Source organism: Streptomyces sp. PTY087I2, assembly GCF_001687325.1.
Lineage (GTDB): Bacteria > Actinomycetota > Actinomycetes > Streptomycetales > Streptomycetaceae > Streptomyces.
Map to the genome: position 1 here is coordinate 1 of NZ_LZRD01000043.1, position 44,728 is coordinate 44,728.

Here is a 44,728-nt window from a genome sequence, read left to right on the forward strand (position 1 = left end):
GCCACCGGAGCGCCGGACTGCACGCCCTGCGCCGGGCGACCGCGCTGACGGACGCCGCGCCGGCCCCCGGGCCCGCCTGGTGCGACGGCGCGGCCGGGGTCGCGCTGGCGATCGCGGACAGCCCCGCCGCACGGGAGGACCCGGAGCTGTCCGGCTGGCTGACGGCGCGCTCCGGCGAGCTGGCGGGCATCGGTCCGCTCGCCGACGACAGCCTGTGCCACGGGGAGGCCGGGCTGCTCGAACTCCTCGGCCACAGCGACCTGCCCGCCCTCCTGCCCGGCGTACGGGCCGCGTGGGTGCGCCGGGCCGGGACGCTGCTGGCCTCGGCGGACCGGGCGGGACCGCAGTGCGGGACGCCCGGTGGCGTACCGCATCCGGGGCTGCTCACCGGGCTCTCGGGCATCGGGCACGGGCTGCTGCGGGCGGGGTTCCCCGACCGGATCGGCTCCGCCCTGCTCCTGCGCCCCTCCCGCGCCCCCTGAACCGCACCCACAACCCAGGAAACCCAGAACCCACATCCCAGATCCCAGAACCAGATCCCAGAACCGATCACGCATCACGCGTCACGCATCACCCATCACCGATCAGCAGAGGATGAGGCAGAGATGAAGCAGTTCGGCGAATCGGCCCTGAAGGCGTCCGGCGACATCGCTCACGAGGGCACCCCGGAGCACCCGGCCGGGCAGATCTCCCTCGGGTCCACCGGAGGACTCGGTGCGCGCAGCAGACTCCTCAGCGCCTCGGAGGGCGAGAGCGGCTACAGCCACGACCTCCCCTGGACCACCATGACCTCCCCGTGGTGACCACATCCGGCCAACTCGGCGGCAATTGAGTCGAATTGGCCCGCTGCCGTGGGAGTTGTCGCTCCAGTAATCTGCGGCCATGCGAGCCACTTCGCCGGTCATCGTCGGGCGGGACGAGGAGATCGGACTGCTGAGCAGCGCCCTGGACGCCGTACAACGGCGTTCGGGGCGCGCGCTGTTCCTCCTCGGGGAAGCCGGGATCGGAAAGTCCCGGCTGGTGGGCGAGTGCGCCTACCGGGCCTACGGGCTCGGCATGCCCGTGCTGCGCGGCCGGGCCACCTCGACCGGGCTCGTCGTGCCGTTCCGGCCGCTCGCCGAGGCGCTGGCGTCCCGGTTCCGGGCGGCCGGCACCCCGACCGATCCGGAGCTCGCGCCCTACCATCCGGCGCTGGCCCGGCTGGTCCCGGAGTGGCGCAGGGCCGGTTCGCCCGGGTATCCGGAGACGGTCGTGGAGCTGGCCGAGGCGCTGCTGCGGCTGCTGTCCGTGCTGGGCAGGGAGGCGGGCTGCGCGATCCTGCTGGAGGATCTGCACGACTGCGACACGGAGACCGTCGCGGTCGTCGAGTACGTCATCGACAACCTCGCCGATCTCCCCATCCTGTTCCTGGGCACCCTGCGCCCCGAGCCGGGCGCCGCGCTGGATCTCGTACGCTCGGCGGAGCGCCGGCACGTAGCCACCGTAAGGGAGTTGGGGCCGCTCCGGGACGAGCAGGTGCGGGCGCTGACGGGCGCGTGTCTGGAGGCGGGGCCGCAGGAGATACCGGAGGCGGTGCACCGGCGGCTGGCCGAGCGCGCCGCGGGCAACCCGTATCTGCTGGAGGTGCTGCTGGCGGACCTCCTGGACACCGGCCGGCTCCGGCGGACGGACGGCGCCTGGGAGGCGGTCGAGCAGCCCGGCGGGTCCATCCCCTCGGACATCGTGCGCAGTTGGGCCCGCAGGCTGGAGCGGCTCGACGAGCCGGTACGGGATCTCTTACTGGCGTCGGCCACGCTGGGCAGCCAGTTCTCGGTGACCGTGCTCCAGACCGTCACCGGCTTCGAGGACCGGGCGCTGTTCACTCATCTGCGGTCCGCGGTGGAGGCCGGGGTCATCGCCCCGGACGGCGCGGCCCCCGACCGCTACACCTTCCGGCACTCGCTCACCGCCGAGGCCCTGATCTCCTCGCTCGTCCCGGCCGAGCGCGCCTCCCTGGCCCGCCGTGCCGCCGCCGCCATCGAGCACTCCGGGGAGCCGCTGGACGAGGACGGGCGGCAGCTCGTGGCCTCGCTGCGACTGGCGGCGGGCGACCGGGCCGGGGCGGCCCGCCAGTTCGCGGAGGCCGGAAGACGGATGCTCGCTTCGGGGGCGCACGGCTCCGCCGTGGTGCTGCTGGAGCGGGCGCACCCCCTGGCCGCCGAGGCCGACCGGGCCGCCGTCGCCGAGTCGTTGGCGGTCGCCCGGGCCGAGGGCGGCGATCTGGACGGCGCGCTGGAGCTGGCGGACGCACTGCCGCCCGTACCGGCGCGTTCCGAAGCCGCGGCCCGGCGCGGACAGTTCCACATCGACCTCGCCTGGGCGGCGGTCATGGCGGAGCGCACCGCCGAGGCCGCGCTCCAGGTCGAAGCGGCCCGGATGCTCCTGGGCCCGACGCCGCCCCCGGGCCGCCGGGCCGCGCTCGTGGTCGTCGACGGCTATCTGGCGCTGCTCCCCGGGTCGCCCGGTCTCCCCGGGAACGGGCGGCCGCACCGGGATCCGGTGGAGACCGAGCGGGCCGTCCAGAAGGCCGCCGAGACGGCCGAGGCCGAGGGGCTGCCCGTGGTGGCCTGCCAGGCCTGGCAGTTGCTGGCGCTGCTGCGGCGCGAGGAAGGGTTCGACGCGGCGGACGCCGCGCTGGAGCGGATGCTGTCGATCTCCGCCGAACACGCCCTGCCCGTCTGGCGGGTCGAGGCGCTGGTGCGGCTGGGCGCGAATGCCTTCATGCGGACCGGGGACGCCTCCCGGCTGCTCTCCGCCCGGGCGGCGGCCACCGATCTGGGCGCGCTGCTGCTGACCCGTACGGTCGACGGACTGCTCGCGATGAACGCGGTGCTGTGCGCCCGGTGGGAGGAGGCGCAGGAGATCATCGACCGCTCGGCCGAGGCCAGTGCCCGCGTCGGCGATCTGTCCGCCCACCGCTATCTGCTGCTGGCCGGGGCGACGATGGCCGCGCACCGGGGGCGGCGGCGGGACATGGACCGCGCGCTGGCCGCGTTCCGGCGGGCCGGGGGTGAGCAGTCGCTGCTGGTGCCGCTGCGGTCGGGGCTCTGCCGGGCGTTCGGGGCGCTGCTGGAGGAGGACCGGGAGCGGGCGGCGGCGGGCCTGGACGAGGCGCTGGCCTGGGAGTCGGACCATCCGAGCTACTACTACCTGAGCGGGCGGTACGGGCTGCGCCCGCTGCTGCGGGTCCTGGCGGGGCAGGCGGACCGGACGGAGCTGGAGGAGGCGCGGACGGCTCCCGGGGGCTGCCTCGCCTGGAACCGGCAGTTCCTGGACCTGGCCGACGCGGTGCTGCTGGGCCGGAAGGGCGACCCGGCCGGGGCCGCCCGGCTGATGGCGTCCTTCGCGCAGCGCTCCGCCCCCTTCCCGGTCGCCCACCACCTGGGGCTGCGGCTGGTCGCGGACGCGGCCCGGGAGGACGGGTGGGGCGAGCCGGTGGCGTGGCTGCGGACCGCCGAGGAGTTCTTCTACGGGGCCGGGGTGCAGCCGGTCTCCGCCGCGTGCCGGGCGGCGCTGCGGCAGGCCGGGGCGAGTGTGGGCCAGCACCGGGGCGGCTGGGACCGGATCCCGTCGCCGCTGCGGACCAGCGGGGTGACGCCGCGCGAGTACGAGGTGTTCGTGCTGCTGCCCGAGCGGCCCGGGAACCAGCAGATCGCCCGCCGGCTGTCGATCTCGCCCCGCACGGTGGAGAAGCACATGGCCAGCCTGCTGAACAAGACCGGCCGCGCGGACCGGGCGGCGCTGTGCGAGTTCGCCGCCGAGTGCGCGGCCGAGCCGGCCTGAGCGGCGAGGAGCCAGGAGCGAGCGGCGAGGGGCAGGGCGTACCTACCGCGCGTAGTGGCGACCCGTTATGGGGGCCGGGGCGGGCAACATGGGGGTGCCGGGCGGTTTCGGTCGGGTGCGGGGGCGGAAAATGCGGGCGGGGCCCCGATGTGCGGGGGTCCGGGCGGCAGCAGGATCGGGCATGCGTACGGTCCAGTCCGCCGCCCGTCCCCCTCCCGGAGGCCCGCTGATGACCCGACCTCCCGTCCGTACCGGTGCCCCCGGTGCCGCCGGTGCCGTGCACTTCTCGCTGCTCGGCCCGTTGACCGCCCGGCGGGACGGCCGTGAGCTGCCGCTCGGCCCGCGCAAGCAGCGTCTGGTCCTCGCCACCCTGCTGGCCCGGCCCAACACCCCCGTACCGGTTGATGTGTTGACCGACGCGGTATGGCCGGACGATCCGCCGCGCACGGCCCGCAAGAACCTCCAGGTGTACGTCAGCGCCGCCCGCGCCCTGTTGGGCCCGGCCGGGGACGGCGGCGCGGACCGGGTGGTGCACGGTTGCGGGGGCTATCTCCTGCGCATCGCCGAGGGCGAGCTGGACACCCTGCGCTTCGGGTCGCTGGCCCGCGCCGGGCGGGCGGCGGCCGAGCGGGGCGATCTGCCCGGCGCGGCCCGGCTGTTGCGCCAGGCGCTCGACCTGTGGGAGGGGCCGCCGCTGAACGATCTGCGGGACTCGGCAGGGGTGGCCGAGGAGGCGGACCGGCTTGAGGCCCGATGTCTGACGGTGTACGAGGACTGGGCGGAGGCCGAGATCGAGTTGGGCCGGGCCGCCGTGGCGGTGGACGGGCTGCGGGATCTGGTGGAGCGCCATCCGCTGCGGGAGCGGCTGCGGGCCGCCTGGATGAACTCCCTGCACCAGTCCGGCCGGCAGGCCGAGGCGCTGGCGGTGTACGACGACTACCGGCAGCTGATGGCACGGGAGTTGGGGCTTGAGCCGAGTCCGGCGATGGCGGCGCTGTACCGCTCGATGCTCGGCCGGGGGCGTGAGGCGCGGCGGCCCGCCACGCCCCGGGAGCCGTCGAGCCCGGTGGCGCTGCCCGCCGGTACCGGGGCGTTCACCGGCCGCCGGGAGGAGCTGCGGGACCTGCTCGACGTCCTGGGCGGCGGCGAGGAGCGCGTGGTGGTCGTCTCGGGACCGGGCGGGGCGGGCAAGTCGGCCCTGGCGGTCCGGGCGGCGCAGCTGCTCGCCGACCCGTTCCCCGACGGCCGCGTCCACGTCCGGGTGCGGCGGGAGGACGGCACGGCACGCGGCCGGGCGGAGATCCTGGCGGAGCTGGGGCGGTGGTGCGGGGTGGCGGAGGCGCACGCCGAGGCCCCGGGGACGGCGGCAGGCACTGACGTCCCGGCCTCGGTGGCAGGCGCTGACGTCCCCGCGTCGGCCGACGCCCCCACGGCCCCCGCGTCGGCCGGGGCCCTCGCGGTCCTCGCGGAGGCCTGGCAGGAGTGGCAGGCCCGGCACCGGGCGCTGGTGGTCCTGGACGACGTCCCGGACGAGGCGTCCGTACGGGGGCTGCTTCCCCGGTCGGGGTCGTGCTCCGTACTGGTCACCGCCCGGGGGCAGTTGCCCGGTCTCGCCCCGGTGCACCGGATCGCGCTGCCCGCGCTGGCGGACGGCGAGGCGCTGGAGCTGCTGGGGAAGCTCATCGGGGCCGGGCGGCTGCGGACGGACCCGGCGGCGGCGCTGCGGATCGTCCGGGCCTGCGGTGGGCTGCCGCTGGCCGTGGAGGTGAGCGGGATGCGGCTGGCGGTGCTGCGGCATCTGCCGCTGGCGGAGTACGCGGACCGGCTCGGCGATCCGTCGGCGGCGCTGGACGAACTGGTCGCCGGGGACGTCTCCGTACGGCACCGGATCGCGTCCGGCTGGCGGGATCTGGCGGACGGCGACCGGTGGGCGCTGGGGCGGCTGGCCGGGCTCGCCGATGACGGGTGCTTCACCCTGGACCGGGCCACGGTGGCGCTGGGCTGCGGGGAGCGGGCGGCGATCCGCGCCGTGGAGTCGCTGATCGACGCCGGTGCGGTGACCTCCCCGGCGGGTGAGGTCACCGCCCATGCGGCGCTGTACGAAGTGCCGCGTCTGCTCTGCCTGTTCGCGCGGGAGCAGGAAGCGATGCGGGAGCAGGAGGCGGATGCGGCGGGCGACCGGGTCGGTGCGCCCGCCGCCGCCCTCAGCCCAGGGTGAGCAGCTTCAGCAGATCGTGCGGCCGGTGGCCGTCGCGCCTGGGGCCATGTCCCTCCGGGGCGACGGCCTCGTCGGTGTCCGCCCCCGCCAGGAAGTGCAGCGCCAGCAGCAGTCCGGCCGCCCCGGTGGCCAGGTCGGCGGAGCAGCGCCGCAGCCGGGCCCCGGGCACCAGCAGCCGGTCCCCGTCGGCGACCACGTGCCAGGACAGGTTGCGTACGGAGGCCAGGACCTCGGGCCCGGCCGGGCCGTCGTCCTCCAACTGCCGTGCGGTGGCGACGAGTCCGGCGCGTCCGGTGAACAGCCCCGGCTCGCGCACGAACTCGTTGCCGCAGCCCTTGCGCACCCCGGGCAGCAGACCGGCGAGCGCGGGCGCTTCCTGCCGGGCCAGATAGGCGCGGGCGACGAGCGCGAAGCCGCCGCTGCCCTGGTCGAGGTAGAGGAGGTGGCGGCGGCCGTCCTTGACCTGGACCGTGCCGTCGTCCATCGCGACGCAGTGGCCGGAGTCCCGGTACAGGGCGGTGCGGGCGGCGCGCAGCAGCCACTCCTCGCCGGTGAGGGCGTGCAGTTCGAGGTGGAGCAGCGCGGCCCCGCTGAGCCCGCGCAGCAGTCCGGCCGACGGCGGAGCCTCGGGCCCGCCCGCCACCGTCTCGCCCCGCACCAGGCAGTCGAGGTCCCAGGCGGTGCGCAGAGCGGTGTCCACCAGCTCCGGGTCCGGGGCGCCGGGTCCGGCCGCGGCCAGGCGGACGGCGGCCAGGGCGGTGCCCGCGCGCCCGGTCAGCAGGTCGGCCGACGGAGACGGGTGGGCGGCCTCGACGGCCCGGGCGAACAGCTCGCGCCCCTCGTCCGGACGGCCGAGCAGCGCCAGCGTCACCGCTGTGCCCGGCAGCCCGTCGTAGAGGCCGCCCGGGGCCGCAGGGTCGCGGCGGCGGGCGGCCTCCGCGAGCCAGTCGGTCCAGTCGGCCGGGACCGGGGCCCCGACGCGGTGGAGGGCGTAGAGGACCCCGGCGGCCCCGTGCGCCAGATCCGTACCGCCGGTGGCGAAGCCCTTGGGGTCGCCGGGGAAGAGCCGGTCGCGGCGCTCGGGCGTCGCGCCCGCGTGGATACCCGCGATCAGCCGGGTGCGCAGTTCGGCCCAGTCGGGCCTGGGCCCGCCGAGGAGGGCGGCGATCTCGCCTTCCCGGTCGGCGGAGATCCCGCTCTCCCGGCCGGCGGCGATCTCGCCCTTCCGGTCGGCGGCGCGCTCCGCCGCCCGCAGCAGGGCGGGGCGGGCCGGTCCGGCGTCGGGCGCGAGACCGTAGCGCTCCCGGGCCCAGGACTCCAGGGACAGTGCCTTGGCCCGGTCGTGGGAGGCCATCTCGGTCAACGGCATCAGCATGGTGAGCCAGGTGGCCCACAGGGCGTACGCGTCGGCCTCCGCGCCCGGGGTGCCGGGCGGGGCCTGGAGCCCGGGCGCACCGGCCAACGGGGTCTTCTCGTCGTCGAGTTCGGTGGCGTACTCGAAGTCGACGAGGGCGAGCCGGCCGTCGGGCCGCAGGATGATGTTGGACGGGTGCAGATCGCCGAAGCGCAGCCCCCGGCCGTGGATCTCCCGCAGCGCGTCGGCGAGTTGGCCGGTCACGTGGTCCACCCAGGCGGTGTACGGGGCGAGTTCGTCGGCGGTACGGGCTCCGCGTACCAGCGCGAAGCGGGCCACGATCTCGTCGAGCAGCGTGGGCCCCTCGACGTACTCCGTCATCAGGAACCGGTGCTCCCACACGGTCCGTACGCCGTACACCTCCGGTACGCAGTCGAGCCCGGCGAGCGCCGTGAGGGCCCGGTGCTCGCGCTCCAGCCGGGTCACGGCGTCGTCGCCCACCGCGTCGAGCCCGCAGTGCGGACGGGCCTCGCGCAGCACGACCCGGTGGCCGGTCTCCCGGTGCCGGGCGAGGTAGATGCCGCCCGCGTTGGAGAACTGGAGTGCCTCGGTGACGAGGTACGGGAAGGAGTCGTCGCGGGCGGCGGCGCGGGCGGCGAGGTGGGGACGCAGCAGCTCGGGCACCTTCACCCAGGCGGGCGTCCGGAACACCACGCCCCGTTCGTCGGGCACGAGTTGACCTGAGGGGTGGCGCAGGGCGGGCACCCGGTCGCCCCGGGCGTCGTGGCACCAGCGGTCGACGAAGGAGCCGTACCGTACGTAGACGGGGGCGTCGCCGATACGCAGATCGCTCAGGATGTACGGGCCCCGGCGGCCGGAGAGGGCCGTGGTCAGCTCGTCGAGCAGGCGGGTCAGGGCCGTCTCGTCCGGCGGGTAGAGGGTGAGGAACTTCCCCGCGCTGCCCCGGGACATGTACTTCCCCGACATCAGCAGCAACGCCTGCTCGCTGCGGAGGAACTTGAACGGGACCCGGTGCCGGAGGCAGATCCCGGCGGTCTCGCGGAGGGTGCGGGCGGCCTCGTCGGGGACGGTCGACACATGGATCTTCCAGCCCTGTTCGGCCGGTTCGCCGTCCTCGGGCAGCAGCGAGGTCCACAGCCCGCCGGCCACGCGCCGCCAGCCGGTGGGCGGTTCGGCCGTGTCGAGGGGGTAGCGGGTCTCCTGGTCGGGCAGCCGGGCCGGGGTGTCGTAGTACCGGCGGTCGGCGAGGCAGTACAGCTGGGTCTCCTGGATGCCGGGCACGGCAATACCTCCTCAGAGTGCGCCGGGACCGGCGGCGTCGGGAACGGGTCGGGCGGGGGCCTCGCGCGGGCCGTCGGGGACGGGGCGGACTGTGGCCTCGCACGGCCCGGGCCCGGTGGCGTCGGGGACGGCCCGGGCCGCGGGCTCGCGCGGGTCGGAGGCGTCGGCATCGTCGTCCGGGGCGGCGGTGGGGCTCGCGGGCGGCGGTACGGCCCCGGACCGTACGGACGGGGCGAGCGTCATGACCGCCGCCGAAACGGCCAGCACCGCGCCGACCACGCCGAAGGCGTTGCGCGGGCCGAGCGCGGTCAGCAGCGCACCGCCCGCGAGCGGGCCGAACGGCTGGACGATCGACGACAGGAAGGAGGCCGCGCTCTGCACCCGGCCGACCCGGTCCTCGGGGGTGACGACCAGCAGCGTCGACAGGAACCCGATGCTGGCGACCGTCGACAGGCCCATGCACACCGCGCAGAGCAGCCCCGCCACCAGCGGGCTGCTGAGCCAGGCCAGCACCCCGGCCGTCAGCACACAGCTCCAGCAGGTGACGACCAGGAGGGCCCGGACATGGCGGTCGGGCGAGAGCCGGGGCGCGAGCAGCGCGCCGACGAGAGCGCCCGCCGAGACGCAGGTGATGACGAAGCCGCCGCCGAGCCCGGAGCGGCCGCCCTCGGAGAAGACGGCGAGAGCGGTGAAGGTGAGGGCGCCGAACGCGAAGTTCATGCCGAGACCGAAGACCAGCAACACCGTACGGAGGTACGGCAGTTGCCAGAGGAAGCCGAGTCCTGCGGTGAGCTCGTCGCGGCTGAAGACGGACCCGGCCTTCTTGTGGGCGGCCGATCGCGTACGTACGAGGGCCACGCAGACGGTCGACAGGAACAGGCCGATGAACTGGGCGGTGAAGGGCAGTGCCTCGTGGATACCGAAGAGCGCGCCGCCGACGAGCGGGCCGACCAGCCGGACCGTGGCGGTACGCGCCTGGAGCCGGGCGGTCGCCGTACCCATCTGGTCCGGCGGCACGACCGCGCGCAGCAGACCGAACGCGGCGGGGGCGTAGACGCTGTTCAGGACGGCTCCGGCGGTGGCGACCAGCAGGACGAGCACCATGGGGGCGTGGCCGTTCCACACGGCGACGGTCAGGGCGGTGACCGCGAGCAGGCTCCCCGCGTCGCACAGCCGCATCAGCCGGCGGCGTTCGACCCGGTCGGCCATGACGCCGCCGGGCAGCATCGTGATCAGCACGGCGCAGATGGAGACGGTCCCCACGGTGCCGGCCTGCACGGCGGAGCCGGTCTCCTTGAGGATGAGCAAGGGCAGCGCGAGGGCGCTCATCTGGCTGCCCAGAACGGCGAACAGGCCGCTCATCCAGAGCAGCCGGAAGTCCCGGTTGGAGCGGAGGGGCGTGGCCATCGGCAGGCTCCCGGAGATCGGCGTACGGACGTGGGACGAGGGACAAGCGCGGCGGGGCGGCTCCCGCTGTCCGCGGAGCCGCCCCGTACCGCCTGTCCGCCGGCCGGGCGCCGCGGGGGCGAGGTCTCGGCCTCGTCCCGCCGCGGCGCACGGCCCGGTGGTTCAGCGCTGAGTTCAGCGCTGCGACTCGACGACGCTCAGCACGCTGATGCAGTTGCCGTCGGTCGTGTCGCCGCCCTGGACGGACGTCTCCTGGAGGTCCAGGACGGAGTGCGCCTCGACCTCGGGGGTCTCGTTGGTCTCGTCGCCGGCCGGCTTCGTGTTCTCGGACATGGTGATCTCCATCCACTGGATAGGCGGAATGCTCTGTGCGGAACGCGGTGTGACGGAAACGCGGTGTGCGGCGGGTGAGATCAGTTCTCGACGACGCTGAGCACGCTGATGCAGTTGCCGGGCGGCGCGATGATGTCGCGGTCGGCGTTGACGGACGTCTCCTGGAGGTCCAGCACGGAGTGCGCCTCGACCTCGGGGGTCTCGTTGGTCTCGTCGCCGGCCGGCTTCGTGTTCTCGGACATGGTGGTCTCCATCCACTCGTCACTGCGGGGCCGGAACGCCCGGAAGAATTCCTCCGGTCGTCCGGTGCGGCGGGCCGGTGCCTGCCGTTGCCGAGAAAGCTAGGAAGCGGGGCCTGGCGATCGCTTCGCCGCCGGTATGGCAGCGGTATTGCCCCCAGCTCGCGGCGGTACGGGCACGCCCGGCGGGCCCGGCCGCCACCTCGGGAACCCGCTCCGACCTGGGCCCATACCGCTGCCGAAGCGCTTCCGGACCGTCCTCGAACCGGTGGCCCACAGCCTGGGTACGCGCCCGACGCGCCCCGGCCCCGAAGGAGGCGGCCCGCATGGAACTCGCCGAACTCGTCGCACGGCGGCCCTTTCCCGCCGCAGGTCTGCTGCTCGGCCTCACCCGGCGCTGCCCGCTGAGCTGCGCGCACTGCTCGACCGGGTCGGACCTGTTCACCCGCCAGGAGCCGGACGCCGGTCAACTGGAGCGTTTCGTCGGCTCGTTCACCGAGGAGAACCGGCCGGACGTGGTGATGCTCACCGGCGGGGAGCCGCTGCTCCTGCCCGCGCTCGCCGAGCGGCTGAGCACCCTGGCGCGGGCGGCCGGATCCCGTACGGCGCTGCTGAGCGGCATGTTCTTCGCCCGGGGCGGGGCTCTTCCGGGCGGCCGGAGCGGGGCCCTTCCTGGCAGGCGGCGCAGATCGATTCCGCCCGCAGTCCTGCGCGCGATCCGCTCCGTCGACCACTTCTCCGCCTCTCTCGACGAACACCACGAGCGCGAGGTGTCGCGGGCCGACGTCTTCCGCGCCCTGCATCTGGTCCGGGAGGAGGGGGTGGCCGTGAGCCTCCACCTCACCGGGACCGGCGGCGCGGACCCGTATCTCGCCGATCTGACGCGGGCGGTGGAGAAGGAGTTCGGCGGCCAAGTGCCCTGCCTGGTCAACGAGGTGCGGCCGTTCGGCCGGGCCGCTTCCTGGGCACGGGCGGCCCGCACCGGGCCTGATCCCGCCGCGGCGTCCCCGTGCTCGATGGCCGCCTGGCCAGTGGTCGCCTTCGACGGCCGGGTGCTGGCCTGCTGCAACCAGGACACCGTGGACCGCCGGCCCGTACCGGCCCATCTGGACCTCGGCCATATCGCGGAGGACGACTGGGGAACCGTACGCCAACGGGCCCTGGAATCCCCGGTGCTGCGCATGCTCCGCACGGTCGGGCCGGCACATCTGGCCGCCCGGTACGGTTCCGGCCCCCGGCCCGGCTCCTACTGCGACGGCTGCCGGGCGCTCGGCGGTGACGAGGCGGTGGCGGCCGGGGCGCGGGCGGTGGCGGGTGGTGCGGCCGGGGCGCTGCTGGATCTCACGGCCGCGATGCGCGGCTCCCGGGAGGGGGCGCAGGGCATCGTGCGCCGCCACGGCTGCGCGGCGTACGCGCCGTTGGTCGTCGCGGGCGGGCCGGCCCTGCCGGGAACCGACGACCGGGACATCCGATGGACGACCGACGACCGGAGCATCCGATGAGCACCGGGGCCTCCGCCCGGCTGCGGACCAAACTCCTTTTGCTGGAACCGGAGTTCCGTGGCGCGACCCACCACATGTGGCGCGCCGATGGGCTGTTGCCGCGCTACCGGACGTATCTGTGCACGATGCACGCCGTCATCCGGGCCTCCGTCCCGCTGATGGAGCTGGCCCTCGACCGCCTCCGCCCCCGGGCCGCTTCCGGTGATCCGCTCGCGGCACCGCTCGCCGCGTATCTGGCGGAGCACATCCGGGAGGAGGAGGGCCACGACGCCTGGCTGCTGGAGGACCTCCGGGCGGCGGGCGGCACGCCCGAGGACGCGCTCGGACCGCTGCCCTCCCCGCTGGTCGCCTCGCTCGTCGGGTCCCAGTACTACTGGATCGAGCACCACCACCCGGTCGCCCTGCTCGGCTACATCGCCGTACTGGAGGGCTACGCGCCCGCCCCCGGCCTGACCGACCGCATCGCCCGGCGCACCGGGCTGCCCGCCGCCGCCCTGCGGACCGTACGGGAGCACGCGGTGCTCGACACGGAGCACCTGGACGAGCTGTACGCGCTGCTGGACCGGCTGCCGCTCGGCCGGGACCGGGAAGCGGCCGTGGCGGTCAGCGCCCTGCACTCCCTCGACGCGCTCACCCGGCTGTTCGTCCGGCTCGGGCGCTCCGCGCCGGCGCCGTCGCCGCGGGGAGCCGGACCTGTCTCACCGATGGGAGTCACACCATGACCGGATCACCCGCGAACGGCGAACGGCCGCCGCTGCCCGACGCGTTGTACGAGGCGGGCTTCCCCGTCGATCTGCTCACCGAGGAGCAGCGTGAGGTGCTGAGCGGGCTGACGCCGGAGGAACTGGCGCTGCTGCTCGATGTGAAGAGCCGGCTGGACGCCGTGGGGCCGGAGGTCCAGGCGCACGGGGAGATCGCCGGGGGCGCGCTGTTCTGACCCCGGCCCGACCCCGGCCCGCCCCCGTTTCGACCGGTCGGCGGTACGGACGCGGCGGCGGCGATCGCGGCCGCCGCCGGGTCCGTACCCGCCCGACATCCCGGAGAGATCGTCATCCCGGAGAGAAGGACCCGCCATGAACTGCCTCTCGTGCCAGCAGGATCTGCCGCCGACGGCCCGGTTCTGCTCGTCCTGCGGGACGCCGTGCGCGACCGCCGCGGCTGCCGCTCCCGCCGCTGTCACCGCGGCCGGACCGGCCGCCGCCGCTCCCCCGCCCGGTGACGAACGCAAGCCGGTGACCGTGCTGTTCTGCGATCTCGTGGGGTCGACCGCGCTGTCCGGTGTGCTCGATCCGGAGACGCTGCGCACGGTGACCCTGCGGTACTTCGAGGCGATGAGCGCGGAGATCGTGGCGCGGGGCGGCACCCCGGAGAAGTTCATCGGGGACGCGGTGATGGCGGTGTTCGGCGTCCCGGTGGTCCGGGACGACGACGCCCGGCGGGCGCTGGCGGCGGCGCTCGGGATGCGCCGGGCGCTGGCCCAGCTGAACGAGGAGCTGGACGCCGCCCTCGGCATCGAGCTGGCGATCCGGATCGGCGTCAACACCGGTCAGGTGGTGGCGGGTTCGGACCGTTCGGCCCGGCAGGCGCTGGTCTCCGGGGAGACCGTCAACATCGCCGCCCGGCTGGAGCAGAACGCGGGCCGGGGCGAGATCCTGATCGGCCCCGGGACGCTCCTCGCCGCCGGTCCGACGGTGACCGCCGAGCCCACCGGGCCGCTGCGGCTGAAGGGCAAACGGGACAGCGTCGAGGCGCACCGGCTGCTCGCGCTGGGCGCGGACGACCCCGAGCTGCTGCGCCGCTTCGACGTCCCGTTCGTCGGACGCGACGCCGAACGGCGGTCACTGGACGCCGCGTTGGAGCGGGCGGTGCGCGGGGGCGCGGCGGGACTGCTGCGGGTCACCGGGGAGGCGGGGATCGGAAAGACCCGGCTGGTACGGGAGTGGCTGGCGGGGCGGTCGGCGTCCGGCGGGCTCGCGTACGGGGCGGGGCGGTGCCGGAGTTACGGGGACCACGGCACCCTCGCACCGCTGGCCGACGCGGTGCGCTCGCTGCTGGCCGCGACGGGCCCCTCGCAAGGTGCGCGGGAGACTGCCGACGGGCTGGCGGTCGACGACGCGATGGCTCTGCTGTCCGGGGGCCTGCTGCGGGACGGTACGCCGAACGCGCCCTTCGAGGACATGTGCGCGGCGCTGACGACGGTCCTGGAACGGGCGGCCCGCGTCCGGCCCGTCGTCCTGGTGCTGGACGACTGGCACGCGGCGGCCCCGCTGCTGGTCCGCACGGCGCACCGGCTGACGGACGGCTCGGGGTGCGCGGGCGTGTTGGTGCTCTGCGCGGGGCGACCGGACGGGCCGGACGACGAACCACCCGTCGGTGCGGGGGCGTTGCTCCAGCTCACGGGGTTGCCGTACGAGGAGGCGGCCCGGCTCGCGGCCGTTCTCGCGGGTCCGGACGGTGGGCGGCGCTCGGGGGACGACCGGTCCCTGGCAGGGGACGCGTCCGACCGGATCGGCGACGACAGCCCGCCCCGCAACGACACCCCGCCCGGCACCGACCGGCTCCTGGCGCGGGCCGGGGGCAATCCGCTCTACCTGGAACAGCTCCTGGTCGGCGACCGGGCGGACACAGGGGCCGGGACGGCGGCCGACGAGGAGCTGCCGCCCACGCTCCAGGCGCTGCTGGGCGCGCGGATCGGTGCGCTGGCCCGGGCGGAGCGCGATGTGGTGGACCTGGCCGCCGTGATCGGCCGGGAGTTCACCGCACCGGAACTGGTCCGGCTCCAGCTGTCCGTACGGGCCGCGGAGGGCCACGGGGTCACATCGCAACGGCATTTGGTGGACGAGGCGTTGGAGGCGTTGGGCCGCCGCCGGCTGGTCGAGTCGGGCCCCCAGAGAGACCGGGCGGCCGAGGCGGCGTACCGGTTCAGCAGCGGGCTCGTGCACGAAGTCGCGTACGCCTCGCTGTCCAAGCGGGCCAAGGCCGAACGGCACGCCTGGGCCGCCGAGTTGCCCAGTGTGCTGCGCAGCGGCGACGGTGCGGTGGGCGGCCATCTGGAGCGGGCCTACCGCTACCGCGCCGAGCTGGGCCTGCTGGACGACCGGGCCCGGCGGCTGCGCGACCGGGCCGCCGCCGCGCTGGGCCGGGCCGGGGCGCAGGCCGCCGCCCGGTCCGACCTGCACTGGGCGCACGGACTGCTGGAGCGGGCGGTGGAGCTGAGCCCCGGCGACCCGGCGGCGACGCGGCGGCTCGGCGAGGTGCGGGTGGCGCTCGGCCGCGCCGCCGAGGGGGCCGAACTGCTGTACCAGGTACGGGACATGGCGGCCGATCCGGTGGAGGCCGCGCACGCCCGCCTGGCGCTCGCGGTGCTGGACCCGGGCGGCCCCGGACCCGGCCCCGCCGCCGTGGCCCGTACCGTGCTCCCGGTGTTCGAGGCGGCCGGGGACTCGGTCGGCCGGGCGCGCGCTCATCTGCGGCTCGCCCAGCAGTTCCAGCGGTCCGGGCGGCACGAGGAGGCGGAGCGGGACCAGGCGCGGGCCCTGGAGCACGCGGTGCTGGCCGGTGCGGAGCCGGAACGGGCCGGGGCGCTCGGTGCGATCGGCATCTCCCTGTGGCGCGGGCCGGTCCCGGTGCCCGCCGCGGTGATCCGCTGCCGGACGCTGCTGGCGGCGCACGGCGCGGGCCGCCCCACGGTCCGGGTCACGCTCAACTGCCCCCTGGCCGTGCTGTACGCGCTCCAGGACGCGGCCGAGGACGCGTACGGCTGCCTGGCCGAGGCGGAGCGGCTGGCCGGGAAGCTGGGGTTCGCCGAGGCGGAGGTGTTCCTGCCGATGTTCCGGGCGACGGTGGAGGCGCTGTCCGGCCGGAGCGCCGCCGCGCTGGACCTGCTCGGCCGGGCGGACGCGGCGGCCCGGCGCACGGGGGCAGCGGGGATGCGGACGGCCGTGGCGCTGGACGCGGCCCGCCTGGAGCTGGACGAGGGCCGGGAGGACCGGGCGGCGGAGCGGCTGGCGGGCATCGGCGACGCTTCGGGGCTGAGCCGGTCGGACGCGGTGGACCTGGCGGGGCTGCGGGCCCGGCTGACGGCACGGGACCGGCCCGGGGATGCGGCCGCGTACGCGGAGCAGGCGGTGCGGGCGTCGCTGCTCACCGACTCCCCGCTGGTGCAGGCGACGGCCGAGCTGGACCGGGCGCACACGCTCGCCGCCCTGGGCCGGCATCCGGAGGCCGAGGCGTCGGCCCGGGCGGCCGGGGCGCACTTCACGGGCAAGGGGCATCTGCCGGGGGTGCGCCGGGTCTCCGGGTTCCTCGCGCGCCCGCCCCTGCCGATGGCCACGACGAGGGAGAGGAGCTGACCGATGACGACCACGGAACCGGCACGAGCACCGGCACAGACGCAGGCACCGGGACCGGCACGGACACAGGCACAGGCGGAATCGGTGCGGACCCGGGCGCGTACGGCCCCGGGGCAGGGGCTGACCTGGAGTCTGCGCGGGCGCGGCCCCGACGACGTACCGGTGCTGGCGGACGCCGGGCCGCCGCTGGGCCGCCCGGCCGGGCCCGCCACCGGGCGCGGGGTCCGCGTGTGCGTCGTGGACTCGGGCGTGGAGCGCGACCATCCGCTGGTCGGCCCGTTGGCCGCGTCCTGGGTGGTCGTCAAGGACGGGGAGAGCGGCGGGATCACCGTCGAGCCGACCACGACCGGCGACACCTGCGGCCACGGCACCGCGTGCGCGGGCATCATCCGCCGGACCGCCCCGGAGTGCGAGATCCACAGTGTGCGGGTGCTCGGCGAGCGGTTCTCCGGCACCGGCGACATCCTGATGGCCGGGCTGCGCTGGGCGGTGGAGCAACGGTTCGACGTGGTCAACCTCAGCCTGTCGACGACCCGTACCCGGTTCGCGCAGGAGCTGCACAGCCTGGCGGACAGCGCCTACTTCGCCCGTACGGTGATCGTCGCCTCGGCGCACAACACCCCGGTGGAGAGCTTCCCGTGGCGGTTCGCCTCCGTGATCTCGGTGGGCAGCCACCAGGAGGACGACCCCGAACTGCACCTGTACAACCCGGACCCGCCGGTGGAGTTCTTCGGACCGGGCCAGAACGTGACCGTGCCCTGGCTGGGCGGCCGGACGATCCGCACCACGGGGAACAGCTTCGCCACGCCGTACGTCGCCGGGCTCTGCGCCCGCGTGCTGTCCGCGCATCCGCGGATGACGGCCTTCCAGCTCAAGAACGCCCTTTATCTGTCCGCGGCCAACGTGCGCCACGCGCCGCGTCCTTCGTCCCCTCCGGCAGGAGATACAGGAGATACCCGTGATGACTCCGAGAACTGATTCCGCCGCCGTCTTCTCCTCCTCCACAACCGCCACGGTCGCCGACGCGCCGCGCAGCGAGCTGCTCCAGTCGGTCGTCGACGTGGCCCGCGCCATCTTCGGGGCCGAGGCCAGTTCGGTGTTCCTGCTCGACGAGGAGGCGGACGAGCTGGTCTTCCAGGCCGTGTCCGGGCAGGGCGAGGAGTTCCTCGTGGGCCGCAGGTTCCCGGCCGGGCGCGGGATCGCCGGGTGGGTGGCGACCTCCGGCGAGCCGATGGTGGTCGACGACCTGAGCTCAGATCCGTCCTTCGACCGTTCGCTGGCGGAGTCGACGGCGTACGTACCGAACGCGCTGATGGCGGCCCCGCTCATCAGCGACGCCCGGGTCCTGGGCGTCCTGGAGGTACTGGACCCGTCCCCGCAGGCCCGGTCGGGGGTACGGGAGCTGGATCTGCTCGCGATGTTCGCCCGGCAGGCCGCCGCCGCCCTGCGGGTGATCACCCCGGAGCGGGTACGGGAGGCCGAGGAGCGCACGGTCCTCGCCGGGCACACGCTGGCGGGCGCGCAACGCGAGGACGCGCTGAGACTGCTGGGTAGCCTGGAGCGACTGCTGCGGGGCGCCGGCTGAGGCGGCCCCGGTACGGGGACGCGCGAGGAAAGGACCCGCACGATGAAGCTCGCTTTCTCCACCCTCGGGGTGCCGGGGACGCCGGTCGCCGAGGTCGTCCGGCTCGCCGCCGCGAACGGCTACCAGGGGGTGGAGCTGCGCGTCCATCCGGAGGAGCCCGTGCACCTGGGGCTCTCGTCGCTGGAACGGGCCGACGTGGTCGAGGCGTTCAAGGCGGGCGGGGTGGAGATCCTGACCCTCGCCGGGTACGTCCAGGTGGCCGCCGAGGGGGACGACGAGCCGGTCCTCGCGGAGCTGACCGAGCTGGTGAAGCTCGCCCGGGACCTGGGCGCGTCCTCTGTCCGGGTCTTCCCCGGCGGCGGCGACCAGGAGCGGGCGGAGGCCGACGCGACGGCCGCCCGGCGGCTCGGTGCGGCGGCCCCGGCAGCCGCCGACATGGGCGTGAGCATCCTGCTGGAGACCCATGACTCGCACCGCGCGGGCCTCGACGTCGCCCGGGTCGTCGCCACGGTCGGGCACCCCCGGATCGGCGCGATCTGGGACGTCCTGCACACCTGGCTCGCCGGTGAGGAGCCGGCGGCCGGCCGGGCTGTCCTCGCCCCGCACCTGGGCTACGTCCAGGTGAAGGACGTGGCGTCGGCGGACGACCTCACTCCGCTGCCGCTGGGCTCCGGGGTGCTGCCGCTGGCGGAGTGCCTGGACGGGTCGGGTCCGGATTCGTGGGTGTGCTGGGAGTACGAGAAGCGCTGGCACCCGGGGGCGGCGGAGCTGCCGGATCTGCTGGCCGCCGGACGCGAGTATCTGCTGCGGCTGGGAGCCCCGAAGCAGTAGCGGAACTCAGAAGCGCGGCGGCCCCGGCGTCCTGCTCCACCGGCCGGGGCACCCCGGTCCGGCCGGAGCCCAGGGGCGCGGCGGTCCGGGTCCGCAGCCCGACGCCCGAGGTCAGCGCCACCCCGCCCACCAGCAGCGCCGCCGCGCACCAGCGCAGCGGGCTCACGTCCTCGCCGAGCACCAGCGCCGCCGAGGACATCCCGAAGACCGGGACGAGCAGGGTGAAGGGCGCCACGGACGAGGCGGGGTACTGGCGGAGCAGGAAGCCCCAGGCGCCGAAGCCGAACACCGTACTGACCCAGGCGACGAACAGGATGATGCCCACCCCGCTCCAGTCGAGCGCGGCCAGCGCCTCCGCGTCCCGGTCCGGGCCCTCGAAGAGGAGGGACAGGCTCAGCAGCGGCAGCACGGGGACGGCCGAGACCCAGACCATGAAGGTCAGGGCGTCCTTGGGCGCCGCCCGCCGGGTGAGCACGTTGGACACGCCCCAGCAGGCCGCGGCCCCGACGACGAGGACGAACGCGAGGACCGGCCCGCCCGCCCCCTCGTCCACGGCGGCCACCGCGATGCCCGCGAGCGCGACGGCCATGCCCGCCACCCGGATCCGGCCGGGCCGTTCGGAGAGGGCGAGGGCGGCGAACAGGGCGGTGAAGACGGCCTGGATCTGGAGGATCAGGGAGGAGAGCCCGGCGGGCATCCCCTGGTCCATGCCGATGAACAGGAGCCCGAACTTCCCCACGCCCAGGACGAGTCCGACCCCCACGACCCACTTCCAGGCGACCGACGGCCGGCCCAGGAGGAAGATCGCGGGCACGGCGGCGGCGAGGAAGCGCAGCGCGGAGAAGAGGAGCGGCGGGAAGTGGTCGAGCCCCAGCTCGATCACGACGAAGTTCACGCCCCAGAGTGCCGCGACGAGCACGGCCAGGGCGATATGGCGTGGACGCATGCGGCGAGCATTCAGCAGGATGACCGTGTAGCACCAGCGCGGGTTTCTTCATGATGGGATTCAGCGCTGCTGAAGAATGCCCCTGGAATGCCCTGGGAAGATGCCCCCGAAGGATGAGGTCACCGTGCTCGATCTGGCCCGGCTGCGCGCCCTGCACGCGGTCTTCGTCCACGGTTCCGTCGCGGGCGCGGCGACGGCCCTCGGCTACACGCCGTCCGCGATCTCCCAGCAGATCACCAAGCTGGAGCGGGAGACCCGGACGACGTTGCTGGAGCGGCGGGGGCGCGGGGTGGCGCTGACCGAGGAGGCGCTGCGGCTGGCCGACATGGCCCAGCGGCTGCTGGCCATCATGGAGCAGGCGGAGACGGAGCTGGAGGAGCGCCGGGGGCTGCCGACGGGCCGGCTGACGATCGCCGCGTTCGCCTCGGCCGCGCGGGGGCTGCTGCCGGGGGTGCTGGCCGAGCTGGACCGGGACCACCCGGCGCTGGACGTCCGGCTGGACGAGGTGGACCCGCATCTGTCGGTGGACCTGGCGGCGAAGGGCGTCGTCGATCTGGCCGTGGCGCACGACTGGGACATCGCCCCGCTGCCCGCCCCGGAGGGCCTGGCCCAGGCGGTGATCGGGCTCGACCGGTGCGATCTGCTGGTCCCCGAGGGGCATGCGCTGGCCGGGCGGGACGGGGTGCGGCGCGAGGAGCTGGCGCGCGAGCGGTGGATCTGCCAGCCGCCGGGGACGGTGTGCCACGACTGGCTGGTGCGGACGCTGCGCACGGCGGGGTACGAGCCCGACATCCGGCACCGCGCGGAGGAGAACCACACCCAACTCGCCCTGGTGGCGGCGGGTCTGGGCATCGCGATGATGCCCCGGCTGGGGCGGGGGCCGCTCCCGGACGGGGTGGTGGCGGCGCGTCTGGACCCGGTGCCGGAGCGGCGGCTGTACGCGCTGTGGCGTACGGAGGCGGCGCGGCGTCCGGCGATCACGGCCGCGGTGGACGCGCTGAAGGCCCACGGCGCGGCGGCCGGACTGGCGTGAGGCGAGTCCGCCTACGGCCGGCGTGAGGCGGGTCTCCGGCCGGTGCGAGGCGAGTCCGGCTACGGCCGCCGACTCTTATGGCGGTACGTCACTCCCGGCCCCGGCACGGCCCCTTGACCGGAAGTTATTTTCCCTATAAGCGTACTTTCTTGGAAGTTTCTTTCACCCCGGGAAGGAGCTCACGTGCCCCACCGCACCTCAAGACGCACCCTCCTCACCGCCACCGCTGCCGTCACCGCCGCGGCGGCGACCGGCGCCCTCACCCCGCCCGCCGTCGCCTCCGCGCACTCCACGAACGCCTCCACCGACCGCCGGCTGCGGCAGATCATCGCCGGGATGAGCCTGGAGGAGAAGGTCGGCCAGCTCTTCGTGATGCGGGTCTACGGGCACTCCGCCACCGACCCCGACCAGGCCGACATCGACGCGAACCTCAAGGAGATCGGGGTCCGTACGGCGGCCGAGCTGATCTCCACGTACCACGTCGGCGGCATCATCTACTTCACCTGGGCGCACAACACCCGCGACCCGCACCAGATCGCCGACCTCTCCAACGGCCTCCAGCGCGCCGCGCTCGCCGGCCGCCCCCGGGTGCCGCTGCTCGTCTCCACCGACCAGGAGCACGGCATCGTCTGCCGGGTCGGCGAACCCGCGACCCTGCTGCCGGGCGCGATGGCCCTCGGCGCGGGCGGCTCGCGCTCCGACACCCGGCGGGCCGCCTGGATCGCGGGCACGGAGCTGGCCGCGCTCGGCATCAACCAGAACTACGCGCCGGACGCCGACGTCAACGTCAACCCGGCCAACCCGGTCATCGGCGTACGGTCCTTCGGCTCCGGCCCCGACGCGGTGGCCGGTCTGGTCGCGGCGCAGGTGAAGGGCTACCAGGGCGCGGGCGTCGCGGCGACCGCCAAGCACTTCCCCGGCCACGGCGACACGAACACCGACAGCCACACCGGGCTGCCCGTCATCAACCACACCCGCGCCCAGTGGGAGGAGCTGGACGCCCCGCCGTTCCGCGCCGCGATCCGGGCCCGGATCGACTCGATCATGACCGCGCACATCGTGGTCCCGGCGCTCGACCCGTCCGAGGACCCGGCCACGCTCTCCCGGCCGATCCTCACCGGCATCCTCCGCGAGGAGCTGGGCTACGACGGGGTGGTCGTCACCGACTCGCTCGGCATGGAGGGGGTCCGCACAAAGTACGGCGACGACCGCGTTCCGGTCCTCGCGCTGCTGGCGGGCGTGGACCAGCTGCTGAACCCGCCGAACCTCTCCGTCGCCTGGAACGCCGTGCTGGAGGCGGTGCGCAGCGGTGAGATCAGCGAGGCGCGGATCGAGGAATCGATCCTGCGCATCCTGCGGCTGAAGAGCGGACTCGGCCTGTTCCGGGACCCGTTCGTCAGCCACCGGGGCGTCGAGCGCACGGTCGGCAACCGCGCGCACCGGGCCGCCGCCGACCGGATCGCCGAGCGCACGACGACCCTGCTCGACGACCCCGGCTCGCTGCTGCCGCTCTCCCGGCGCACCCACCGCAACCTGCTGGTGGTGGGGGCCGATCCGGCCTCCCCCTCCGGGACGACGGGCCCGCCGACCGGCACCCTGGCCCATGCCTTCGGCGAACTGGGTTTCAGCGCACGGGCGTTGTCGACCGGTACGGCCCCGGACCAGGCGAAGATCGACGAGGCGGTCGCGGCCGCCGAGGGCAAGGACGTGGTGGTCGTGGCGACGTACAACGTCACGGCGACCAGCTCGCAGCGCACGCTGGTGACCGCGCTCGTGGCGACCGGCGTGCCCGTCGTCACCGTCGCGATCCGCAACCCGTACGACATCGCCCACCTCACCGGGACCGGCGTCGCGGCGAGCCTCGCCGCGTACTCCTGGACCGATGTCGAACTGCGCGCCGCGGCCCGGGTGATCGCGGGCCGTGCCGAACCGGAGGGCACCCTGCCGGTTCCGGTGCAGCGCGCGGACGATCCGACGCAGGTGCTGTACCCGGTGGGCCACGGGCTGTCGTACTAGCCCTACGGCGACCGGACGGCCCCGGCCTCCGGCCATCGGCGCAAAGCACCCCCGCACCTGGCGTGGCCCCGCTCCGGCGGGCCACGCCGGGTGTACGTCTTTGAGGACGTATTGGGGGGTTTTCATGGATGAGCGCACGTCCTCGGGGGCCCGGAGCCGACGGCCCGCCCCGTTACCGGCCCGCGTGGACCTGGCCGTGGCCGCCGTACCGGCCCGCGTCGCGCCGGCGGCCCGCGTCGCGCCGACCGTGGCCGCCTTCGTGGTCGTGGTCGCGCTCCTGCTGACGACGGCCTGCGAGGCTCCGGGCCGTACGGTCACCGACGGCCGGGGGCCCGTCCCCGCCTCGCCAGGCCCTTCCCCGTACGGCGTGGTGTTCCTCGGGCCCGGCGACTGTAGCTCGCGGGGCCCGGTGATCCGGGAGGTGTTCTGCCGCAGCGAGAAGGCCGCGGCCACCGTCCTCGCCCGGCACCTCGGCACCCCGTCGTCCGGCCCGCCCTGCCCCGACGCCACCGACTTCGTCCTGCACGTCTCCGAGACGGGCTCCGGGGCCCGTTCCCGGCTCACCACCGGCTATGCCTGCATGCGGAACCTGGAGCCCCCTCACCCGGGCGATCCGGGGCAGGGCGGCGGACCGCTGACCGTCGTCGGCGACTGCGTCACCGCCTCCCGCGCGGGCGAGGTCACGGAGACCGCCTGCGCCGACACGGGCGGCCGCGCTCCGCGCTACCGGGTGGAGTCGGCGGTGCAGCGGCGAGCGCAGTGCCCGGACGACACGGACCTGTTCGTCTCCCTGCGCGGGGAGAAGCCGGTGGGCTGCGCCCGCCGGTCCACCGGATGGTGACGGTGACCGACGGACGCAGCCCGGCACAGGCAACAACTGGCAACTACGGGCGCAGCGTGGCCTCGTCGCGCTCGACCTCGCCGTTGCGCTGGTCCAGCCGGGTGTCGAACTTCGCCAGCGGCTTCGCCTTCGCCGGGTCGTTCTCGACGGCCGCCGGGGCGACGCCCGCCCAGCGCAGGATGTCGGCGGTGGCCTTCGCCCGCTCGGCCTCGGGGAGACCGGAGACCCGCGCGCCGTGGTTGCCGCCGGGGACGGTGTACACCGCGCTGTCCTTCGCACCGCGGCCGAGGCGGAACGGCTCCGCGCTCCACGGGTCGTTCTCGCCGTTGACGTACATCATCCGCCGGGCGTTGTGCTTGACCCAGCTGTCGATGTCCCGCATCGCGTGCCGGTCGAACTTCATGGGGATGGAGCGGGGCACGAAGTTGCGCGGGGGCTGGTAGCCGTAGCGGCTCAGGTTGCCGAGCCAGGGCTGCTTGATGTCGGGCGATCCGAGCTGGGTGCCCGCCTGGTAGTAGTACGGGGTGTACGTCTCCAGGCCCTGGTCGGCGTAGGCGGAGAAGCCGGAAATGGAGTCGACGGAGTTCCAGATGTCGTCGTCCGTGGCCTTCTTGGCGTCGGCCGGGATGTCCACGCAGTCGGCGACCAGGCTGTACTGCCAGAACGCCCACACGTAGTCCATGACCGTGGCCTCGTAGGCGCGGTCGAGGGAGCCGATGGTGTTGAACGTCCAGCCGTTGGCGGCGGCCTGCTCCTTGTACTTCTTCTGGAGCGGGGCCCGCCGGATCAGCGCCTCGCGCTGCACGCCGGCCAGCTTGTCGCGGCACTCCTTGGTGCCGACGTTGCGGAAGAACCGGTCGTACGCCGAGTCCTCGTCGTTGTTGACGTCGTTGGGCGCGACGTAGGCGACGACGCCGTCCATGTCCTTCGGGTAGAAGCGCTCGAAGTACGTGGCGGTCATGCCGCCCTTGGAACCACCGGTGGCCAGCCACTTCTTCCCGTAGATCTTCTTCAGCGCCGTGAACACCCGGTGCTGGTCGCTGGCGGCCTGCCAGATGTCCAGCTTGGACCAGTCGGCCGGGGCGGGGCGGGACGGGGTGAAGAAGCGGTATTCCAGGGAGACCTGGTTGCCGTCGATGATCTGCGTGGGCTCGCTGCGGCTGGGGGTGGTCGACACGTTGTAGCCGCTGGTGGAGAAGACCGTCGGGCGGGAGACGTCCTTGTGCAGCACGGTGATGCGCTGCTGGAACGTGCCCTTGGACGGGCGCCGGTGGTCGACCGGCTGGGTGTAGTTGAGGACGAAGTAGCGGTAACCCGCGTACGGCTTCTCCTCGATCAGGCTCATGCCCGGGATCGCCAGGATGCGGTCCTTGATGTCCTCGGTGCTCGCTTCGGTGCCGAGGGCGGCTCCGCTGCTCTGCTTCGCGGCCGGTTCCGCGGCGGTGGCCGCACCGGCCGAGGCCCCCGTGGCTCCGACCGTGCCTATGAGCACGGCGAGCGAGAGAACCCCTGTGAGTGACTTGCGCATGCACTCTCCCCTTGATTCACAACAGTCGCCGTGAACTTATCGGGGCAACACACGCCACGCCAGACCCGGTTGTCCGTGTCATGCGTGTCATCCGTGTCAGCAGAGGATCCATCCGGTGGAGACGGATTTCTTGCCGATCGCACCGGTGGCGCGGACGCAGCGGTTCAGGGCGTTGACCGTGACCGGTCCCGCCATCTTCGTGTACGAGCCCTTGTCGGAGACCGCGCGGCCGCCGCGCGCCTGGAGCGTGACGCTCATCGTCCGCCGTTTGCCGGGCTTCTTGGCGACGGTCACCGCGCAGGCATGGGCGCGCGTCTTGTAGACGCGCAGCTCTCCCGTGGAGAACGCGACCGTCTTTGCCGGGCGGCCGGAGCAGCCGGAGGCGGCCCGGGCGGTGCCGGGGGCGGCGAGGAGGGGGAAGAGTCCGCCCAGCAGGGGCAGGACGAGAAGGCCGACCAGCCACATCCGTCGCCGCCTCATCGGTTTCACAGCCCCGTCCGGACCCACCGGCCCCGCAGTTCTGTCGAACACGTTCGCCCCCACCTGACATCTGTACGCCCATGCGTCCCTGGCTACGACGCAGCAGACGCGCGAGAGGTTGCACGGGCGTTGGACCCCGGGGCCGTGGGGCGGCCGGTCACCCGGGGCGGGCGGTCCTCAGACGGCCGCGGGCTCGTCCTCCCCCAGGCCCTCTATCCCCTCGCCTATGAAGGTGCGCCACAGCCGGGCGTACTGCCCGTCCAGGGCGAGCAGTTCGTCGTGCGTGCCGTCCTCGGCGACGCGGCCGTGGTCCATCACCACGACCCGGTCGGCGCGGGCGGCCGTCGTCAGCCGGTGGGCGACCACCAGCGTGGTCCGGCGGCCGGTGAGCCGGTCGGTCGCCTGGTTGACCAGGGCTTCGGTGGCGAGGTCAAGGGCGGCGGTGGCCTCGTCCAGGAGCAGCACGTCCGGGTCGACGAGCTCGGCGCGGGCCAGGGCGATCAGCTGGCGCTGTCCGGCGGAGAGGTTGCGGCCGCGCTCGGCGACCTCGTGGAGGTAGCCGCCCTCCAGCGTGGCGATCATGTCGTGCGCGCCGACCGCGCGGGCCGCGGCCTCCACCTTGGCGTCGGTGGCGTCGGGCAGCCCGTAGGCGATCGCGTCGCGGACCGTACCGGCGAAGAGGTACGCCTCCTGCGGGACGACGCCGAGGCGGTGCCGGTAGGCGGTCATGTCGAGCTTGCGCAGATCGGTGCCGTCGGCGGTGACCCGGCCGCCGGTGGGGTCGTAGAACCGGGCGACCAGCTTGACCAGCGTCGACTTCCCGGCCCCCGTCTCCCCGACGAAGGCGACGGTCTGCCCGGCCGGGATGTTCAGGTCGATCCCGGTGAGGGCCTCTTCCTCGTCCCCGTACGCGAAGGAGACGTCCTCGAACGCGATCTCGCCGCGCAGCGAGAGCACGTCGAGCGGTTCGTCCGGGTCGGCGGTGGAGGTGGGTTCGCGCAGCAGCTCCTGGATGCGGCCGAGGGAGACGGTGGCCTGCTGGTAGCCGTCGAAGACCTGGGAGAGCTGCTGGACGGGGGCGAAGAACAGGTCGATGTAGAGGAGATAGGCGACCAGCGCACCGGTGGTGAGCGTGCCGTTGTCGATCCGGCCCGCGCCGACGATCATCACCGCGGCGGCGGCGACGGAGGCCAGCAGCTGGACGAACGGGAAGTAGACGGAGATCAGCCACTGGCCGCGTACCCGGGCCCGGCGGTACTCGTCGCTGCGCTCGGTGTAGCGGGCGGCCCCGTCGTGCTCGCGGCCGAAGGCCTGGACGATCCGGAGACCGGCGACGGACTCCTGGAGGTCGGCGTTGACGGAGCTGATGCGGGTCCGGGCCAGTTCGTACGCCTTGACACTGCTGCGCCGGAAGAAGATCGTGCCGACGATCAGCACGGGCAGGGTGGCGAAGACGACCAGGGCGAGCTGGATGTCCAGGACGAGCAGCGCGACCATGATGCCGAAGAAGGTGACCACGGAGACGAACGCGGTGACGAGACCGGTCTGGAGGAACGTGGAGAGGGCGTCCACGTCCGTCGTCATCCGGGTCATGATCCGGCCGGTCAGCTCGCGCTCGTAGTAGTCGAGGCCGAGGCGCTGGAGCTGGGCGAAGATCTTCAGGCGGAGCGAGTAGAGGATCCGCTCGCCGGTGCGGCCGGTCATCCGGGTCTCGCCGATCTGGGCGGCCCACTGGACGAGCACGACGACCAGGGCGATCGCGGAGGCGGCCCAGACCGCGCCGATCGAGATCCGGGTGACGCCCTCGTCGATGCCGTGCCGGATCAGGACCGGCAGCAGCAGGCCCATCCCGGCGTCGACGGCGACGAGCCCGAGGCTGATGAACAGGGCCGCGCCGAAACCGCGCAGCAGCCGGCGCAGCCCGTACGACTCCTCGGGGCGCACGGCGGTGGCCTCGTCGACCTGGGGGGTGTCCGTGGCGGGCGGCAGCGCCTCGACCTGGGCGAGGAGTTCGGGGGTCGCGGGCATGCCGGCGACGGTGGTGTCCCGCTTCTCCTCGTTACGGATCCAGAGCTCGGGGGTGATGCCGCGCTCGGCGTCGAACTCGGCGTCCAGCTCCTCCTGGAGGGCGCGGTCGTCCTCGGGGCCGGCCTCGGCGCGCGACGGCCGGTGGCCGGGTGAGGTGGCGCCCAGCTCGTCGGGGTCGGTGAGGAGGCGGCGGTAGAGGGCGGAGGTGCGCTCCAGCTCCTCGTGGGTGCCGATCGCGGCGAGCTTCCCGCCGTCGAGGACGGCGATGCGGTCGGCGAGCTGGAGGGTGGAGCGGCGGTGGGCGATGAGGAGGGTGGTCCGCCCCGCCATCACCTGTTTCAGCGCCTCGTGGATCTCGTGCTCGACGCGGGCGTCGACGGCGGAGGTCGCGTCGTCGAGGAGGAGGAGCCGGGGGTCGGTGAGGATGGCGCGGGCGAGGGCGACGCGCTGGCGCTGCCCGCCGGAGAGGGTGAGCCCGTGCTCGCCGACGGTGGTGTCGTACCCGTTCGGCAGATCGGCGATGAACCGGTCGGCCTGGGCGGCGCGGGCGGCGGCCTCGATCTGTTCCTGGGTGGCGTCGGGGAGACCGTAGGCGATGTTGGCGCGGACGGTGTCGGAGAAGAGGAAGCTGTCCTCGGGGACGAGCCCGATGGCGGCGCGCAGGGATGCCTGGGTCAGCTCGCGGACGTCGTGGCCGCCGATGAGGACGGCCCCGTGGGAGACGTCGTAGAAGCGGGGCAGCAGGAGCGAGACGGTGGACTTGCCGCTGCCGGAGGCGCCGACGACGGCGACGGTCTCGCCGGGTTCGACGGTGAGCGAGAACCCGTCGAGGACGGGCCGGTCGTCCTCGTATCCAAAGGTGACGTCGTCGAACTCGATCCCGGCCGGGGCGTCGGCGGGCAGTTCCTTGGTCCCGTCCGTCATGGAGGGCTCGGTGTCGATCAGCTCCAGGACGCGTTCGACACCGGCGCGGGCCTGCTGCCCCACGGTCAGGACCATGGCGAGCATCCGGACCGGGCCGACCAGCTGCGCGAGATAGGTGGAGAAGGCGACGAACGTGCCGAGGGTGATCTCGCCCCGGGTGGCCAGCCAGCCGCCGAGGGCGAGCATGGCGACCTGGCCGAGGGCGGGCACGGCCTGGAGGGCGGGGGTGTAACGGGAGTTCAGCCGGATGGTGCGCAGCCGCCCGGCGAAGAGCCGCCTGCTGACCTCGCGGAGCTTCCCGGTCTCCTGGTCCTCCTGCCCGAACCCCTTGACGACCCGGACCCCGGAGACGGCCCCGTCGACGACTCCGGCGACGGCGGCGGCCTGGCTCTGGGCGTACCAGGTGGCGGGGAAGAGGCGGGTCCTGGAGCGGCGGGCGATGAACCAGAGGGCGGGGGCGACGGCGAGGGCGACGAGGGTCAGGGGCAGCGAGAGCCACGCCATGACCACCAGGGAGATGAGGAAGAGCAGGACGTTCCCGATGGTCATCGGGAGCATGAACAGCAGCCCCTGGATCAGCTGGAGGTCGCTGGTGGCCCGGCCGACGACCTGCCCGGTGGACAGCTCGTCCTGCCGTTTCCCGTCGAGCCGGGTGATCGTCGCGTACATGTCCGTACGCAGATCGTGCTGGACGTCCAGGGCGAGCCGGCCGCCGTAGTAGCGGCGGATGTAGGTGGCGATGTAGACGAGGACGGCCGCGCCGATGAGGAGGCCGGTCCAGACGGCGAGGGAGCGGGTGTGGTCGGTGACCACGTCGTCGATGATCACCTTGGTGATCAGCGGCACGAGGGCCATGACGGCCATACCGGCGAGCGACGAGCCGAGGGCGAGCACGACGTTCCGCCGGTACCGCCACGCGTACCCGATCAGCCGGCGGCCCCACCCCTGTTGCTCTGCGCCCGTCACGCGTTGCCTCCCCGTCCCGTATCGATCTGTCCCGCAGTCGACCTGTCCCGTATCGATCTTTCGGAAGGCACCAACGCGGTGGGGGGCGGATTTCATCCCTCCGCAACAATCCCTCGCCGAGCGCCGGGTCAACGAAGCGCGCCCCCGCCACTCGTCCGACGGACTTCCCTCCCGCTTCCGGCGGATATACACTGCTGAATATATACGCTCCTCGACATGGAAGAACCCTTCATCATCGAGATCGAGCCGGAGGTCCGCCTGTGGCTGACGAACCTGTCGGCGAGTGACTACGAGAGGGCGGAGCACGCGGCGGGCAGGTTGGCGCAGGAAGCGACCACGCGGGACGAGCCGCACTCCCGGTACATCGGGGACGGAGTGCGGGAGCTCAGGTTCGAGATGGGGCGCCATCGCGAGGCCGTGCGGATCTCGTACTGGCTGGCTCCGCAGCGCCGGGTGGTCCTGCTGACCGTCTTCCGCAAGACCCGGCAGCGCGAGAATGCGGAGATCGCTCGCGCCAGGCGCGCCAAGGCGGTCTGCGAGACGGAGCACGAACCCGCCCACGACACATTCATCCGCGATGTCTAGACGCGACGTCTGGAAAGGAAGAGCCACATGGTGAGTCACGCGCAGTGGAAGCTTGCCCGGGACCGGAAGGTCGCCGCGAGCATCACGGAGGGCGAGGACAGCGCCGAGAGCGCGGAGCGGGCTCGGCGGCGCCGGGAGCTCGATCTCGCCTGGGACCTCGGGCAGGCGGTCTACGACCGCCGTACGGCGTTGGGGCTGGCCCAGACCGAGCTGGCGCGGCGCGCGAACATGACCCAGCCGCAGGTCTCGAAGCTGGAGCTGGGCGGCTCCATGCCCACCGTGCCTCTGCTGGTCCGGCTCGCCCGGGCGATGGACGCGGACTTCAGCCTGCGGCCCGACGCGGAGGACGTCGTCCGGGTCTCCTTCGTCCCCCACACGGCCGCCGGGGAGGAAGCCGGCGCGGAGCCGCCCTCCGCGGAACGCGCGTCCGCGCCCGCCGCCGAAGCGGAGGCGGCGGACGCGGGCACGGGGAGGACGGCGGCCACCGGCTGAGGGGGCCCGGCCCTGGGCCTGCCCGGCCTACAGATGCGTCGGCTCGAACATCCGCAGCAGAGCCGGAAGCACGACGACCGACGGACCGGGGGCCGCCAGGGCCTTCGACAGGTCGGCGGCGAGCGACTCGGGGCCGGTCCGGACCGCGGGTACGCCGAAGGACTCGGCGAGGGCGACGAAGTCCGGGCGGGCCAGTTCGGTGCCGGTGGTCTCGCCGAAGGCGCCCGTCATGTACTCGCGCAGGATGCCGTAGCCGCCGTCGTCGACGATCAGCCAGGTCAGCGGCAGGTCGTACTGGCGCGCGGTGGCCAGCTCCGCGATGGAGTACATCGCGCCGCCGTCGCCGGAGACCGCGAGCACGGGCTTCGTCGGGTCGGCGGCGGCGGCCCCGATGGCGGCCGGGAAGGCGTAGCCGAGGCCGCCCGCGCCCTGGGCGGAGTGCATGGTGTTGGGGCGGCGGGCGTCGAACGCGGACCAGGCCCAGTACGCCAGGATCGTCATGTCCCAGAAGCTCGGCGCGGCGTCGGGCAGCGCCTCGCGGACGGCGTCGAGAACCTGCTGCTCCAGGGTGAGGTCCTGGGCCTCGATCCGGACCCGTACCTTCTCCAGCACCGTACGGACGCGATCGGCGGCGTCCGCGTCCTCGCGCGGCTCCACCGCCTCCAGCAGGTCGGCCAGCGCCTCGCGGGCGTCGGAGTGGATGCCGAGCGCGGGGTGGTTGGACTCCAGCTTCCCGGCGTCCGCCTCGATCTGGATCACCCGGCCGCGCGGGCGGAAGGTGTGGTAGTTCGAGGAGAGCTCGCCGAGGCCGGAGCCGACGACGAGCAGGACGTCCGCGTCCTCCAGGAAGTCGGTGGTGTGCCGGTCCTCCAGCCAGGAGCGCAGCGACAGGGGGTGCTCCCAGGGGAAGGCCCCCTTGCCGCCGAAGGTGGTGACGACGGGGCGTCGATCCGCTCCGCCAGCGCGCGCAGCTTGCCGGAGGCGTCGGAACGTACGACGCCACCGCCCGCGATGATCACGGGCCGCTCGGCGTTCGACAGCAGATGCGCGGCGGCGATCGTCAGCTCGGGCCGCGGGTACACCTCGCGCGGGGTGGCGTCCATGGCGCTGACGACGGGCAGGGTCGTCTCGGCCAGCAGTACGTCCTGCGGGATCTCCACCCAGACCGGCCCGTGCGGGGCGGTCAGCGCGGACTCCCAGGCGGCGGCGATCGCGGACGGGATCTGCGACGCGGTCCGCACGGTGTGCACGGACTTCACGATGTCGCGGACGGAGGCCTGCTGGTCGCGCAGCTCGTGGAGATAGCCGTGCCGCCCGCCGCCGAGCCCGGCCGTCGGGATCTGGCTGGAGATCGCGAGGACAGGGGCGGAGGCGGCGGCCGCCTCCTGGAGCGCGGCGAGCGAGGTGAGCGCGCCGGGCCCGGTCGAGAGCAGCAGCGGGGCCACCTCCCCCGTGATCCGGCCGTACGCGTCGGCGGCAAACCCCGCGTTGTTCTCGACGCGGAGCCCGACGTACCGGAGCGAGGAGCGGCGCAGCGCGTCGAACATGCCGAGCGCGTGCTGACCGGGCAGGCCGAAGACGGTGGTCGCGCCGAGCCCCTGGAGGGTTTCGACGACGAGGTCACCGCCGTTGCGGCCCGGGGGCGGGCTCAGTACGGCGGCGGCCTGGGCGGGGCTGAGCCGCGGCCGGTCGTCGTGATCGTGACTCACTTGGACGCGGCCCCCTTCGCCTTCTCCGCGGCGATCTGCCGGGACATGATCGTGGTCAGCTCGTACGCGGCGTGGGAGGCGACCACGGAGGTGATCTCGGCGTGGTCGTACGCGGGGGCGACCTCGACCAGGTCGGCGGAGACCAGGCGGCAGGAGGAGAGCCCGCGCAGGATCTCCAGCAGCTCGCGGGAGGTGAGGCCGCCGGCCTCGGGGGTGCCGGTGCCGGGGGCGTGCGCCGGGTCGAGGACGTCGATGTCGATGGAGATGTACAGCGGCCGGTCCCCGATGCGCTGGCGCAGCTGGTCGGCGATCTCGTCGACGCCGCGCCGCATGACGTCGGCGGAGGTGACGATGCCGAAGCCCATCTTCTCGTCGTCGGTCAGGTCCTGCTTGCCGTAGAGCGGGCCGCGGGTGCCGACGTGGGAGAGGGCGGAGGTGTCGAGGATGCCCTCCTCGACGGCCCGGCGGAACGGGGTGCCGTGGGTGTACTCGGCGCCGAAGTAGGTGTCCCAGGTGTCCAGGTGCGCGTCGAAGTGGAGCAGGGCGACGGGCCCGTGCTTCTTGGCGACGGAGCGCAGGAGGGGCAGGGCGATGGTGTGGTCGCCGCCGAGGGTCATCAGGCGTGCGCCGGTGCCCAGCAGGTCGTCGGCCGCGCCCTCGACGGTCTCGACGGCCTCGTTGATGTTGAACGGGTTCGCCGCGATGTCACCGGCGTCGGCGACCTGGGCGAGCGCGAACGGGGAGGCGTCCTGGGCCGGGTTGTACGGGCGCAGCAGCCGGGACGCCTCACGGATGGCGTTGCCGCCGAAGCGGGCGCCGGGCCGGTAGGAGACCCCGGTGTCGAAGGGCACGCCGACGACGGCGACGTCGGTACGCCCGACCTCGTCGAGCCGGGGCAGCCGGGCGAACGTCGCGGGCCCGGCGTACCGGGGGACGCGGGAGGAGTCGATGGGGCCGCGCGGCGAGTCGGTGCTGCTCATGGGGGGGTGTGCCTTTCCGTGGTTCGGTCCGTACGGACGGTTCGTGTCGGTTCCGCTTCCGTACGGCCTCCAGTGTGCGGGGTGCCGTGCACTGCTCGCCGGGACGCGGGCGCGAGGACGACGGTAGGTGGCCGAGGAGCGGCGGTGAAGTGTACGTTTCCTCCACCTTCACCGCTCCGAATGGACGAACCCTCCATGACCTCCTCCCCGACGGCCGCCCCTGGCCCACCGACCCCGCCCATCCCCCTGACGGAGCTGCTGGCGAGCAAGGGCCTGGGCCTGCGCCGGATCGCGGGCCCGGCCGAGGCGGATGTGCTCTGGGTGCACACCTCGGAGATGGCGGACCCGTATCCGTACCTCCTCGGCGGCGAGCTGCTGCTGAGCGCCGGGGTGCTGCTGACGGACCCGGACCACTACGTCGGCCGACTGGTGGAGGCGGGGGCGGCGGCGCTGGGGTTCGGGGTGCGCCCGGTGCACGAGACGGTGCCCGGGGCGCTGATCGAGGCGTGCGACCGGCAGGGCCTGCCGCTGCTGGAGGTACCGCCGGAGACCCCGTTCACGGCGATCGCGCGGGCGGTGTGGCGGCTGATGGCCGAGGCACGCCACCGCGAGCTGCGCCGGGTGACCCGCGCCCAGCAGGCCCTGGCGACGGCGGCGGCCCGCCCCGACCCCGTACCGGCGGTGCTGCACCAGCTGGCGACGCAGCTCGGCGGGCGGGCGGTGCTGCTGACGGCGCGGGGCGAGGAGGTCCACGCGGCGGGCCGCCGCCTGCCCCCGGAGCCGACGGGAGCCCTGGCTCGCCTGGCCCGCGTGGTGACCCGGGAACGCCCCGGCTCCCCCGCGTCAGCGACCGACACCCACGGCGACACGCACTTGTCGGCGTACGCGCTGGGCGGCGGCGACGGCCTGGTCCTGGCGCTGGCGACCCGGCGGCGGGAGTCCGGCGACCACACGGTGGCGGGCATCGCGGTGGTCCTGCTGTCGCTGCTGGCCGCCCCGCACCAGGGCGCGGACGCGGCGGGCCGTTCGGCGGCCCTGGTCCGCATGCTCCTGGGCGCCGACCCCGCCGAGGTGGCCCCGCTGCTCGGCTCCCCCGGCCCCTGGACGGTGATCCACGCCCGCCGCACGGACGACACCCCGGCGGACGCCTTGACGGCCGGGGCCCTGGGCGCGTCCCTGGGCACGGCCCTGGTGGACGCGAGCCGCGGGGCGGGCGAGGCGGTACGGCTGCTGCTGCCGGGCGCGGCGGCGGAGGACGAGGTTGCGAAGGACACGGGGGCCGAGGGCGAGGGGGCGGACGGCGCGGCGCCGGGCGCGGAGGCGGGCCCCGGGCCGGACCCGGCTCGCCCCCCGAAGCCCGCGCCCATCACCCCCCAGCCCGGCTGGACGCTCGGGGCGTCCGCCCCCGCCCCCGTCACCGCGCTCGACGCCGCCGACTCCCTGGCCGCCCGCGCCCTGGCCCACGCGCAGGCGACCCGCGCCCCGCTGACGGTGGACACCCCCGTGAGCGGCCTCGCCGCCCTGGTCCCGCCCGAACAGGCGGCCGCCCACGCCCGCGCCCTCCTCGCCCCGCTCACCGCACCACTGGCCGACACCCTGCGCTGCTGGCTCTCCCTGCACGGCAACTGGGACCGTACGGCGGTGGCGCTCGGCGTCCACCGCAACACCGTGCGCCAACGCATCGGGCGGTGCGGGGAGTTGCTGGACGCGGACCTGGACGACATGGACGTACGGGCGGAACTGTGGTTCGCGCTGCGGCAGGGGTGAGCCGGGAGGAGACCGACAGCCCTGCCCGGCGGGCCTCCCTGTCACCGATGAGTTTCGGTGCCCACCCCCGTCCTATTGGTGAATACCGCGACGAACCCCGCCGCGGGCTCACGGACAGGCGGTACCGATGATGGACAAGCAGTTCACCGCGACTCTGCGGAAGAGCCCGAACAAGGGCGGCTGGACCTATGTGGTGTGGCCCGAATCGGCCGAGTTCTTCGGCACCCGCGGCCTGGTGAAGGTCCGGGGCACGGTCGACGGCCACCCGTTCCAGAGTTCGTTCATGGCCCTGGGGGACGGCACGCACAAGCTGCCCGTGAAGGCGGACGTACGCAAGGCGATCGGCAAGGAGGAGGGGGACACCGTGACCGTCCGCCTGGAGGAACGCATTTCCGGCTGACCGGGGCCGGCCACCCTGGTGTGTACTCCGCGAGAGCCCCTAGGTATGTTGCAGTGGCAAAGGGGGATCGCGTGGCACGGGATTACGACAGTCAACTGCTGGAATCGGTGGGGGTACGCCGCCGCAGGATGCGCGATGCCCTGCTCTTCGGCGCTGGGCGCGCACGGCGCAGCGCCGACGAGCGGCTCGGGAAGGCATTCGCGGGTGTCGCCATCACCGCTGTGCTCTGCGCCGGTTGCGTCGGCTGGTCCTTCCTCCAGCACACGCTGGAGGAGCAGAAGGCCGAGCAGGAGAAGCAGCAACAGCGGCAGGCGCAGCCGTACGAACCGCCGACACATTCCTCCGGCCCGGAACCGACGCATTCCTCCGGCCCGGAGAAGGGGCCCTGATCGGCTCCGGCCGGGGAACGCCCCGTCGGCCGAAAATTCACCGGGCAGGCGTTGCAGGCGATATTTCGCCGGGATCGGAAATGCGCCAACCACACGACACACTTGGCCCAATTGGCCCGAAATTTCGGAATATCACGATGATAGGTTTCCGTAAGTGGTGAGCACAGCAATGACGTCCCGCTCGGAACTGAGCCGGGTGACCCTGGTCGGTGAGCGGCGCCGGGCCGACATCGTGCTGCCCTCGGACACCCCGATCGGTCAACTGCTGCCGGACATACTCCAGTTGCTGGACGACCGCGCGGCATCGCGGCCATTGACCAGGCAGTTGATCACCTCCGACGGTTCCGCCCTGCCGCACGACAGCACCCTCGCCTCGGCCGGCGTCAGCGACGGCGCCGTACTGCGCCTGGTCAGGACCCACGCGGCGCCGCCCGCCCCGGTGGTCCACGACGTCACGGACCAGGTCGCCGATCATCTCGACCTCCAGGCCTGGCGCTGGCGTCCGGCCGCGCGCAGGGTCGCCGCCGGGGCGTCGACCGTGGCCTTCGCGGTGATCGCCGCCCTGTTGGCCCGGCGTGAGGTCCCTCTGGGCACCCTGGCCGTCGCGCTGGCGGTCGTCACCGCGGTCCTTCTGGTGGGCGGCGCCCTGTGCGCCCGGATCGGAACGGGCAACCGCGGACTGGCCACCGCCCTGCTGTTCGTCTCCGGCGGCCTCGGCGTCCTCACGGCCTGGACCGCCGCCGACGCGTACGCCTGGTCGGGCCCGGCGCGGCTCGCCGCGGTGGCGACGGCGGTGGCGCTGGCCCTGCTGCTGCTCGGCTTCTTCTCGCCGCTCGGCCGCGGCGGCCTGATCGGCGCGGGCGCCACGGCGGTCGTGGCCGCGGTGTGGGAGGCCGTCGCGGCGGTGGAGTCGGATCCCGCCCGACTGGGCGCCGTGATGGCGGTGTTCTCCGTGGTCCTGCTCGGCATGCTGCCCCGGCTCGCGCTGATGGCGTCCGGCCTCACCGCGCTCGACGACCGGCGGTCGGGCGGGGTGTCGGTCAGCCGCCACGACGTCGCCGACGCGCTGGCCGCCACGCACCGCGGGCTCGCCCTCGCGACCGTGGTCACCGCGGCCTCGGCGACCGCCGCGGGCTGGCTCCTCACGCTGGCCGCCCGGCCGACCGTGTGGACGGTTCTCCTGCCTTCCCTGGTAGCGGTGGTGCTCCTGTCGAGGGCGCGTGCGTTTCCCCTGGTGGCCGAGGTGGTGGCGCTGTTCGCCGCTGCGGCGGTCCTTCTCGTCCGCCTCGTGATGCTGTGGATGGACCAGGCATCCGGAGGCGCGGGCCCCGTCGTCGTGCTGGGCGTGGCGGCGCTGCTGCCGCTCCTCGCTCTGTCGGTGGAGCCTCCCGAGCATGTACGGGTGCGGCTGCGGCGCACCGCCGACCTGGTCGAGTCCATCGGCATGGTGGGGCTGTTCCCGCTCGCCGTCGGTGTGTTCGGTGTGTACGGCCAGTTGCTCGACAAGTTCTGACATTCATGCGCGGGCGGTTCCGGTCGGGGGATCGGAGCGGCGGAGGAGAAGGGCAGACATGCCGAACGCGAACAACTGGCAGGGTGACGTGCTGCGCGATCTGAGGGGTACGCCTCCGCAGCAGCCGGCGACGGGTCACGGCCCTGCACAGGGCCACGCTCCGGCGCAGAGCCCTGGCCCGGCGCAAGGCCCTGGCCCGGCGCAGAGCCACCCTTCGGCGCGGGAGCAGCACTCGGCGCAGAGACAACAGGAACACCAGCCCGCGCCCCAGCCCCAGCCCCAGCCCCACGAGCGTACGGAGGCAGGAACGCGGCCACCGAGCCGTAGCGCCCCCGCCTCACCCGGATCCGCCGCTCCCCCAGCACGTACGCAACGCCCCGCCCGCTCCCCCGACTCACGCCCCGTGGTGGACAGCGCGCTGTCCGGTACGGCCCGCCGCCCACAGCGGGGCGAGCCGGCCGCCGCCCGAATATCGCGCGCGGTACGCCGGATCGTCTCCTCGTCGACGGCGCGCGAGGTCGCCGAGCTGACCCGTACCGCCGAGCAGATCCAGCAGCCGGTGACGACCGGCCGACAGATCGCCGTCACCTCCATCCGGGGCGGCGCCGGCAAGACGACGGTGGCCGCTCTGCTCGGCACGGCGTACGCGCACTACCGCCACGATCCGGTCCTCCTCGTCGAGGCCGACCCGGCGCTCGGCTCGCTCCCGCTGCGCCTCGGCGCCGAGTCCCTGCGCTGGACCACGGCCGATCTGGCGGACATCGTGGAACCGCAGATGTCGCTGCTCGACGTCACCGGCTATCTCGTCCAGCTCCCCGACAACGCCTGGCTGCTGCCCGGCAGTCAGGGCCGGATCGGGGCGATGCTGGACACGGCGGCGTACGAGCGGGTCATGGTGGCGCTGCGCCGCTACTTCGGAGTGACCGTGGTCGACTGCGAGACGCTGCCCGCCGAGGTCGCCCGCGTCGCGCTCTCCGCCGCCCAGGCCCGGGTGCTGGCCGCCCCCGCCACGCTGGACAGCATCACCAGTACGTATGCGGTCCTCCAGTGGATGCAGGGGCTGCCCCGCCACCTGATCGCCGGGACCGTGGTGGCGCTCACCAGCACGGCGTCCCGCCCCGGGATCGACGTCGAGGCGGCCGCCGAGAAGCTCCGGTCCACCGGTGCGGCCGTCCATGTCCTCCCCCACGACCGGCATCTGGCGGCAGGCGGAGAACTCCGCACCGAACTGCTCGCCCGGCCGACGCGGCTGGCCGCCGCCCGACTGGCCGCCGAGGTCTTCCAGCTCTCCCAGAAGCGCCGGTAACACCCATGAGCACCCGACTGGTTCACCGCCCCGCCCGGACCACCCGTCCGCCGGCCGCGCCCGCGCCCCGCACCATCGAGGCCCCGCCCAACCTCCCCGAGGGGAAGGCGGGCAACATCGCCATGTCGCTGCTGCCGGTCGCCGGGGTCATGTCGTCGGTCGTGATGATGACGGTCGTCCGCAACAGCCAGTTCGCCGCCCTCGGCGCGATCATCCTCGTGGTCACCGTCATCGGCTCCGTGGCCCTGCTCTTCTCACAGCGGGGCAAGGCCCAGCGCACGCGCCGCACCCAGCGCGAGGCGTACCTCGCCTATGTGGAGGACCTGCGGGAGGAACTTTCGGGCGAGGAGCGCGAGCGGCGTGAGCGCGCCGATGTCCTGAACCCTCCGCCGTACGCCCTGTACGACATCGTGCGGGATCCGTCGCGGCTCTGGGAGCGGCGCAGGGTCGACGACGACTTCCTGCGGGTCCGGGTCGGCACCGGCGAGATGCCCGTACGGGATCTACAGATCGCCGAGCCGGGGTCGACGGTGCTCACACCGCCGGACCTGTTCATGCTCAACGAGGCGTCGGCGCTGGTGAACCGGTTCCGCAACGGCACCGAGCTGCCGCTCACCGTCCCGCTGGACCGGATCGGCAACGTCAGTGTGATCGGCCCCCGCGAGGACTGTCTGCGGGTGGCCCGCGCCCTGCTGGTCCAGACGGCCGCCCTGCACGCCCCCGACGACGTGGCCATCGCCCTCGCGGCGCCGGGGGACCGCATGGCCGACTGGGAGTGGGCCAAGTGGCTGCCGCATCTGCTCGACACCGAGCAGTTCGACGGTCCGGTCGCCGCCCGCCGCATCGCGCCCTCCGCCCCGCAGCTCGCCCGGCAGATCGGGGCGGAGCTGCGCCGCCGGGCCTCGTACGCGGCCGAGGTCCGCCGGGGCCTGGCTGGCCGGGACGCGCTGTCCATGAACTCCCGGCTGCTCGTCGTCACCGACGGGCACGGCGAGGACGCCGTCGATCTGCCGCGCCCGGACGACGCCGTCGGCCTGCGGGAGATGGGCGTCACCGTGCTGCATCTGCTGGAGCAGCGGGTGCAGGAGCCGGGACACGTCAGCGTACGGATCACGGTCGACGGTACGGACGTGACCGTCGAGGACCTGCGTACCCCGGAGCCGGTCGAGGCGCACGGCACGGTGGACGAGGCGGGCATCCCGTTCGCCGAGGGGCTGGCCCGGATGCTCGCGCCGCTGCGGCTGTCCGCGGAGTCCCTGGTGGACGCGCCGTTGTCCGGCCCGGTGGAGTTCGCGGCGATGCTCGGTATCCACGACGTGGCCAGGCTCGACCTGGACCGGCTGTGGGCGCCGCGCGGCGAACGCGCCTTCCTGCGTGTCCCGATCGGCATCAGCGACTCCCACGAGCCGGTGCTGCTGGACCTCAAGGAGTCCTCGGAGCTGGGGATGGGCCCGCACGGTCTGTGCGTGGGCGCGACGGGGTCGGGCAAGTCGGAGCTGCTGCGCACCCTGGTCCTCGCCCTGGTGGCCACGCATCCGCCGGAGGATCTGGCGCTCGTGCTGGTCGACTACAAGGGCGGGGCGACGTTCGCGCCGTTCGCGGAGCTGCCGCATGTGGCCGGGGTCATCACCAACCTGGAGAACCAGGCGGGGCTCGTCGAACGGGTCCACTCCTCGCTCGCCGGTGAGGTCAAGCGCCGGCAGCAGGCCCTCAAGGACGCGGGGAACGTCGCGGACATCGGGGACTACGCGGCGCTGCGCGCCGCGAAGCGGCCCGATCTGGACCCGCTGCCGCACCTGTTCGTGGTGATCGACGAGTTCGGCGAACTGCTCACCGCCAAGCCGGACTTCATCGACCTGTTCCTCTCCATCGGCCGGATCGGCCGCTCCATCGGCGTCCATCTCCTGCTGTCCAGCCAGCGCATCGAGGGCGGCAAGCTCAAGGGCCTGGACACCTATCTCTCCTACCGGCTCGGCCTGCGCACCTTCTCCGCCGACGAGTCCCGCACGGTCCTGGACACTCCGGACGCCTTCCACCTGCCTCCGCTGCCGGGCTTCGGCTATCTGAAGGTCGACACGAGTCATTACGCGCGGTTCAAGGCGGGTTATGTGTCGGGGAGTTACCGAGGTCCGGTGCGCAGCCGGGACGAGGAGGACACCGGCCCGCTGGCGCTGCCGTACGAGGCGTTCAACACATTGGCCGGCCCCGACGAGGCACGGCAGTCCCCGGAGCCCGCGTCCCGCCGCCGCGAGACAGGACCGACGGAACTCGGCGTCATGGTCGACCAGTTGACCGGAGCCGCCGCTGCCGTACGGAGCATCTGGCTGCCCCCGCTGCCCACGGCCACGGCACTGGACACCGTCGCCGGTCCGCTGGACATCGGGCCGAACGGGATGCGACTGACCGGAGCGGCCGCCGAAGGACGCCGGACGCCCCTCCGCGTCCCTGTCGGCCTGCTCGACGACCCGGCCAGACAGTGGCAGGGGCAGTGGTTCCTGGACCTGACCGTGGCAGGCGGTCACGCGGCGGTGATCGGCGGACCGCAGTCGGGCAAGACGACCCTGCTGCGCACGCTCGTCCTCTCCCTCGCGCTCACCCACACCCCGCGGGAGATCGGCGTCTACGGACTCGATCTCGTCGGCGGCGGCCTTCAGGCGCTGTCGGGCCTGCCGCACGTCGGCGGCATCGCCGGCCGCGCCGACCGGGAACGGGCGGCGCGCACCGTCGAGGAGGTCCGCACGATGCTCGCGCTGCGCGAGGACCTCTTCCGCGAGCACGGCATCGACTCGGTCGACCAACTGCGCACCCTGCACGCGGCCGGCCGGCTGCCCGAACTGGCATCGGCCGAGATCCTCCTCGTCATCGACGGATTCGGGGCGCTCCGCGACGACTTCGACGAGCTGGACGACGCGATCGCCGACATCCTCAAGCGCGGCGGCGGTTACGGCATCCACGTCGTCGCGGGCATGCTGCGCTGGAACGACGTACGCATCGCCATCCAGTCCAACTTCGGTACGCGCGTCGAGCTGCGCCTCAACGACCCCGGCGAGTCCAGCATCGACCGCAAGCTCGCGGAGACCCTGTCGCCCGACGAGCCCGGCCGCGTCCTCACCGACGGAAAGCTCTTCGCCCACGTGGCGCTCCCCCGTACGGACGGGGTCGACGACACGACGGACCTCGGCGCGGTCCTGGAGCGCACCGCCCGCACGGTCCGGGCCACCTGGAACGGCGAAGTGGCCCAGCCGGTGCGGGTGTTGCCCCACATCCTGGAACCGCACTCGCTGCCGGGACCGGCGGCCGAGCCCACGCGCGTACCGATCGGGCTCGACCAGTCGGCGCTCGCGCCCGTACTGCTCGACCTGTTCAGCCACGACCAGCACCTGCTGGTGCTGGGGGACAGCGAATGCGGGAAGACGAACCTGCTGCGGACCGTCGCGCACGGCCTCATCGACCGCTACGGCGAGGACGATCTGGTGTTCGCCGTGATGGATCCGCGGCGCTCGCTGCGCGGTGCGGTCCCGGAGGAGTTCAACGGAGGCTACGCGTACAACGCGAAGCTGTGCGCGGGCCTTTCGACGGCCATCGCGACCGAACTGGAGAAGCGGCTGCCCGACGAGAACGCCCGCCTGGAGGATCTGGAGCCGGGCAACTGGGGCACGGGCCCCCGCATCGTGGTCCTGGTCGACGACTACGACGTCCTCACGACCGCCGGTCAGTCCCCGCTGTCGCCGTTCCTCCCGTACATCCCCTCGGCGGCCGACACCGGTCTCCACTTCGTCCTGACGCGCCGGGTCGCCGGTGCGTCGCGCGGCATGTACGAGCCGCTGGTGCAGGGTCTGCGGGAGTCGGGGGCCTCGGCACTGCTGATGGCGGGCGACCGCAGCGAGGGCCAGCTCTTCCCCGGCGTGTACGCCTCCCAACAAGCAGCCGGACGAGGCGTGTTCATCCGCAGGGGTCAGCCGAACCGCCTGATCCAGACGGTGTACGCGCCGATGTGAGACACAGCAGCCCACCGCATTTCTTCAGCAGACCGACAAAGGACCGGACGACCACGCCATGACCAAGGACGTCATCGCCCTCACACCGCGTATGCCCGACCCCTGGGCCGTACTGGCGGGCTTGCTCTCCGGCGGCCCGGACAAGCTGGTGGGCACCCGGGGCGAGGGGGCCGTGATCCAGCTCTGCGACGCGGAGGGCCGCCCGCTCGTCTCCGTGGAGGCGCCCCTGCTGGTCTCCGTCGAGGGGGAGGCAGAGCGGCTGCTCGGGACCACGGCGCCCCCGGTCCCGTACTGGTGGACGGAGGCGCGCGCCACGACGGGTGTCGCGGAGGCGGAACAGCTCGCGGGCACGTTCGCCGCCCGGCTGGCCACGCTGGTGGGCGGCTCCGCCTGGCCGCCGGACGCGGTCGGTTCGATCGCCGTGGTGAAGACCGACGGCGTGAGCGTCGCGCCGGAACCCGCCGCCGCCCAGCCGGCGATCGACGTGCTCACCGACAAGGTCGCGGTCGTCATCCAGGACCGCCCGGTGGTGGCCATGACGGCCTGGCTCTCGGACGCGTTCCGCGCGGCGGCCGAGGCCGGTCTCGGCCTCCAGATCGTCAGCCCGGCGGGCACGATGCTCTCCCCTGCCGTACGGGACGCGCTGGGCGGCTGGCCGTCCCGCTGGATCGTCCAGGACGAACGGGACGGCTACTACGACGGTCTGACGGGCGCCGTACTGCGCTGGCAGGACGGCGCGTTCGACCCGGTCCTCTCCCCCGACGCCACGGAGGACGACCCGCGCACGCCGGTGGCGGCCGCGTACCAGGAGGTTCACGACAACGGCGACCGCCAACTGGCCCTGACCTTCCGCATGGTGCACCCGGCGGACGAGCGGCTGGTACTGGGAGGCGGCCTGGAGACGGTGTGGCGCGAACTGACCGGCGAACCGCCGGCCGGTTGGGGCACATCGGAACCGGCGACCCTTCCCTGGTCGCCGCGCCGGCTGACCGATGTCGCGTACGAGCGGGCACCGGAACCGACCTGGCTGGTGGTGGTCGGAAGTCGCGCGCGACCGGGAATCGCGACCGTACGCATCACGCGGACGAAGGCGGGCGTGGAGGAGGAAGTGACCCTGGCGTTCGGCTACGGCACCGGTTCCGGTTCCGGCTCCGGCTCCGGCTCCGGCTCCGGCGAGGAGCCTCCGCTGGACGCCTTGCCCGCAGTCGCCGAGGCGCTCGCCACGCGCCACCACCTCCAGTCGATGCTCGTACAACTTCGCAAAGCGCGCCGCGATGTGGCCGTACCGCCGCGCTTCGAGGGCCCGGGGGTCCCGCTGGCCTTCGTGCTGGGTGCGGAGGAGGTCCGCGCGATGCCGGGAGACCGGGCGAGGCGCACCCCGCTGGCCGAGCAGCCCGTGCCGCTCGGCCCGAAGACCAGGCAGGCGCTGTACTACCCGTTGCCGGGGGACCCTTCGGACCTGTCGGGGTGGCAGGACTTCGAGAGGCTGGTGCGGCACCTGAAGGGGACGTAGTTCTTCGTCGGCCGCAATCTGGCCGATTGCAGATTGCAGTAGCGATGCCGGGGTTGATAGACAGAGGCGTACGCGTACGTTCGTTCGACGTATGCGATGTGCTCGGTGGAGTTCGGTGGAACGGGGGATGTTGTGAAGTTCGATATGGGGGCGTCGGTCCTGTCGAGGTTGTTGTCGGATTCGCAGGGTGCGAGTACGGATCTGGGGACGTTGATCCAGCAGTTGATCGCGGCGGCGGAGCCGTTGGAGGGGAAGTTCAACGGGGCGGGGAAGGTCGCGTTCGATGACTTCAAGTCGCGTTCGGACGAGATCACGAAGGCGTTGAACGCGTCGTTGTCGGGGATTCTGGGTGGTCAGGCGGGGATGGAC

The 44,728-nt window shown here is 73.8% G+C and carries 32 protein-coding genes and 3 pseudogenes; 24 read left to right on the top strand and 11 right to left on the bottom strand.

What is annotated here, in order from left to right; translation table 11 throughout:
* The 4 genes from A3Q37_RS32020 to A3Q37_RS32035 form a co-directional block, all read left to right on the top strand.
* Nucleotides 1–482 (top strand): lanthionine synthetase LanC family protein (locus A3Q37_RS32020; protein ID WP_304364746.1); only part of this gene is annotated, 482 nt, incomplete at its 5' end.
* A gap of 123 nt (nt 483–605) precedes the next feature.
* Nucleotides 606–803, top strand: a complete 198-nt coding sequence (locus A3Q37_RS32025; protein WP_065490088.1) for a hypothetical protein — start codon at nt 606–608, stop codon at nt 801–803.
* Nucleotides 804–882: 79 nt separating this feature from the next.
* Nucleotides 883–3,822 carry a LuxR family transcriptional regulator gene (locus A3Q37_RS32030; protein WP_065490091.1) on the top strand — a complete coding sequence of 980 codons (2,940 nt, stop codon included), beginning with the start codon at nt 883–885 and terminating at the stop codon, nt 3,820–3,822.
* A 229-nt stretch (nt 3,823–4,051) separates the two neighbouring features.
* Nucleotides 4,052–6,040, top strand: coding sequence for a BTAD domain-containing putative transcriptional regulator (locus A3Q37_RS32035; protein ID WP_065490093.1), 1,989 nt, complete (start codon nt 4,052–4,054; stop codon nt 6,038–6,040).
* Here A3Q37_RS32035 and lanKC read toward each other — a convergent pair.
* The 4 genes from lanKC to A3Q37_RS37415 form a co-directional block, all read right to left on the bottom strand.
* Nucleotides 6,027–8,696, bottom strand: a complete 2,670-nt coding sequence (lanKC, locus tag A3Q37_RS32040) for a class III lanthionine synthetase LanKC (RefSeq protein WP_065490095.1) — start codon at nt 8,694–8,696, stop codon at nt 6,027–6,029. The genes A3Q37_RS32035 and lanKC overlap by 14 nt on opposite strands.
* 12 nt (nt 8,697–8,708) lie before the next feature.
* Nucleotides 8,709–10,103 carry an MFS transporter gene (locus A3Q37_RS32045; protein ID WP_065490098.1) on the bottom strand — a complete coding sequence of 465 codons (1,395 nt, stop codon included), beginning with the start codon at nt 10,101–10,103 and terminating at the stop codon, nt 8,709–8,711.
* A 174-nt stretch (nt 10,104–10,277) separates the two neighbouring features.
* Entirely contained in the window at nt 10,278–10,436 is a 159-nt protein-coding gene (locus tag A3Q37_RS37410) for a hypothetical protein (protein ID WP_165891054.1), read from the bottom strand.
* 80 nt (nt 10,437–10,516) lie between these two features.
* Nucleotides 10,517–10,678, bottom strand: a complete 162-nt coding sequence (locus A3Q37_RS37415; protein ID WP_164873496.1) for a hypothetical protein — start codon at nt 10,676–10,678, stop codon at nt 10,517–10,519.
* 323 nt (nt 10,679–11,001) lie between these two features.
* Here A3Q37_RS37415 and A3Q37_RS32050 point away from each other — a divergent pair, with 323 nt between their 5' ends.
* The 7 genes from A3Q37_RS32050 (at nt 11,002) to A3Q37_RS32080 (ending at nt 18,945) form a co-directional block, all read left to right on the top strand.
* A complete protein-coding gene (locus A3Q37_RS32050) occupies nt 11,002–12,177 on the top strand; it encodes a radical SAM protein (protein ID WP_065490101.1) in 1,176 nt (391 codons plus the stop codon).
* Nucleotides 12,174–12,899, top strand: coding sequence for an iron-containing redox enzyme family protein (locus A3Q37_RS32055; RefSeq protein WP_065490103.1), 726 nt, complete (start codon nt 12,174–12,176; stop codon nt 12,897–12,899). The genes A3Q37_RS32050 and A3Q37_RS32055 overlap by 4 nt, the downstream gene beginning before the upstream one ends.
* Nucleotides 12,896–13,114 carry an aroma-sacti cluster domain-containing protein gene (locus tag A3Q37_RS32060; RefSeq protein ID WP_065490106.1) on the top strand — a complete coding sequence of 73 codons (219 nt, stop codon included), beginning with the start codon at nt 12,896–12,898 and terminating at the stop codon, nt 13,112–13,114. The genes A3Q37_RS32055 and A3Q37_RS32060 overlap by 4 nt, the downstream gene beginning before the upstream one ends.
* A gap of 136 nt (nt 13,115–13,250) precedes the next feature.
* Nucleotides 13,251–16,529 carry an adenylate/guanylate cyclase domain-containing protein gene (locus A3Q37_RS32065; protein ID WP_065490109.1) on the top strand — a complete coding sequence of 1,093 codons (3,279 nt, stop codon included), beginning with the start codon at nt 13,251–13,253 and terminating at the stop codon, nt 16,527–16,529.
* 162 nt (nt 16,530–16,691) lie between these two features.
* Nucleotides 16,692–17,507: a S8 family serine peptidase gene (locus A3Q37_RS32070; RefSeq protein WP_255312010.1), complete on the top strand. Its 816-nt coding sequence runs from the start codon at nt 16,692–16,694 to the stop codon at nt 17,505–17,507.
* Nucleotides 17,491–18,114, top strand: coding sequence for a GAF domain-containing protein (locus A3Q37_RS32075; RefSeq protein ID WP_065490113.1), 624 nt, complete (start codon nt 17,491–17,493; stop codon nt 18,112–18,114). The genes A3Q37_RS32070 and A3Q37_RS32075 overlap by 17 nt, the downstream gene beginning before the upstream one ends.
* A 42-nt stretch (nt 18,115–18,156) precedes the next feature.
* A complete protein-coding gene (locus A3Q37_RS32080; protein ID WP_065490115.1) occupies nt 18,157–18,945 on the top strand; it encodes a sugar phosphate isomerase/epimerase in 789 nt (262 codons plus the stop codon).
* 118 nt (nt 18,946–19,063) lie between these two features.
* Here the strand turns inward: A3Q37_RS32080 and A3Q37_RS36155 are convergent.
* Nucleotides 19,064–19,891 (bottom strand): annotated as a pseudogene (locus A3Q37_RS36155) (EamA family transporter); the annotation flags it as partial.
* 124 nt (nt 19,892–20,015) lie between these two features.
* Here A3Q37_RS36155 and A3Q37_RS32090 point away from each other — a divergent pair.
* From A3Q37_RS32090 to A3Q37_RS32100, 3 genes are all read left to right on the top strand, one after another.
* Complete coding sequence (locus A3Q37_RS32090; protein WP_065490148.1) at nt 20,016–20,924, top strand: LysR family transcriptional regulator; 909 nt, start codon at nt 20,016–20,018, stop codon at nt 20,922–20,924.
* Between the two features lie 183 nt (nt 20,925–21,107).
* Nucleotides 21,108–22,940, top strand: coding sequence for a glycoside hydrolase family 3 protein (locus A3Q37_RS32095; RefSeq protein WP_065490120.1), 1,833 nt, complete (start codon nt 21,108–21,110; stop codon nt 22,938–22,940).
* 124 nt (nt 22,941–23,064) lie between these two features.
* Entirely contained in the window at nt 23,065–23,781 is a 717-nt protein-coding gene (locus A3Q37_RS32100; RefSeq protein WP_065490122.1) for a hypothetical protein, read from the top strand.
* Nucleotides 23,782–23,824: 43 nt separating this feature from the next.
* Here the strand turns inward: A3Q37_RS32100 and A3Q37_RS32105 are convergent, their stop codons facing one another.
* From A3Q37_RS32105 to A3Q37_RS32115, 3 genes are all read right to left on the bottom strand, one after another.
* On the bottom strand, nt 23,825–25,309 hold the full coding sequence (locus A3Q37_RS32105; protein ID WP_065490124.1) for a S28 family serine protease: 1,485 nt from the start codon (nt 25,307–25,309) through the stop codon (nt 23,825–23,827).
* A 96-nt stretch (nt 25,310–25,405) separates the two neighbouring features.
* Nucleotides 25,406–25,774 (bottom strand): hypothetical protein, encoded by a 369-nt coding sequence (locus A3Q37_RS32110; protein WP_255312008.1) that lies wholly within the window; start codon nt 25,772–25,774, stop codon nt 25,406–25,408.
* Between the two features lie 192 nt (nt 25,775–25,966).
* The gene (locus tag A3Q37_RS32115) at nt 25,967–29,707 is read right to left on the bottom strand and encodes an ABC transporter ATP-binding protein (RefSeq protein WP_065490126.1); all 3,741 of its coding nucleotides are present in this window, start codon (nt 29,705–29,707) and stop codon (nt 25,967–25,969) included.
* A 216-nt stretch (nt 29,708–29,923) separates the two neighbouring features.
* Here A3Q37_RS32115 and A3Q37_RS32120 point away from each other — a divergent pair, with 216 nt between their 5' ends.
* Together A3Q37_RS32120 and A3Q37_RS32125 are read left to right on the top strand one after the other, a co-directional pair.
* Complete coding sequence (locus A3Q37_RS32120; RefSeq protein ID WP_065490127.1) at nt 29,924–30,292, top strand: type II toxin-antitoxin system RelE/ParE family toxin; 369 nt, start codon at nt 29,924–29,926, stop codon at nt 30,290–30,292.
* Between the two features lie 27 nt (nt 30,293–30,319).
* A complete protein-coding gene (locus tag A3Q37_RS32125; RefSeq protein ID WP_065490129.1) occupies nt 30,320–30,784 on the top strand; it encodes a helix-turn-helix domain-containing protein in 465 nt (154 codons plus the stop codon).
* 27 nt (nt 30,785–30,811) lie between these two features.
* Here the strand turns inward: A3Q37_RS32125 and A3Q37_RS38395 are convergent, their stop codons facing one another.
* The 3 genes and pseudogenes from A3Q37_RS38395 to speB all read right to left on the bottom strand — a co-directional run bounded on the left by A3Q37_RS38395 (nt 30,812) and on the right by speB (nt 33,473).
* Nucleotides 30,812–31,285, bottom strand: a complete 474-nt coding sequence (locus tag A3Q37_RS38395; protein ID WP_369691479.1) for a thiamine pyrophosphate-dependent enzyme — start codon at nt 31,283–31,285, stop codon at nt 30,812–30,814.
* 225 nt (nt 31,286–31,510) lie between these two features.
* Nucleotides 31,511–32,493, bottom strand: a pseudogene (locus A3Q37_RS38155) (thiamine pyrophosphate-binding protein); the annotation flags it as partial.
* A complete protein-coding gene (gene speB, locus A3Q37_RS32135; protein WP_065490131.1) occupies nt 32,490–33,473 on the bottom strand; it encodes an agmatinase in 984 nt (327 codons plus the stop codon). The pseudogene A3Q37_RS38155 and the gene speB, both read right to left, overlap by 4 nt.
* A 180-nt stretch (nt 33,474–33,653) precedes the next feature.
* Between speB and A3Q37_RS32140 the strand changes: the two genes are divergently transcribed.
* The 8 genes and pseudogenes from A3Q37_RS32140 to A3Q37_RS32175 form a co-directional block, all read left to right on the top strand.
* Nucleotides 33,654–35,240 carry a PucR family transcriptional regulator ligand-binding domain-containing protein gene (locus A3Q37_RS32140; protein WP_065490133.1) on the top strand — a complete coding sequence of 529 codons (1,587 nt, stop codon included), beginning with the start codon at nt 33,654–33,656 and terminating at the stop codon, nt 35,238–35,240.
* A gap of 130 nt (nt 35,241–35,370) precedes the next feature.
* Nucleotides 35,371–35,640: a DUF1905 domain-containing protein gene (locus A3Q37_RS32145; protein ID WP_065490150.1), complete on the top strand. Its 270-nt coding sequence runs from the start codon at nt 35,371–35,373 to the stop codon at nt 35,638–35,640.
* A 71-nt stretch (nt 35,641–35,711) separates the two neighbouring features.
* Nucleotides 35,712–36,029 carry a hypothetical protein gene (locus tag A3Q37_RS32150; protein WP_065490138.1) on the top strand — a complete coding sequence of 106 codons (318 nt, stop codon included), beginning with the start codon at nt 35,712–35,714 and terminating at the stop codon, nt 36,027–36,029.
* Between the two features lie 169 nt (nt 36,030–36,198).
* On the top strand, nt 36,199–37,542 hold the full coding sequence (gene eccD, locus A3Q37_RS32155; protein ID WP_065490140.1) for a type VII secretion integral membrane protein EccD: 1,344 nt from the start codon (nt 36,199–36,201) through the stop codon (nt 37,540–37,542).
* Nucleotides 37,543–37,600: 58 nt separating this feature from the next.
* Nucleotides 37,601–38,848 (top strand): MinD/ParA family protein, encoded by a 1,248-nt coding sequence (locus tag A3Q37_RS32160; protein WP_255312009.1) that lies wholly within the window; start codon nt 37,601–37,603, stop codon nt 38,846–38,848.
* A gap of 5 nt (nt 38,849–38,853) precedes the next feature.
* A complete protein-coding gene (gene eccCa / locus A3Q37_RS32165; RefSeq protein WP_065490144.1) occupies nt 38,854–42,846 on the top strand; it encodes a type VII secretion protein EccCa in 3,993 nt (1,330 codons plus the stop codon).
* A 58-nt stretch (nt 42,847–42,904) separates the two neighbouring features.
* A complete protein-coding gene (locus A3Q37_RS32170) occupies nt 42,905–44,359 on the top strand; it encodes a DUF6177 family protein (RefSeq protein ID WP_065490146.1) in 1,455 nt (484 codons plus the stop codon).
* Nucleotides 44,360–44,491: 132 nt separating this feature from the next.
* A pseudogene (locus A3Q37_RS32175) lies at nt 44,492–44,728 on the top strand (hypothetical protein); the annotation flags it as partial.

Excerpts from the sequence above, each read along its gene's own strand:
- A3Q37_RS37415 (WP_164873496.1), bottom strand. The coding sequence starts at position 10,678 with ATGTCCGAGAACACGAAGCCGGCCGGCGACGAGACCAACGAGACCCCC.
- A3Q37_RS32030 (WP_065490091.1), top strand. The coding sequence starts at position 883 with ATGCGAGCCACTTCGCCGGTCATCGTCGGGCGGGACGAGGAGATCGGA.
- A3Q37_RS32035 (WP_065490093.1), top strand. The coding sequence starts at position 4,052 with ATGACCCGACCTCCCGTCCGTACCGGTGCCCCCGGTGCCGCCGGTGCC.
- A3Q37_RS32170 (WP_065490146.1), top strand. The coding sequence starts at position 42,905 with ATGACCAAGGACGTCATCGCCCTCACACCGCGTATGCCCGACCCCTGG.
- A3Q37_RS32105 (WP_065490124.1), bottom strand. The coding sequence starts at position 25,309 with ATGCGCAAGTCACTCACAGGGGTTCTCTCGCTCGCCGTGCTCATAGGC.
- A3Q37_RS32075 (WP_065490113.1), top strand. The coding sequence starts at position 17,491 with ATGACTCCGAGAACTGATTCCGCCGCCGTCTTCTCCTCCTCCACAACC.
- A3Q37_RS32065 (WP_065490109.1), top strand. The coding sequence starts at position 13,251 with ATGAACTGCCTCTCGTGCCAGCAGGATCTGCCGCCGACGGCCCGGTTC.
- A3Q37_RS32025 (WP_065490088.1), top strand. The coding sequence starts at position 606 with ATGAAGCAGTTCGGCGAATCGGCCCTGAAGGCGTCCGGCGACATCGCT.
- A3Q37_RS32100 (WP_065490122.1), top strand. The coding sequence starts at position 23,065 with ATGGATGAGCGCACGTCCTCGGGGGCCCGGAGCCGACGGCCCGCCCCG.
- A3Q37_RS38395 (WP_369691479.1), bottom strand. The coding sequence starts at position 31,285 with ATGACGATCCTGGCGTACTGGGCCTGGTCCGCGTTCGACGCCCGCCGC.
- A3Q37_RS32145 (WP_065490150.1), top strand. The coding sequence starts at position 35,371 with ATGGACAAGCAGTTCACCGCGACTCTGCGGAAGAGCCCGAACAAGGGC.
- A3Q37_RS32125 (WP_065490129.1), top strand. The coding sequence starts at position 30,320 with ATGGTGAGTCACGCGCAGTGGAAGCTTGCCCGGGACCGGAAGGTCGCC.
- A3Q37_RS32140 (WP_065490133.1), top strand. The coding sequence starts at position 33,654 with ATGGACGAACCCTCCATGACCTCCTCCCCGACGGCCGCCCCTGGCCCA.
- A3Q37_RS32050 (WP_065490101.1), top strand. The coding sequence starts at position 11,002 with ATGGAACTCGCCGAACTCGTCGCACGGCGGCCCTTTCCCGCCGCAGGT.
- A3Q37_RS32055 (WP_065490103.1), top strand. The coding sequence starts at position 12,174 with ATGAGCACCGGGGCCTCCGCCCGGCTGCGGACCAAACTCCTTTTGCTG.
- A3Q37_RS37410 (WP_165891054.1), bottom strand. The coding sequence starts at position 10,436 with ATGTCCGAGAACACGAAGCCGGCCGGCGACGAGACCAACGAGACCCCC.
- A3Q37_RS32060 (WP_065490106.1), top strand. The coding sequence starts at position 12,896 with ATGACCGGATCACCCGCGAACGGCGAACGGCCGCCGCTGCCCGACGCG.
- A3Q37_RS32120 (WP_065490127.1), top strand. The coding sequence starts at position 29,924 with ATGGAAGAACCCTTCATCATCGAGATCGAGCCGGAGGTCCGCCTGTGG.
- eccCa (WP_065490144.1), top strand. The coding sequence starts at position 38,854 with ATGAGCACCCGACTGGTTCACCGCCCCGCCCGGACCACCCGTCCGCCG.
- A3Q37_RS32045 (WP_065490098.1), bottom strand. The coding sequence starts at position 10,103 with ATGGCCACGCCCCTCCGCTCCAACCGGGACTTCCGGCTGCTCTGGATG.
- A3Q37_RS32080 (WP_065490115.1), top strand. The coding sequence starts at position 18,157 with ATGAAGCTCGCTTTCTCCACCCTCGGGGTGCCGGGGACGCCGGTCGCC.
- eccD (WP_065490140.1), top strand. The coding sequence starts at position 36,199 with ATGACGTCCCGCTCGGAACTGAGCCGGGTGACCCTGGTCGGTGAGCGG.
- speB (WP_065490131.1), bottom strand. The coding sequence starts at position 33,473 with ATGAGCAGCACCGACTCGCCGCGCGGCCCCATCGACTCCTCCCGCGTC.
- A3Q37_RS32160 (WP_255312009.1), top strand. The coding sequence starts at position 37,601 with ATGCCGAACGCGAACAACTGGCAGGGTGACGTGCTGCGCGATCTGAGG.
- A3Q37_RS32110 (WP_255312008.1), bottom strand. The coding sequence starts at position 25,774 with ATGTGGCTGGTCGGCCTTCTCGTCCTGCCCCTGCTGGGCGGACTCTTC.